Below are 56,702 nucleotides of genomic sequence, written 5' to 3' on the forward strand. Positions count from 1 at the left end.
GTGTTGGTGATGGTCGGCAGGCGGAAGTTCTGCCCCTGCTCGGCCTTGCGATGTGAGTAGGTGGTGAAGGAGTACAGGCTGAAGCTGTCATCGATCGGCAGCTCGGCGTTGTAGCCCAGGGTCAGCAGGTTGGTCTTGGGTGTGCCGTAGCCACCATAAGTCGACCGCCCGGCTTGCTCGTAGGCTTGCGCGTAGCTGTAGCCATTGGCGCTGGCCTTGTTGTCGTCATTCTGGCTGCGGGCGTCCAGGGCCAGTTGGACAATGCCGCCGTTGCCGATCTCGAAACCCTTGTTGAGGCTTTGCTGCACGGTCTGTTTCTTGCCGTCATAACCCTGGCCGACGTTGGTCACCGAGGTGCCGCTGGTGTCGGCCTTGAGGATCACGTTAATCACCCCCGCGATGGCGTCGGAACCGTATTGGGCGGCGGCGCCGTCGCGCAGGACTTCCACGTGGTCGATGGCACTGATGGGGATCAGGTCAAGGTCGGCCGGGGCTGCGCCGGTGTTGATGCCGTTGATGTTCAGGGTGGCAGCGGTATGACGGCGCTTGCCGTTGACCAGCACCAGCACTTCGGCGGCGCTCAGGCCGCGCAGGTTGGGGGCCCGGGCGATGCCGCTGGCGTCCCAACCGGTTTTTTCCGGCAGGGTCAGGGACGGGATAACGGCGCTCAGGGCTTCCATGAGGCCGGGCTTGCCGGTGTTCTGTAATTGCTTGGCGCTGACCACGTCGATCGGCACCGGGCTGCTGGTGACCGTGCGCTGCTCGGCGCCGCGGTTGCCGGTGACCACTACGGTGGACAGGGTGCTGTCGTCCTGGGCTTGGGCGGTGTTGGCCAGGATGGCCAGTGCCAGGGTGGCGGTTGGGTGTAAGGCTCGCTTCATATGCATTCCTGCGTTTCCAAATCGCGAAGTCGGGCAGTCACGCGGGTGGGCGCGGTGCTCGGGTTTTTTCTGGGGTGTCAGGGCGATTTGGGGCTAGGTGTGGAGCGAGGTTTGAATTGGCAACATACGTTGAACTCCCTTCCAACGATTCTGCTGCGGGGTGGCAGCGCAGAATCCGAATCTAGATTGGTACCATCCGAGGTCAGGGGTAGGCTGTTGAGTTCAAACATAACGGAATGGATTTTAAAAATATAATGCTATTTGGGTATAAGCTAATATTCTTGGATTTCATTATTTGTTTGATTCTTTATTCTTATTGGTAATGTTTTCTGCAATTGGTCATGAGTACATATCCGTTGCTGCGGTAACGGCCACTTAGGGTTCCGCTCTTACAGCGGCTCACTTTTGGAAAGGCCCAAAAGTAAGCAAAAGGCCTTCGCCCCAACACTCGGTACCTCGCCTAGGCTCGGTGTGCCCGTAATCCGACAGGTATTTGGGGGGCCGCCGCCACGCGCCATCCATGGCGCGGGGCGGCTAAACCGGCATCCCTGCCGGTTTACCCCCCAAATCCCTGTCGAATTCCGGCCAGCGTGTTTGACGGGGCGCCTAAGATCAAAATCAAAAACAGAGCCAAAGCCAAAGCCAGAGCCAGAGCAAGAGCCAGAGCCGTTTGATATCTGCCTGATGTAGGAGATCTAAATTGTGGGAGCGGGCTTGCTCGCGAAAGCGGTGGATCAGTTAGAGATGTAATTGCTGACGCACCGCTTTCGCGAGCAAGCCCGCTTCCACATTTGGACCGAGACCAGCTTCCAGAAGCCGGTCGGCTACCAGGCTGCCGCGCTTTTGCTTTTGATCTTCGGCGCCCCGTCAAACACGCTGGCCGAACGCAGGCTTGAATCCGTGGGTAACCCGGCAGGACGCCGGGTTAGCCGCCCCGCGCCATGGATGGCGCGTGGCGGCGGCCCACGGATTCAAGCCGGAGTGAGGGCACACCGAGCCTAGGCGAGGTGCCGAGTGTTGGGGCGAGGACCTTTTGGTTACTTTTGGGTCCTTCCAAAAGTGACCCGCTGTAAGAGCGGAACCTTAAGTAGCCGTTACCTAAGAAACGGATATGTACACCTACTGACCAGGCCGCAACAACTGCATCTGCTGCCGATAATCATCCGTCACCTGCCGCGCCTGCCCACTGCTGGTAATCACCTTAGGCGTAATCAACACAATCAACTCCGTCCGATCCTTCGACTTGCTCGTACTCCCAAACAACCACCGCAACCCCGGAATCTTCCCAAGATACGGCACAGCACTCACGCTCTCCCCGTTGTCCTGCTTGATCAACCCTCCCAGCAACACCGTCTGCCCACTCTGCACCGCCACCTGCGTCGACACCGAACGCGTCGAGATACGCGGGTTCACCGGCGTGTCGCTGTTACCACTCTGGTTCTCGGCATCACTGACCTGCTGCTGGATATCCATATACACCAAGCCCCCCGGATTGATCCGCGGCACCACGTCGAGGATCACCCCGGTCTGCACATACTCGACGCTGCTCAAGGTGGTATCCGCATCCCCGGTATTGACGGTGGTCTGGCTGATGGGAATGTTGTCCCCTACCTGAATCTGCGCCGGCTGGTTGTTCATCACCACCAGCGAAGGCGCCGACAGCACCTGGGTACGGCCGTTGGTTTCCAGGGCGTGCAACGCCACCTGCAAATTCGAGCTGACGAACGAATAGAACAACGAGTCCGTCGCCCCCAGCCCTGCCCCACCACCCCCCAGTGCGCCCTGGCTGCCGGAGGCATTGGCGACGGTGTTGCTGGAGGAATTACCCGCCAGGCGCCCCAGGTACCACTGCACCCCGAGGTCCAGTTCACCGGTGAGTTTGACTTCAAGGATGCGGGTCTCGATCTGCACTTGCAGGGGCGGGTTGTCGAGGCGCTTGATCGCCGCTTCGATCTCTTTCCACTGCGCGGGCCGGGTGCGCACCAGCAGTTGGTTGCTGCTCTTTTGCGCAGTGATGCGGGTGCCAGCTTCGAGGCCGCTGGCAGGCGCGACTTCTTTCTCTTCCGGCTCCGGCTCTTCAGCCGCCGGCGGGGTGTTCTGCAAGCCGCCGTTGGTGGGTGAGGATAAGGTGGTGGTGCGCAACCCTGGCGCAACCTTGGCCGGCGTATCGTCCTTGATCGCGCCGGTGCCGTAGATCTGACGCAGGTACTTGGCCAAGTCGGCAGCCTTCATGTTGCGCACGTCGTAGACGTACATCTGCGGCTCGTTGCCACCGCCCTCGTCGATGGTGCGGATCCAGTCGCCCACTTCACTGAGGTACTGGGGCTGGGAAGAAATCGCCACCACCGAGTTGGTCCGTTCGATCGGCAAAAAGCGCAGCATGCCGGCCAGGGGCATGCCGCTGTCAGGGCCGAACATGCTTTGCAACTGGGGCATCAACTCCGCCACCGAAGCCCGCTGCAGACCGAACACGCCCACCGACATGCCCTTGAGCCAGTCCACGTCGAAGGTGTCGATGGTGTCTTGGTAGTTGGCCAGTTCATCGGGCGTACCGGCCAGGCTCAGCACGTTGCGCGTCGGGTCGACCAGCAAGAATGCATTCTCGCGGGCGAACGGCTTGAGCAGTTTCTGCATCTCGGTGGCGGAGATATAGCGCAGCGCAAACAGCCGCGCCGACAGGCCACTGGACGGTGCGGCCACGCTCATCTGCGGCACCAGTTTGCCCGCCACCGCCTGGTTGGCGGGTAGGATCACGTAGCGATTGCCCTGCTTGATCATCGCGTTGTCGGTCCAGGACAGCAGGGTTTCGAGGATCGACAGCGCCTGTTGCTTGTCCACCGGTTTGGAGGTGGAAAAACTCACGTTGCCCTTCACGCCTTGGGCGATGCTGTAGTTTTCGTGCAGCAGGTCGCCCATCACGCTGTTGATCACGGCTTCGATGGGTTGGTCGGCAAAGTTGAACACAATATCGCCGCCCTCCTCCTTCGCCACCGGCTGCGTTGCGGGCGCACGCACGAACTGCTGGTTACCGCGAATCAGCTGGCGCTGCGGCGGGGATTTCGCCGAGGGCTGCGCCGCTGTTTCAGGCACGGGTTGCTCAGCCGGTGAGCGTTGCGCGCCGGTGCCCTGCATGGCTTCGTGCAGCAGGTCGTCGTCGGGTTCGAGACGGTCGGGGAAGGTGCCACAGCCGCCCAAGGCGAGAGCAGTGGCCAGGCAAAACGTTGAGGTGCGCATGTCGATCAAGGGAGGGGCTCGCGGGGCAAAGTAAGGGGGGGCCGGTTGGACGGCGGCGGCAGGCGCTTGGCGTAGAGGCTCAAGGTCTGGGTGCGGCCATCCAGGCTGAATCGGGCGTATTGCGGGGTGAGGTGGTCCAGGCGCCAGCCATTGGGCAGGGCCTGGCCCAGGCGAACGGTCAGCAGTGGGCCATCGACCTGTTTGAGCATGGCCATCTGCAGGTTGCCGGTGATCATGATGCCGCTGAGGGTGAGATTGGCCAGGCTGGTGACCTGTGCCTTGCCCACCACGCGATCCGGGCTGCGATCCGGACTGAACAACGGGGCTTGCCAAGTGGCCGCAAGGTTCTCGAGGGCCACCGTGGGCGCTACTTGCACCCTGGTCGAAGGGTGGGCGCGAGTAGGCGGTTCGGGCAACCACTGCGGCTCATCACCGATGCTGCTGAGGATCACCGCCATCAACAGGCCCAGCAGCCCCGCCAAGCCGAGCAAGCCCCACTCCACGGGGCGCAATCTGCCGATCATGGCGTCACCCGCGACGGTTGCAGGTAACCGCGCACCAGCAGGTGCACCACCAGCTTGCCCGCACCGCCACTGGCCGGCGCCTGTTGGCTGCGGCGGATGCGCAATTCATCCACAAACAGGAACGGCGGCTGGTACTCCAGCTCATGCAGCAGCGCTTCCAGGGGTTCGATGGCGCAGTTGAGGGTCAGGCTGACCTTGACCTGGCGATAGGGCTCACCGTCGTCCTGCTCCGGGGTGATGGGCTTGCGCTGGGTCAGGCTGCAACCGCCCCCCAGGTTGGCGTGGCTATTGACCAGGTCGGCGAGGCGTTGCATCAGGTCGGCGGCCACCACATCGGGATCATCCCCCGGCAGCAGGCTGGTGCTGCTGGCCGGGTCTTGCTGCGCCTGCTCAAGCTGTTGGCGCAGCGCCTCGCGTTGGCGCAGTACACCGGCGTACCGTTGCTGCTGCTCGCGCAGTTGCTCGGCCTGTTCGCCCATGTCGCGCAACGGGCCGGCGAACCAGCTGTCGACCAGCAGCCAGTAGGCCGTGCCGACCACCACGGCCAGCACCAGCAAGGCGGCGCCGCGGCGTTCACGGGGTGTGAGGGGTCGGCGCATCGGCGGCCTCCTGGCGTAGGTGGGCGCGCAAGGCAAACTGGTCCTTGCCGGTGCGCGCATCGGGCTGGATCACCCCTTCGAACTGGGCGTTTTCCAGGCTGCGGCAGCCTTTGATACGGGTGATCAACGCACTGGCCTTGGCACTCTGGCCGGAGAGGGAAATCTCGCCATCCTTCACATCCAATTGATCCAGCCAGGTGTCGGCGGGCAGGCAAGTCGTCAGGTCGTTGAGCAGCGCCGCCAATGGCGGTTGCGCCAGTTTGCGCCGGGTGAGGTACTGCGCCGCGCCCCGGGTGTTGAGCAGTTGCTGGCGCAGGGCGTGCACCTCGGCGACCTGGGCTTTTTGCTGCTGGACACTGGCGTGCATGGCGTCGATGACACGCTGGCGGTCGTTGAGCCACAGCAGCATTGCCGCGATCAGCAAGGCACCGCACAGCCACGGCAGGCTGCGTTGCAGGCCCATGCCGGCCGGGCGCTGACGTGGGCGCAACGGAGCGGGCAATAGGTCGATACCCAGGTGGGCCGCGTCCACGCGATGGGGATGCAGGCCAAGGCCGGCGCAGTCGACGAGGATCTGGTCCAGGCGCTCGCGCAGGATCGCCACCAGCGTCACCTCAAGATGGGTGGATGTGCGGCGCTCCTGACGTGCGACAAAGTAAAGCTGGTCGGCCTCGTACGGGGTGTAACGGTCCAGTTCATACCCGACCACGGCACTCAGATTGCGCCCGGCGGCCAGCGGCAGTTGCACGCGTTGCACCAGCACAGCGTCAGCGGCGAGCATCAGCACCTGGCGCGTGCTGCTCGCCGCGACCGGCGCCGCCAACGGCCAGTGGTGGACCTGCTCGGGCGGCTCTTGCCGTGCCAGCCAACTCGGCACGCAGGCGCGCAACTCGCTCAGCCACACACGCCAGCCCTGCTGCAGCAGGCTGCCACGCCAATAGCGGGCGATGGGTTCCAGTCGATTCATTCTTGCCAACGCAACACCCGGTAGGGTTGTGCGCTGTCCTCCGATGGGCTCAATAAAACGGTGACTTGCAGCCGCGCCTGATAACCGCCGGGACGTTCGGCGCGGCTGTCGACCACCAGCACTTCGCCAGGGTCGACCCCTTCGGCGTTCTGGCGCGGCAGGTTCAGCGCCTTGCGCATCAGTGGGCTGGCAAAGGCGGGATCGGGGCGATCCAGGTCGCTCCACAGGGTGATCTCGGGGAGCAATTGGCTGTAGAGGGTTTGGGTCATGCCGGGCAGTTGGCGCACTTCTTCCAATACCCGAAACGGTGCCAGGCCCTGGTGACGGCGGGCTTCGAGGGCCTTGGCCAGTTGCGTCGCCTGGGCTGCAGTGGCGCCGCAGGCCAGGGCAAGACGGGTAAAGTCCTGCAGCTCGGCGTTGATCAGGTAGAGCTTGCCGCGCTCGCTGCGCAGGCTCACGTGCAGTTGAGCATCGTCAAAGGCCAGGGGTATATCGCGACCATCGGCAACCCAGCGTCGATCGGCCATGACCTGCGCGATACCCGCTTCGGCAGCCAGGACGGTCTGGGTATGCTGGCGCAGCCACAGGGCTTGGCGGCTTTCCAGTTGCACCCACCCCGCCAGGCCGCCGAGCAACACGCTGAGTAACGCCAGCACCCACAACACCAGCAGCAAGGCCGCACCGCGTTGGCGCTTCATTCTTCGACACTCCCGCCGGCCAGGTTCAGGCGCAGCGCAATCACCTGGGTGACCCAGGGCACCGGCCCCTCGACGCTGGCTGCGATGCGCACCGCAGAAGGCAGGCGCCTGGGCCATGGCCATTCACTGACCCACCCTGTGGGTTGACCCAGCGGTGACACGCCGCGATAACTGAATTGCACAGCCTCGATATCGTTCAGCAGCACCTGGGGTTCACGCTGAGAAAACCCGACCTGCAGATCCTGCTCGACCCGTTGCAGGCTGAACCGGTGGATCCCCCCGCCGAGCACACCGGGCAAGGTCGAGACAAACTCCAGACGCTGCGCCGTGCCGACAAAAAAACCATCACCCTCGCCCACCGCCAGCGGCAACGCCTCGCTGATTGCCGTGCGCAAAAACTGTTGCGCGGCGCGCACTTCGTCCAGGCTCACCGTATAGGACTGCGCCTTGGACACAGCCCGATTGGCCCCCAGTAATGCCCCACCCACCAGCACCAGCAAAACGCCGAGCAAGCTGAGCACCACGAGGATTTCCAGCAAGGTGAAGCCCTGCTCGCGGCGCTTCACAGGCGCGCCTTCAAGGTGCTGAAACGGGCCTGGTGCGGGCCCTCGCTGAGCACCAGGTCGAGACGAAAAAGACGCGGTTGCGGCCGGGTGGTGGTCAGCTGCCAGTGGATGCCGTCCAGTTCGCCCTGGCTGACGCCAATGCCCAACCGCCCTGCGGCCTCCTGGTCGAAAATCGTCAGCGCCGCGTGGGTGAGTCGGTCACTGTGGGCAACCTGGGACAACGAGCGCGCGCTCTGGCCAAACGCAACCAGCAGCACCGTGCTGCACACCGCCATCAGCGTCAGGGCGGCGAGCATTTCCAGCAGCGTGAACCCGGCCTGGCGCTTCATGGCAGCGCCTTGGACTGCACGCTGCCGGTGAGCCAGCCGATGTCGATACGCCAACGTCGGGTACCGTTGGCCACGAGGAGGTTGCCGCCGGTGGAGCTGCCGTCAGGGTAAAACTCGACGGCAGGGCCGACCTGTTCGGCGGTGTGCAGCGTGACGCGCAACTGCGCCGGCCACCGTTGCAGCGCCCTCCCCGGCGCCTGGAAGGTGCGCTCGCGCAAATCAAACGTGGTACGCGCGGCCTGCCCGCTCACAATCGCGCCCGCCCGCGTGGTGCGCAGCGCCTCCACCATCTGCCCCACCGCCCGCCGCTCTTTCGCCGCCTGCAGACCCTGGCGCACACCCAGCCCCAGCACGCTGGCAGCCAGGCTGATCAACAGGATCACCACCAGCATTTCCAGCAGGGTAAAGCCGCGCTGGAACATGGCAGCGTTACTCCCAATTGCCCAGGTCGGCGCTGTAGCCTTCGCCGCCCGGCTGGCCATCCTGGCCGTAAAAAATCAGGTCGAACGCACCGTGTTCGCCAGGGAAGCGATAGCCAAAGGCATGCCCGAACGGATCCTTGAGGTCCGAAGGCTTGGCATAGCCGCCGGGCCTGTCTACCAGCTGTTGCAGGCTGGTGGGCGGTGCGCCGACGTCGAGGGCGTAGCTGTCGATCTTCATGCTCAGGCTGGCCAGTTGGGCCTTGCCCGCACCGTACTTGCCCTTGTCCACATTGCCGCCGACCTGGCGCACGACGATGGTGGCAACGATGCCCAGCAGTACGATCACCGCAAGCATTTCCAACAGGGTGAAACCGCTTTGGCGGCGTGGTGTTCTCATGGGTTCAGCTCCTTCATATATTGCTGGTCAGGCTCATCAGCGGCAGCATGATCGCCAACATGATCACCGCCACCAGCACCGCCATGACCACGGTCAGGGACGGCACCAGTGCAGCGAGCAGGCGGTCGATGCCGCGCTTGGCGTCGACGTCGAAAACGTCGGCGACCTTGAGCAGCATGCTGTCGAGTTCGCCGGCCTGTTCGCCGACTTCAATCATTTGCAGGGCCAGTTCGGGCAGCAGCGGCTGGCTGCCAAATGCGCTGGCGAGGGTGCCACCGCCCTTTACCGATTCCGCCGCATGCCCCACTTGGGCCTGCAGCGCGCGGTTGGTGCAGACTTGCCGCGCAATCACTAAGGCCTGCAGCAAGGCCACGCCATTGCTCAGCAGCGTGCCAAGGGTGCGGGTCAGGCGCGCCGCTTCGACGCGTTGCAACAACGGGCCAATCACCCGGATGCCCAGCAGGCGCCGGTCGTATTGCTCCCGAAACGCTGGGTCGCGCAGGCGGGCGGCCCATAGCCAACCGATCAGGATCAACCCGGCCAACAGCGCCAAGCCATAGGTGCCGAGGAACGCTCCGAGGGCGAGGATCACCTCGGTGATCAACGGAATCGGCACGCCCAGGTCCTGGAAGATCGGCACGAACTGCGGCACTACATAGGCCAGCAACAGCGCCAGGGAACCGAGCACGCCCACCACCAGGAAGGCCGGGTAGATCAGCGCGTTGACCACTTCGCCGCGCAGCCGCTGACTGCGCTCCAAGTAGTCGCTGAGTTGGCGCAGGGTGTTTTCCAACGCGCCACCGGCCTCCCCGGCGCGCACCATGCTCAGGTACAACGGCGAGAAACTGCCGCCCTCTTGTTCCAGCGCTGTCGATAAGGGCTTGCCCGCCTTGACGTGATCGCGGATGCGTTCGATCAACGCGCGCACCGGGGCTGGGCCGGGTTGCTTGAGCAACAGGTTCAACGCGCGTTCAAGGGGCTGGCCAGCCCCCAGCAACGTTGCCAATTGCTGGGTAAAACTCACCAAGGCCTGGCCCTTCATTTGCCCACGTGCAGTGCGCAGCAGAGGGCTGCCGGCCGCTTCAATCTGCAACAGCAACAGGCCGCGCTTGTGCAGGATCGCCACCGCAGCGGCTTGATCCGGAGCTTCCAGGGTACCGTTCTGGGGCCCCCCCTGGCTGTCCAGGGCGCGGAACTTGAAGAGACTCACGCGCCCTCTCCACGGGTCACGCGCAGCACTTCTTCCAGCGAAGTCACCCCCGCCAGCGCCTGGCGCAACCCTTCTTCATGTAGGGTGCGCAAACCGGCACGGCGGGCGGCCTGCTCAAGGGTGGCGGCGTCGGCGTGGCGCATCAGCAGGCCGCGCAGTTCGTCGTTCATTACCAGCAGTTCAGTGATGGCACTGCGGCCCTGGTAGTCCCCGCGGTAGAGCAGGATCGGGCGTTGTTCGGTCAGGCGATCCAGGCCATGTTCGGCGATCAGTTCGGGCGGTGCTTCAAAGGCCACGCGGGTGGCCGGGTCCAGGCGCCGTACCAGGCGCTGGGCGAGGATGCCGCTGACGGTCGAGGCGATCAGGTAGCTTTCCACGCCCATGTCCAGCAGCCGCGTGATACTGGCAGCGGCGCTGTTGGTGTGCAGGGTGGAGAGCACGAGGTGGCCGGTGAGGGACGATTGGATGGCGATGCGGCAGGTTTCCAGGTCGCGGATCTCGCCGATCATGATCACGTCCGGGTCCTGGCGCACGATGGAGCGCAGCGCCCCGGCGAAGTCCAGGCCGATGGCGGGCTTGACCTGGATCTGGTTGATGCCTTCAAGCTGGTACTCCACCGGGTCTTCCACGGTGATGATCTTGCGCTCGGCAGTGTTGAGCCGCGACAGCGCGGTGTAGAGCGTGGTGGTCTTGCCGGAACCGGTGGGGCCGGTGACCAGCAGGATGCCGTGGGGCCGCTCCAGTAAATCGAGAAAGGCGGCCAGGCGCTGGCCATCGAAGCCCAGGCTGGGAAAGTCGAACTGCACGGTTTGCCGGTCGAGCAGGCGCATCACCACCGACTCGCCGAAACTGGTCGGCACCGTGGACACCCGCAGGTCCAGCTCCTTGCCCTGGATACGCAGCATGATGCGCCCATCCTGGGGCAGCCGACGCTCGGCGATGTCCAGCCGCGCCATGATTTTCACCCGCGAGATCACCGCCGCCGAAGAGCTGGCGGGCGGTGCTTCGGCGTCATGCAGCACACCGTCGATGCGGTAGCGCACCTTGAGCTGGTTTTCGAAGGGTTCGATATGGATGTCCGAGGCACGCTGTTCCACCGCGCGCTGCAGGATCAGGTTGACCAACCGGATCACCGGCGCCTCGGAGGCCATGTCCTTGAGGTGTTCGATATCTTCCTGGGCGCCGCCCTGCTCATCGAGGTTTTCGATCAGCGTGCCCATGGCCGAGCGGCCCTGCCCGTAGTAGCGCTCGATCAACGTATCGACTTCATTGCGCGGGCCGATCGCCAGCCACACCGGCACTTGGCACGCATAGGCCAGGGCCTGGAACGGATAGAGCTGCGCCGGGTTGGCGGCGAGCACCCGCAGGCCGCCCTGGGTCCAGCCCATGGGCACTACCTGGTAGTGACGCATGAAGCGTTCGGTCAAGACGGGCAAGGGATCAAGCAACGGCGGCGCAGCGTCGGCCAGCAACAGCGGCGCCCCGAGCAACGCTGCCCAGGCGCGGGCCAGTTCGACTTCAGAGACCAGGCCCAGGCGCGTCAGCAGGCTCAGCAGGTCGTCCGTGGACAGGCGGCGGGCGCGCTCCAGGTCGACGGTTTTCAACCCAGCATGCTGCATCAGCCACGCGCACACCTGTTCGGTGTGCGGGATCTGCATCTGGCAGGCATCGATAGGCGCTGACGACATAATTTTGAGGTATCTAGTGTTGCGGGAAAGTATGGCTATTTGGAACTACCGAAAGATGCCATTAGTTAGCCACAACCCAAGCGAGAGTAAGCCGGGGTTATCGACTGGAAGTTATAGCGCTAGTTCCTGAGATAGGGGAATAAAATAAACACAATGACCAACAAGGCCGGGACAGAGCCTTAGCAGCTAATAGCCATCACTTCACTAGTTGCAATTAGCCACTTACGCGCTTTCACGCGCAATTAATCGGCACTCCAATAAATTCAACCGGCTTACTTCATGTTCAACGGGTAGCACGCCGAGACTTTCAAGTACGCGCGTCGCGGCCAATACACCAATTTCCAACGCTGGCGGTTTGATGGTGCTGAGGCTCGGCAACAGCATTTCGGCAAACGGATAATCACCAAAACCCAGCACCGCGCAGTCCTGCGGGATCTTCAGCCCGGCACGTTGCCCGGCCAACAGACCACCGGCCGCCAGGTTGTCGTTGGCAAAGAAGATCGCATCCGGCGGCGTGGCATGGCTCATCAGCACTTGCATTGCCTGTTTGCCCGCTTCGAAAGGCGCGCGGTCGGCGTCGGGGGCAAAGACCCAGGGCTGCACGCCCAACTCGGCCAGGGTGGCGGCGAACCCTTCGCCCCGCTCCCTCGCGCTGAAGTCCCCTGTCGCACTGTTCTGCACGAAAGCGATACGCCGATAGCCCTGGCCATGCAGGTAACGCGCGGCGGTGACGCCCACGTCGTAGTGGGAAAAACCGATCTGCAACGGCGCACGCTCGGGCACGTAGTCCCAGGTTTCCACCACCGGTATATCCGCGTCGGCGATCATCTTCTCGGTGCCGACGCTGTGGAAACGACTGGTCAGCACCAGCGCCGCCGGCGACCAACCGAGGAATGCGCGCACCGCGCTTTCTTCTTGCTCGGCGCTGAAATAACTCGACGCCAACAACAGCTGGTACCCGTGCCGACTGAGGGTGTCGCTGAAGCCCTGGATGGTGTTGGCAAAGATCGGCCCCGAGATGTTCGGGATCACCATCGCCACGATGCGCCCGCGCGCCGAGGCCAGCCCGCCAGCCACCAGGTTGGGCACGTAACCCAGCTCGGCCACCACCTCGGCAATCCGTTCACGCCGCTCCGGCGATACCTGCTCCGGCTGGTTGAAGTAGCGCGACACGGTAATGGCCGACACCCCGGCCTGGCGGGCCACGGTGTCCAGGGTGACGCGCCCGGCGCCACGGCGCTTGCGCGGTTTGTCTTCACTCACGGGATGATCCTGTTAAAAACCAAAAAGAATATAGGACTAATTTTTCAGTATTTGACGTTCTAAACCAGACCTACCAATAATGCCGATGTTAGCGCTAACAAAGCGCGCTGTCTGCTACTCGCTCGAGCGAATGCCCAAGACATTTTCACAGGCGCTGGCGGTCGCAAGAACCGCAGCGGTCCAGGGCATTCTTTTGAGCGGACACAGCATGCACACACACGCGCACTTATTACTCCTTGCCGGTTTGACCGCCCTTCCCGTGGCCACGACCTTTGCTGCCGACGAGCCGCAAGCCACCCTCAAAGCGGTGACCGTTACCGCGACCCGCCGCGAAGAATCGCTGCAAAAAGTGCCGGTGGCGGTTTCCGTGCTGGATGGCGAGCAGTTGGAACGCGACAACCGCAACGGCGTGGCGAGTATCGCTCAACAAGTGCCGTCGCTGAACTTCCGCACCGGGGCCTCCAACAAAGACACCTCGTTGTTCGTGCGCGGCGTGGGCACCATTTCCACCTCCCCCGGTGTCGAGCCCACGGTTGCCACGGTGATCGACGGCGTGGTCTACGCCCGCCCCGGGCAGGCCACCCTCGACCTGCTGGACCTGGAACGCATCGAAGTACTGCGCGGCCCGCAGGGCACTTTGTTCGGCAAAAACGCGTCGGCCGGCGTGCTGAATATCACCAGCAAGGCGCCCACCGCCGAGACCCACGGCTATGTCGACCAGTCCTTCTACAGCGGCAACGAAAGCCGCACGCGCTTCGGCATCGGCGGCAGCCTGGTGCCGGAGGTGCTCAAGGGGTCGATCAGCACGCTGTTTGGCAGCTATGACGGCAACGTGGACAACAAGCACAATGGCCAGGAGGTCAACGGCTACAACCACAAAGGCATTCGCGGCAAGCTGGAATTCACGCCCAATGACGATGTGAAGCTGACCCTGATCGCCGACTATATGCAGTCCCACGACGACGCGCCGAACGGCGTGGTCAGCAAGTCCCTGACCCCGGCGTTCGCCAACGCGCTGAGCCCGGTGCGGGCGTCCAGCGACAACCGCGACATCAACACCGATACCCGCAGCCATGTGGAAGACACCAACAAGGGGTTGTCGGCGCAATTGGACTGGAACCTCGGTGACTACACCCTGACGTCGATCACCGCCTGGCGCGGCTGGGACAACACCCAATACCAGGACGGCGACCGTCTCGGCACCGTTACGGCGGCCTTCCCCGGTACCGCCGACAAGGGCGAGCTGGACTTCAACCAGTACTCCCAGGAACTGCGCCTGGCTTCGCCCAAGGGTGAGTTTGTGGAATACGTTGGCGGCCTGTTCTACATGCATGGCAAGGACGAAGATACCTATCAACGCACCCTCACGACCACCACACGCACCGACCGTGGCATCGCCGACTACAGCACCACCAACGACAGCTACGCGGTATTCGGCGAAACCACGCTGAACTTCACCTCACGCTTTCGTGGCATCGCCGGCCTGCGCTACACCCACGATGACCTGAAATACGATCACCGCCGTGTCTCTACCTCAGCCACTACAGTCAGCGGGATCCAGCCGGCCACCTCCAGTTCGGGCTCGGTGGACGAAGACGGTTGGTCCGGTCGCCTGGGCGTGCAATACGACCTGACCGACAGCATCACCAGTTACCTCACCTACTCCCGTGGCTACAAAGGCCCGGCGTACAACGTGTTCTTCAATATGCAGCCGCGCGACACCGACGCGCTCAAGCCGGAAACCTCCAATACCTGGGAAGCCGGGATCAAGGCCACGGCGTGGAACAACCGCCTGACCACCAACCTGGCGGTCTTCCACAGCGACTACGACAACTACCAAGCCAACTTTTTCGACACCGTCGCCGGGCAGGTGGTCACCCGCCTGATCAATGCCGGCAGCGTCAGCACCGAAGGCGTCGAGCTGGATTATGCCTTGCAGGCCACCCAGCAACTCAAGCTCTCCGGCGCCCTGGCCTACACCCGTGCGCGCATCGACGAATTCGCCTGCCCGGCGGGTGCGGCCGCCACGTGCAACGTGAACGGCAAGCCGCTGCCCTTCAGCCCGGACTGGAAAAGCTACGTGCGCGCCGACTACAGCATCCCGCTGGATAACGGCCTGGACATCGAACTGGGTACCGACTACAGCTGGCAGAGCGAAGTGCAGTACGACATCAGCCAGAACGTCGACACTCAGCAAGGCGCCTATGGCATCTGGAACGCCAGTGTGGCCCTGGCCGACTACAGCAATGGCTGGCGCGTCGCGTTGCTGGCCAAGAACCTCGCCGACAAGTCTTACTCGCCATTGCTGGCCAGTGGCGGCAACTACATCTACCGCGCCGTGCCCCGTGACGATGAACGTTACTTCGGCGTGCAACTGCGCAAGGATTTCTAAGCATGAGCCGTCAATTGAAGCTCGGCGCCTTTCTGATGGCCACCGGGCACCACGTCGCCGCCTGGCGCCACCCGGACGTGCCGGCAAATGCCGGGCTGGACTTCGCCCAATACAAACACCTGGCACGCGTGGCCGAAGCAGCGAAGTTCGACGCGCTGTTCGTGGCCGACAGCATTGCCGCGCCTACGGGTGAGATCGCCCGTCACATGGCGCGCTCGGATCATTTCGAACCGCTGACCCTGCTGTCGGCGCTCAGCGCCGTGACCGAGCACATCGGCCTGATCGCCACGGCGACCACCACCTACAACGAGCCCTACCACGTGGCGCGCAAATTCGCCTCGCTGGATCACCTGTCTGGAGGTCGCGCGGGCTGGAACCTGGTGACCTCGGATGCCGCAGCCGAAGCGCAGAACTTTGGCCGTGATGAACACCTCGGCCACGCCGAGCGCTACAGCCGAGCCAGGGAGTTTCATCAGGTGGTGACGGGGTTGTGGGACAGTTGGGAGGACGATGCCTTCGTGCGTGACAAGGCCAGCGGCAATTACTACGACCCGGCAAAGCTGCACGTGCTAGAGCATGTCGGCGAGCATTTTCGCGTCAAAGGCCCGCTGAACGTGGCGCGCTCGCCCCAGGGCCACCCGGTGATCGTGCAGGCCGGCTCCTCGGAAACCGGGCGTGAACTGGCGGCGCAAACCGCCGAGGTGGTGTTTACCGCGCAGACATCGCTGGAAAATGCCCAGGCGTTTTATGCCGACCTCAAGGCGCGCCTGGGGCGGCATGGACGTGAGCCGGATTCGCTGAAAATCATGCCGGGGGTGTTTGTGGTGGTGGGCCAGACCGAAGCCGAGGCCCAGGAGAAATTCGAGGCGTTTCAGGACTTGGTCGAGCCGGAAGTCGGCGTGGCCTTGCTGGGGCGCATGCTGGGCAACTTCGACTTGTCTGGCTACCCGTTGGACGGGCCGTTGCCGGCGTTGCCGTTGACTGACAGCGGGCAACGCAGCCGCCAGCAATTGCTCAGTGACCTGGCCCACCGCGAGCAACTGACACTCGCCCAACTGGGCCGGCGGATTGCCGGTGGACGCGGGCATTACAGCCTGATCGGCACGCCCGCACAGATTGCCGATGAGCTGCAGCGCTGGTTCGAAGGTGGCGCCGCCGATGGTTTCAACATCCTGGTGCCGCACCTGCCGGGCGGGCTGGAGGATTTCGCCCAATGGGTGGTGCCCGAACTGCAGCGGCGCGGCCTGTTCCGAACCGAATACACCGGCTCGACCTTGCGTGAGAACCTCGGTTTGGCGCGCCCCGACCATCGCTTCAAAAAGGAGGAGGCATGAAGATTCCGGCACTGTTACTGACCCTGCTGGCCGTCACCCACACCGCTCTGGCGGCCGACCCCGCTACGCTGCGCATCGGCTACCAGAAAGGCTCCATCGCCCTGGTGCTCGCCAAGGAGCATGGCCTGCTGGAAAAGCGCTTCCCACAGACCGCCGTGAAGTGGATCGAATTCCCCGCCGGCCCGCAGATGCTCGAAGCGCTCAACGTGGGCGCACTGGATGTGGGCTCCACCGGCGACATCCCGCCCCTGTTCGCCCAGGCTGCCGGGGCCGACCTGCTCTACATCGGCGCCGAACCGCCCAAGCCCAGCGCGGAAACCATCCTGGTGCGCAACGACAGCCCGCTGCACTCAGTCGCGGATTTGAAGGGCAAGAAGGTTGCGTTCCAGAAGGGCTCCAGTTCCCATAACCTGATCCTGCGCGCCCTGAACAAAGCCGGGCTGAGCTACAAGGATATCCAACCGGTGTACCTGCCGCCCGCAGACGCACGCGCAGCATTCGAGCAAGGCAGCGTGGACGCCTGGGCCATCTGGGAGCCTTACTCGTCCCTGGCCCTGAGCCAAAGCCCCAGCCATGTGCTGGCCAATGGCGAAGGCCTCGGTTTATCAGGACCGGTGTATACCGCCCGGCGTGAGTACGCGAAGACTAACGGAGCATTTGTGCACGACGTGCTCGATGAACTCAGCGCGGCCGAAGCCCTCACCCGCAGCCAGCGTGAAGACAGCCTCAAGGTGCTGACCGAATTCATGGGCCTGCCCGCCGAGGTAATCGCACGCTACATGGACAACCGCCCGCCTTCACCGATCCTGCCGATTGATGAAAAAGTCATCCAGGCACAGCAGGCGACGGCGGACCTGTTCTACCAAAACCGGTTGCTACCCAAGGCTATCGACGTGAAGCAAGCTGCTGCTCTGTAAGAGCCGGCGATGGCAGCGAGTAACCCCCCCTAACCACGATGCGAAGCGAGCCGCTCTTGATCTTGATCCTGATCTTGATCTTGACTTGCTTTTGATCTCAGGCGCCCCGTCAAACACGCTGGCCGGAATTCGACAGGGATTTGGGGGGTAAACCGGCAGGGATGCCGGTTTAGCCGCCCCGCGCCATGGATGGCGCGTGGCGGCGGCCCCCCAAATACCTGTCGGATTACGGGCACACCGAGCCTAGGCGAGGTGCCGAGTGTTGGGGCAAGAGCGTTTTGCTTACTTTTGCGCTTTTCAAAAGTGAGCCGCCGTAAGGGCGGAACCATTAGCAGACGTTACCTAAATAACGGATATGTACCTGGTCTGATCCAACATTCTGGTCGGCTGTCAGGCCGCCTTCGCGAGCAAGCCCGCTCCCACATTTGGATCGCGGGGCAACAGTTGTAGAGTGGTTGGCTGTCAGGCCGCTTTCGCTGGCAAGCCAGCTCCCACATTTGGATCGTGGGGTGGCAGTTAGAGAGCGGTCGGCTGGCAGGCCGCCTTCGCAGGCAAGCCAGCTCCCACATTTGGATCGCGGGGCAACAGTTGTAGAGTGGTTGGCTGTCAGGCCGCTTTCGCAGGCAAGCCAGCTCCCACATTTGGATCGTGGGGTGGCAGTTAGAGAGCGGTCGGCTGTCGGGCCGCTTTCGCAGGCAAGCCAGCTCCCACATTTGGATCGAGGGGCAGCAGTTCGGCCGCCATCGCTGGCAAGCCAGCTCCTACACTTTCAACCAAGCCAGGCTTAAAGCCGTGTGCTTTTTTCGATCAAACACATCGGCGTACCTGCCACCGGCTCACTCATCACCCGCACCTGCACCTCAAACACCTGCCGCATCAACCCGACACTGATCACCTCCCCCGGCGCCCCATCGGCCACCAACTGGCCGCCGTGCATCACCGCCAAGTGATCGGCGTAGCGACAGGCCTGGTTGATATCGTGGAGCACGGTGATCACCGTCTTGCCTTCAGCCGCCAACTCGCCCATCAGGTCGAGCAATTCGACCTGATGGCTGATGTCGAGATAAGTGGTAGGTTCGTCGAGCAGCACCACCGGCGCGTTCTGCGCCAACACCATGGCCAGCCAGGCCCGTTGACGCTGGCCGCCGGACAGGTCCGCCAGGGCGCGGTCGGCCAGGGTGTCCAGTTCCAGGCGTTGCATGGCCTGGGTGACATGGGATTGATCGTTGCCGCTCAGGCGTCCCCATAGCGAGTTGTGCGGGCTGCGGCCATAGGCAACCAACTGGCGCACGCTGACGCCTTCCGGCACCGGCAACACCTGGGGCAAGAACGCGATCTGCCGCGCCAATTGGCGGGCGGACAGGCTCGCGTAGGCCTGGCCATCCAGGGTCAATTCACCCTGGGTCGGCTTGAGAATGCGGGCGAAGGCCTTGAGCAAGGTGGATTTGCCGCAGCCATTGGGACCGATCAGGGCGGTGACCTTTCCGGCGGGGGGTGCAAAGGACAACCCCTGTACGATACGCGTGGTGCCGTAGCTGATATCCAGCTCGCGTGCTTGAAGAATACTCATGTCATCAGCCCTTGAACCGTGCCAGCAACCAAAGAAAATACGGTGCACCGATCACTGCGGTAAGCACCCCGGCGGGGATTTCACTGGGCGCGATCAACGTGCGCCCCAGCGTATCGGCCAGCACCAACAACAGCGCGCCAATCAGCATCGCGGCCGGCAGCAAGCATTGGTGATGCCCACCGACCAACCGGCGCGCCATGTGCGGCGCCACCAGGCCGATAAAACCAATCGGCCCGATCACGCCCACGCCCAGGCTGGTCAACACCACCGCGCACGCCATTGCCAGCCAGCGCGTGCGGCCCAGGGCAGTGCCGAGGCTGTGGGCGGCTTCATCACCGAGGGCGATCAGGTTCAGCGGCTTGGCCAGGCACAGGCCCAGGGGAATCAGCACCAGGAACGGCAGCACCAGCGCCACATGGTGCCAGTTGCGGCTCCACAGGCTGCCAGTCAGCGCGAGCAAGGCGGTGTTGATATCCAGCGGGTGGGACAGGATCAGGAATTCGGTGACACTGGACAGGGTCACCGCAATCGCCACGCCGGACAGCGCAAAGCGCACCCCGGAAAAACTCACCCCGGTGTTGTACAGCGCCAGCAGCAACGCACCACCGGCACCGCCCAGGCAGGCCACCAGCGGCAGCCAGGCAATCGGCAAATGCGGCCAGCCGATGATCGCGACGGTCAGTGCCAACCCGGCGCCCTGGGTCACACCGAGTATCTCCGGCGAGGCCAACGGGTTGCGGATCACGCCCTGCACAATCGCGCCGGCAAGGCCGAAGGCGCAACCGGCCAGGATCGCGATCAGGCTACGTGGCAGGCGGTGGTTCCACACTTCGAAATCGAGGGCGTCGTGGGCCAGCAGGCGCTCCAAAACAGTATGCGGCGTGAGCCACAAGGTACCGGCGCTGAGGCTGACCAGGGTGGCCAGCAGCAACAGGCCGAGCAGCAGCCAGAGGCGCAGTCGTGGGCGGATCATAGGGCGCGCCTGGCAAGAAAGAGGAAGAACGGTGCGCCGATCAGGGCAGTGACCACGCCGGCCGGGGTCTCCACCGGAAACGCCACGGCGCGGCTGAGCAGGTCGGCGCCCAGTACGATCACAGCGCCCAATGCCGCGCTCAGCGGGATCAGCCAGCGGTAGTCATTGCCGAGGAACTGGCGAAGGATATTCGGTGCGATCAGCCCGACAAACCCGATCGGCCCCACCGCACACACGCTCGCCCCCACCAGCAGCAAACTGGCGATAAACACCTGCAGGCGCAGGCTGGCGATGCCCGCGCCCAGCGAGCGGGCGGCGTCTTCACCGAGGTTGATCAGGTTCAGCCGCGGTGCACACCAAAGGGCCCACAGGCCGCCGATCAAGGTGCATGGCCACAGCAATTGCACTTGCGCGGCGCCGACATTCGCCAGGGAACCGGCCAGCCAGTTGAGCACGCTTTGCGCCTGGGCCTCGACCAGGATCACCGTGAGCCGGGTCAAGGCCGCGCACAATGCCGCCACGGCCACGCCGGCCAATACCAGGCGGCCTTGGGCGGTGGTCGGCGACCACGCGCCGCCGAGGCTGAATACTGTGACCCAGGCCAGCGCGCCACCCAGGCAGGTCATCAACAACGCACCGCCCGCGAAGGGTGGCGCGACCAACCCAGTGGAAAACAACGCCAACCCCAGCGCCGCCCCCGCCGTCACACCAAACAAGGAGGGTGAAGCCAGCCGGTTGCGGGTAATGCCCTGCATCAACGCGCCGGCCAGGCCCAGGCACGCACCGACCAACGCCGCGCACACGGCACGCGGCACCCGCAACTGAGCGACGATATACGCCATGTTGCCGCCCACGCTGCCCTGATGCACCAGGCCATTCCATGCGTCCGTCGCGGTAAGCGTGAACGGCGACCAGCTGTACAGCGAACACCAGAACAACCCAGCGCCCAACAGCAGGATGCCAATGGCAGCGAAACTGCGTTGCACGGTTATTGGCTCAATACGGCTTTGCCGCCCTTGAGAATCGCCAGCGCGTCTTCGGCGATCTGCTCCGACGCCAGCACGCCACGGTTGCGCGCCCAGCTGTCGCCGTCCACTTCGGCTACGTGCTTATTGCGCACCGCACCGAGTACTTGCCACAGCGGCTGCTTGCTCCAGCTGTCGACAATGCTGGGGCGACGGTAGTGCCCGACCAGCAACCAGCCAGGGTCGAGGGCCAGCAGTTGCTCCAGGCTGACGAACTCGGTGGGCGCGGCGTTGGCGCGCACCGATGGAACCTTCAGGCCGATGGCTTCAAGCACGCTGCCGGCATAGGAGTCCGGACCGTGCACGGAGAAGCTGTCCTCACGCGCCACCCCGAACAACACACTGGCGCCGGCGGGGATCTGTTGCGCAATGGCCTTGAGGTTTTCACGGTTCTGCTGGATGCGTGCTTGCATCTGCGCGCTCTTGCCAAGGGCTTTGCCGATCAGCTCGGCGGATTTCAGGCTGCCCTGGTAATCCTCGCCACGCGAGGGCAGCAACAGCGTCGGCGCGATACTCGCCAGGTCGCTGTACAAGGCCTGGTGGCGGTTGAGGTCGGCCACGATCAGGTCCGGCTTGAGCCGGGCGATTTCCTCGATGCTCGGCTGCGAGCGCAGGCCCACGGACGTCCACTGACCGATGGCCTGGCGCACACGGGGCAGCACACGGTTGGCATCGCCATCATCGGCAGCGCCGACCGGCGTTACGTCAACGGCGGCCAGGCTGTCGAGGAAGGAAAACTCCAGCACCACCACACGCTTGGGCGCATCCGGCAGATGCACCGCGTGCTGGCCGTCGTTGAGGTCGATGGGGGCGGCGCTCAGCAGGCTTGAAGACAACGCCAACACGCAGGCGGCAAGGGTGGGGATAGAGCGCAGCATTCGCATGAAAAGGACCTCGGCGTTAAAACACCCCAGCTAGAGAGGCCGGGGAAAACGGCGGGTACTATTCCATATCGAGGCGGCGTGATCAAAAAACATTCTCATTTATACCCCGCTCGACGATGTGGATGCAGGCTTGCCCCGCGCTCGGCTGCGCAGCAGCCCCAACAAGAACACCGCATCGTCTCAGGTGGAACGCGGTGCCAGGTTTTCGGGCGGCTTCGTCACCCGGCGCGGGGCAAGCCCACTCAGAAGCAGGCCCACACCGAAAGCCCAGTGTTAGAAGTCGACAGTGGCCGACAGCAGGTAGGTGCGCGGCGTCGACAAGGTCAGCCCCGGCTCACTGTCATCCGACGCGCCGGCCGAGCTCCAATAGCGTTTATCCGCGACGTTTTCCACATTCGCGCGCAGGGTGATGTGTTTATCGTCCACCTTGAACGCATAGCGCGCACCAACGTCGAGGCGGTTCCAGGCGTCGATTTCCTTGACGTTGGACTGGTCCAGGTACTGCGAACTGGAATACAGGCCACGGCTGGTCAACGTCAGGCCTTCGAGGCCCGGCACGTCCCATTCCGCGCCGAGGTTGACGTTGTACTTGGGCGTTGCCGGGGCGCGGTTGCCATCGAAGGTACCGTTGGTGGTGTTGGTCAGTTCACTGTCAATGTACATCACCCCGCCCAGCAGTCTGAAACCTTTGAGCGGCTCGCCGAACACACTCAGCTCCGCACCGGTGTTTTCACGCTTGCCGTTGGGACCAAAGAGCCGCGTGGTGGCGTTGGTTTCATAGGCCGGCTGCTTGATGCGGAACACGGCGGCGGTCACGGCGAATGCGCCGACGTCGTACTTGGCGCCCACTTCCACCTGGCGACTGATGAACGGCGGGAAGATTTCGTCTTCGTTTCTTGAGGTAGAGGGCGCGATCTTGCCCTGGCTCAGGCCTTCCATGTAGTTGGCGTACAGCGACAGCTTGTCGGTGGCCTTGAACAGAATGCCACCCGACGGCGAGACCTTTTCTTCATCGTAGGCGGTGCTGCCTTTGATGCCGTCGCTCCAGTCATCTACCTTCACGCGCTGCCAGCGCGCACCGAGGGTGAGCAGCAGGCGGTCGTCAAAAAAGCCCAGGGTGTCGGACAAGGCCACGCCGCTGAACTTGTTTTCGGTGTAGACCTTGGCGTCCTGGCGGGTAGCGGTGGACGGCGTCGGCGTTTGCACCGGGTTGTAGAGATTGCTCGGCGCCGCCCCATAGCGTGCACCACCGTTGGTGAAGTCCATATCGAAGTAGCTGGCGGCGAGGTTGACCTCATGGCTCACCGGCCCGGTATGGAACCAGTTGCGCACACCGGCCGTGTAGGTGCGCACGTTTTCATCACGGGTAAAATCCCGTGGCTGCACGCTGAAGTCACCCGCCGCGTTGGTCACGGACACCGCGTGACGCAGGAAATCATGGTTGCTTTTACGTGCGCCCACACCGCCGTAGAGCATCACGTTATCGCTGAGATCGTACTCACCGTTGAACGTCCCGAACGTGTCATTGGTGCTGGCCTTGCTCCAGGACTGCGCGTAATTGCGACGCACGTCGTTGGCACTCGGCACCGGGGCCGCCGCCGCGACTTGCACACGCTCCTGCGGGGCATCGGTGTCGCGCTCGGTGTGGCCGATATCGGTGGAAAGACGCAGACGCTCGCCGCGAAAATCCAGGCCCAGCACGGCCATTTCGCGATCAACGCTCTGGTGGTCCCACTCGGTATCGCCGGACTGCTTCACGCCGTTGAAACGAATGCCGAACTGGTTGTCCTCGCCAAAGCGTCGGCCGATGTCGACCGCGCCGCCCGCCTGGCTGTCGGAGGCCCAGTTGCCGGTAAACGAGTTGATATCCTTGTCGGTGGCGCGCTTGGGCACCACGTTGATCCCACCGCCCACGCTGCCGCGCGGAGAGATACCGTTGATCAACTGGCTCGGGCCTTTGAGGATGTCGACGCGGTCGGCCATTTCCATGTCGATGGTGTAGGTCGGCAGCACGCCGTACAGGCCGTTGTAGGCCACGTCACTGTTGAACAGGCTGAACCCGCGGATAGTGAACTGCTCGTAACGCCCGCCGGCCGGGTTGGTGGCCCGCACCGAAGGGTCGCTGGCGATCAAGTCGCCCAGGGTGCGCGCCTGTTGGTTCTTCACCGCATCGGCGGTGTAGGTGGTGATGCTGAACGGGGTCTCCATGAAGTCCCGCGTGCCCAGCATGCCCTGGGCCGTGCGGCGTGCAACCTGGCCGCCGGCATAGGTGTCGCCGTCATACAGGCCGGTGGTGCCGAGGATCGAGGTGGGCGCCAATTCCAGGCTGCTGCCCTCCGGCGCCGGTATCAGCCTGTAGCCCTGCTCACCCATTGGCTGCAATTGCAGGCCGGAGCCCTGCAGCAAGCGGGCAAAGCCCTCCTCTACCGCATATTCGCCAGACAACCCGCTGCTGGTTCGACCACTGACCAGCGCCGGGTCTACCGACAGGTTGACCCCCGACAGCCCGGCAAAACGCGTCAACGCCGCACTCAGGCTGCCGGCCGGTACCTGGTAGCTGCGGCGGGTGCCGGTGTCTTCGGCGTAGCTGACAGCGGCGAATAACGGGCTGGCGCTGAGGCTCAGCATCAGGCTCAGTTTCAGCAACGGGCGCAAGCGCAAGGGTCGGACTGCGGGCATTGGAGGAAGCTCTCGATGATGTTCACTTACCTGGAATGACAGGCGAAGTGAAAAAAGGGGACAGCTGCCGCCGACATTTTTTTAAAAGCTTCAGTACGCAGACTCAGGATCCCAGCCAGCCGGCAGGTTCATGAACATTGCTTTAAGAAGGAACTCTGCGACGCCCCACAAGGTCGGGTGATGTACGCACTTTCCTTTTAACTGCACGGCTGGGTCGGATGAAACAGATATCCTTGATGGGCACCGAGCCTGCTGGTCATACCCGGCAGGCTTCACAGGCACGCCGTTCAGGACCACGGGTTTCGAACAAAGGCGAACTGGACCTGCACGCGTTTGAGTCCTGCCGGAACACCGAATCCGGCGCAGTATTTATCGTCGCCTCAGGCTTGTCCGCACAGTCGTTCCCCGTCGAGAAATTCGCGCACGTGCCAATGATCACGATGAACGGCGCTATCTCGATGTTCTTGGACACTGACGTTAAGCCGTATTTCTACGCCTGTACGGACAGAAGCTTTTCCGAGCAGCAACCGGCGTTATTCAAACACGCCATGGCTGTCAGCCAACGAGTCGCGCTCTGGGAGGATCACGCCCGGTCTTCACAGGCTCGCCCGACCGGGCGGCTATACCCGTTAACCAAAGCCAAGAGACCCTCCTGGCTGGAGTCGGTGCTGGGCAAACACAGCGCCTTGGTCGTCAACCACCCCCTGCTGCCGAGTCGTGAAAGACCGCTGGGGTTTAGCAAAGACATGAGCGAGGGCTTCTTCGACGCCCGAACCGTGGCCTACCTGGCCCTACAGCTGGCGTATCACGTTGGATTCACTCAGGTCTTCCTGGTGGGCGTTGATCTGGACCAGAACGCCGGCAGGTTCTACGAAAACCGCGACAGCACAAACTCTCCCTGCGGCCTCGATCAACATTACTTCACACGCATATTGCCGTCGTTTGAGCTGATGTCCGCAAAGGTCATGGGCAACGACTTCATGGTCTACAACTTGTCTGACACCTCAAAAATCCCGGACAGTGTCGTCCCGCATGTCACCCTCGCGGACGTTGAGGCCATGCTCACTTAGGGTGGTGAACGCCAGAAACGAGAAAGGGGACCAACTACCTAGGTAATTGGTCCCCTTTCGGAATAATGGTCGGGACGGAGTGATTCGAACACTCGACCCCTAGCACCCCATCTCCTTTTTCATACTTCTTGAAAGATTCCAAAATTTCACTCTGGATTTTTCTAAGCTAGTATTTACTTGAGCTCCAGCGGTGTTCTGCTCTACGAGAGTCCAGTAACGTCCATCAAGAGCCAGCGTTTTTGTGGGGGTAAAAGTAGGGGGATCGTACATCAGCAGGGTTCACAGACCATGGCATGATGGTGATCATGCCCTGATCTCTTTGCGAGGTAGTAATGCAACTCTTCGCTGCTCAAATTAGCCCAAGGCTGTCCAGGTAAGCACTCACCTCTCCCATTCCTCGCTCCGCTACACCCAGTAGGTCATCTCGGTCTTTACGATTCAGCGGCAGCGGACCTGCGTTAGACACCCATTTAGTGACGCTGGTTTTGGGTAAACGCCTGGATGACAGAACCATCGCCATAAGGTCGTCCCGTGCTTTTTCATCGTTGAAAACGGCCTGCAAGTTTTGGCCCTTTGGATTGTAACTCGTGCCATCTTTCATACCTGCGGCGTGAAATGAAGCTCGTCTGATAATGCACGGAACGCATTTGCCACACTGCTGATGCGTTCTCTTCCATTTCCCACAGGAGACAGTATCGGTGGCCAGAGCGCTGAGCGAGATTTGATCGGAACAGCCAAGAAGCATTTCCCCTTTTGTCTTTAGCGCATACGGGTTTTTGACAACGACTGGCAAACCAACGGTGTCCAGAATCTGCTGGAACAACCCAAGAAAATGAGGATGAGTCGTTCGGGTGCTCAGCGCCCCTATGCGTCTTGGCGTCATCGGTGGATTGAGAGCGATGAGACCGTTCTCTGGAACGAATAACTCCACCGGTGTACTGGCCACTCTCAATTGCGCCAAAGTAGCAGCGACTAACGTGCCATAAGCAAGGAAGTTGAAGCTGCGTGTACGCATCTGCACATCGAGCGTGGTACCAAGCCATGAGGTGGGGTTCGCCACGGCAGCAAATCTCGAGACTTTTACGGGAAGCTGGCTGCTCACAAGGATTTGCTTCTCCGAATCCCCTCTGTAGGAATGACTGATCAGAATTGGCCGTCGCCCTTTACCCAACAGATCAAGCGCACCAATGCCACTGTCCATGCCTCCGGAGAACAAGCTCACACAATCATGGCCAGCAAGCACGGTGATGTGGCCACGATTTTGCGATTTTGATTGTCTAGGGCCGTCAGGCAGCAACTCGATCGTCCAGATGTCACCACTTAAAAAATGAAGCGCTTTTTGAAGCAAAGGAACAGCTGCATACCAAAGATCCGGATCGGCTAATGGAATGACCAAGCGCAGCTGTCGTGCCCACCCATCGTCTGCCTCGGCTTTATCGACAAACGTGTCTGCCGCCGTAACTGCCATCGCAATAGTGAGCAAATCGAAGCCCACGCGACTCACGGGCGCACCTAGACGTCGAACAGCGGTACGAACAGGCCCACCGATTGAACAGGTACCCTTCGCCAGTGGTCGACTTCCGTACATCAGTACGGGTATGACATTCGGAGAGCGTGGTGGGAGTTGGTCAAATTCGTGATGAAAAATTAGGTCAGTCACTGTTCGTAGCTCTCCCACTCGACCCAAACTTCTTTAATCGCACTGAGCTGGATTTTTTCGATTTGGGCACTCGTGAAGGACTTCAAGTTACCCGTTAAAAGGGGGCGCATGTGCTTGTCTGTTACCGCTTCCACCAAAGAAAACAAATCCCTTTCCGCCTGCTCCACCTGCCCAGGAGAGGATGCTTTAGCGAAGGCCTCATTGGAGTCCAGCACTATCTGCCCAAAAACACATTTCGTGACGTACACGAGCATCATTTGGACAAGCATTTCATCATTTATCTTCGTGAAGTCGAATTCATCATAGCCTTCCAGGCAATCCGATAGTGCTTCATTCATCGCTACGCGAACCCGATCTGAATCGCCATCTTCTGGAACGAGTGCTTGGACGATTATGTCAATCGCAACGTCCGTATCTTTCCCGTTAAGGAACGCTAGATCGAGCCCGCTTGGTGACTGGCCGTCACTCAGCGCTGCCATTGCACCAAACAGTGCGCCGCCAGCACCAACCATCGAGCCAAATCGAATGGGGCCGACACTGCTACCACCTGTAGAGCCACTGGCATAGCTTCGTACAGCAGAGCGAAGGTAGTCGCCGTCTCCGCTGGAGACGAATTTACCCAAGGATTTACGGAAATCTTTGAACCGCTGCGGAGGAGTTTCTGGAATCGCACCATGGCCCGTTGTGTCTATCCATTCAGGAACAAACGGAGAGTTACCACCGGGCCCTTTACTCGAAGTCGACGTTCCCATGTCATTGCTTCTCTTTAGGTTTAAACCAGCTGACGCTTTTCACCCTGGTACTGAGCCAGGGCTTAATTTTTCCTGGCATGACCGTATGGATGAAATCGGATAACGAAGAGCCTGCATCGGATGAGCGCTCGGCCAACATAAATGCGCCATCAAAACCAGGCGCTCTGGTAGTCCAATCTACGTGGGGCCGCATTGACTGAATAAGCTGTGCCATAACAGCCACATGCTCGCCAGTTGGAATTGTGAGAATGGCAGCGATGGCAGATGGGGAGGATGTGTTGGACGCTCTCTTGAGAACCGCAAGCGCTTCTGTCGCAGCGGCCGATAAGCCCGCTCTCAGTACGCGTAATGGCGTGGTCTCACGACTCAAATAGACAATCGGACGGAGATCAGTGTTTGAGAGTGAAGGCTCAAGCGTCAGCCACTCTCTGATAAATTCAGCTTTTACGTTCCACGGTTCAGGGCAAGCTAGTTTGAATTTATCTGGATCCTCCAGCAGGTTTTCGAGTGTCGCCAGTATTTCCGGTTTCCCCCCCGCGGCTGCGTTGATCACCGAGTACATGTGAGCAACCGACTTGTCTTCCATGCACCGTTCAAACAGAGCGAGTTTGGCAATCAAAGCCTCATCCACCGGCATGTCTCTTTGCTTGGCAACACGAGAGCGCATACGAACTACGTTCAACATCCGCTTAACGATTCGTGGATTACCAAGGATCAGCGTTGAGTTCGCGAGCATAGAGGCCATGCGATCAGCAATCGCAAAACCTTGGGCGATCTGATCTGGAACACCTGTACCAAGAAGACCTAATGCGACCTCGGTGACGATAGGCTCTTCCTTCCAGGCTTTACGCAGATTCTCCTCAAGCCCGGCTCGTAGCTTTTCGATTTTATCCGTTGGAATCACTGCGCCGGCGGACGCGAACAACATGAACAAATAGGCTCTCACTTCTTGTACTCCGAGCCTAGGAACACGTACTGGCACCTGGATGAGCTTGTCCAAATAGTCAGTTACGTGTCGGTCATCTGGGTCTTTGAAATGCTCGCTCACCGAATGTCTGACCATGTCTTCATCGGCAGCGACGACGAATGCCGTTTGCCCCATGAACAAAAACAAGCGAAGGGCTTCGAGGGTTTGGATGGTCTGCTTTGGAAGGCACCGATCGAGGTTGTCTACAAATACGACCAGCGTTTTATCCAACGCAGTGAGAACGTCGGCAAATTCTGACCTAAAGGCGGCGATTTCCTTCGGTGGAGTCCGCTGCTTTTCCTCATCCAACAAACCAGTAAGGTGCCCTTTAGCCTTGCCACCAGCTTCCTTTAGCGTCGATAGCGTTTCTTCATCCGCCTCGCCCGAGAATAGATCGCCTAAGGCCTGCACACCTTTCATGCCAAATCCAAAAGCTGATATCCCCATGGCCATTGCGCCACCTTCGACCAGAAGACCAAGTGCACGCATTTTATTTACACGGCCCATCAGTTTCTTGGCTTTGGGGATAACCGCTGGTTTTCCTTCCGCAGCTTCAATCAATGTCGATGCGATGATTTCCATCAAGGCTGCTCGGGAATCGTCAAATCCCTGATAAAGCCATGCATCAAAACGCACCACAACGTATTTACTTGGTGCCTCGCCGGGGTTGAGGCCTTCCTCAATCAAATTCAGCAGAGTTGATTTTCCGGTGCCCCAAGAACCAAAGACACCGACCGTCACAGGCCTCATGTTCGGGTCGCGAATTACGTCGACGACCAGATCAGCGACCTCTGAGTAATTCAGAAAATCTTGTTTTGTATCGACGTCAGCCCACATTTGAGCCTCCCTGCTTCACATTATTTGCGCACCTGACGGCTTTAAACGACCCATATCCAAAGCCGCAGGCCGAACTGGATCAGTATTAAACGATCCGTATCATTATCGAAAAATAGCACCCGTGCCACTATTTTGGCACTGCATTTTCTGATGCAATGCTCTGCATTCGGTGTAACACCACAGCTCAAGGGCTGACTAGGTCGGTACGCGATATATTTCATAGACATTCCGAGCGAAGCTGATGACGTTATTTGAGTTTCTATCTCCTTATGTGAGGTTCTTCCACGGTGCGGCGTATAACCTGCATCAAACGTTGGATGGGCTAGGCATTTCCTCTGCCGGGTTCATCGAACAGGCGGCGGATGGTGGGCTAGTGGGCGGCTTCGCTCCAGGTGAAGCAGTTGTACCCGTATTAGTCGCCATTATGTTTCTAGCACTTTGCTCTTTACCATTGGTACTTTTGGCTGGATACATTCTCGGCAGAGCAAAAGGCATAATGATAATAGGGCTTCTATTATTATTGCCAGGACTGCTAAACACACTTGGTTTTCTTCCACCTTTTAGCCTAACCCCATCCAAATATTTTGTGGGTGGCACAGGTAGTTTGGGAAGCGCATTTGGATTTGCATCTATAATCTTATATGGCGTACTAATCGGATGGTCCGCAACTATAATTATATACGACGCATTCAAATTGAATGACCGTTTCCGCCACTATTACGATCATATTTGGTTTCTTACGGCTATTTTGACAGGAGTATTTTTCGTTGCTGATAGTGGTGCCTCCGAGGACGCTCAGGAGCTGACAGACGCTAGCGCCGCGACGAGAAATGCGAGCTTGTATTTACTAGCGCAAGTACGCGAGTACGATAATTACTGCCAGCAGAACGGATCCTCAGAATCTGTATCCTGCCGCTGGGCTTCACGTGTACAGCAACAGCTTAACGAATACGCTAGTGATCACCATAAGATCTATAAAGAATTCGGCCCTCACGTTAGTCGCACTCTTTACGCTCCAAGCTGGTCTCAAATAACGGATAAAGAAATAATTAAAATCAGACAGGAGATAAATGATTACAACAACCAAAGATGCCCAACTACGAAACTTGGCGCTGGCTCTTACCAACTCTCCCCAGCATCCGGTATCTGTCAAACCGTACCGGCTTCTTATTGCACCGCCTTTCCCGATCCGCCTGAAAACCTCGTCGACAAATATATTATTGGGAGAACTGTAGCTTTAGCATCTGAATGCATAGTACCAACCTTGGTCAGACTCAGGTCTGAACAAGAAAAAACGATTACCACAGTATCTCAAAATCAACGCTCCAAACATTATCGCTGGCTATTTTTCATAGTGTTCTCAATCATTGTAGGCGGAAAAATAGCAAACTCCACTACTCGTGTAATCGATATTGATCGAAGGGCTCCCGAAGAGCAACAAAGAATTCGAGAACTGGTTTATAAGGTGTTGAAAAAAACCGGTAGCTTGTTGGGATGGGTGGCTAGATTTTTAATCTGGAGTTACCGGTTTCTCAAAAACCAGCACAAGACTTCTTGAAGCACGGGGTTACCTACCCGATCGAGCGCTGCGATGCTGCAACGTGTAGCCGGATAGCAGCGGCTCAATGGTATAGTGGCCCACCCACCCCTGCCCCTGATCGGTACATTCAAGGAAGATAAAATGAATATAAAAAAAATCGAAGTTCCACCGTACGTTTCCCTAGCAGGTGACAGATGAGTTTCGTTCTTGAGGATTTAGGATTAGCTTATCGAAAGGCTAAGGTGGATTTATTCTATTCGTCCAGCCCCGACTTATTGGCAATAGCAGCCTACGAGGAACACCTTTCCGAAAATCTCAGTGCGCTTTTGATTCTGCTCAATGGAAGCAACCTAAAGTGGGTTGAGCAGAAAGCGTTTATCGGTGGGTGGACCTTTGCCACTAAGTCTGTTACTTGGGCAGACCGCAAGGAATTTCGCGAAAAAAATGGTACTGGCCTAATTTTTTCTTCTCCTGAAGAAGATTGGGACCGCACTTGCGAGTTGCTTTCGGAAACTGAGGAATATTCAAAGCCTAATGCGGAATTCCGCTTGATGGCTCAATGCAGCATAGATTTTCATGTATTATCTGCTTTATGGTTGCTTAAAGTAGGACATCAGTATGATGCGAAACTTTCCAAATGTGCCTACGGAAATCGATTGCGCCGCACACAAGATGGCAAAAATATAAACCCTCTATCACTAGGCTCATTTGTTCCTTATTTGACACCTTTTCGAAACTGGCGTGACAATGGCATTTCCTCAATGCGTGCCGCCTTGGATGATGGAAAAAAAGTCGTCGCACTCACGGCTGATGTCAGTTCTTTTTACCACGAACTTAAACCTAGCTTCATGCTGGAGTCGTCCTTTCTCCGTGATGTGCTCTCACTTGAGCTGACAGAAACCGAGAAGAAACTAAATCATTTATTCATCAAAGCTCTAGAAGCATGGGCAGCGACAACTCCGCTGAAGAAAGGTCTGCCGGTTGGATTACCAGCGTCTGCTGTAGTCGCCAACATGGCTTTGATAGAGCTGGACCGCGTGATCGAACAGCAAGTCATTCCACTGTACTATGGACGATATGTTGATGATATTTTGCTCGTCATGGAAAATGGCGCCCACTTTCGGTCAACGGATGAACTTTGGGATTGGCTATTCGAACGCTCTGACGAAAAACTTGCCTGGGATGGTAAGGGAGAGAGTAAAAGAATAATTTTTCAGCCTAGCTATTTCAAATCGGGAAAAAACAAAAGTCAGATATGTTTTGCCAATGCAAAGAATAAAATCTTTATATTGAATGGCGATACGGGAAAAACGTTCATAGACGCTATTGCTCATCAAATTCACGAACGCGCAAGCGAATGGCGTGCAATGCCACGCTTACCTCGTTGGGCTGAACACGTTGGGACCGATCTTTTGGCAGCAACACAAAGCGACGGTGAGACGGCTGACAACTTGCGAAAGACGGATGCATTAACAATGCGTCGCGCGGGTTTTGCTATTAAGTTACGTGATTTTGAAGCGTATGAACGTGACTTACCTCCTGAAACTTGGAAAGCGCACCGGCATGCATTCTTTCGCGCATTTACCCAGCACGTCCTGGTGCTGCCACAATTTTTTGAGTTATCGATTTATCTACCTCGCGTGATACAGCTGGCAACCGCATGTGAGGATTTTCGGGAGCTACGAAAAATCATCAGAGCGCTTGACCAATTGTGTACGAAGGTTAGGCGAAACTGCTCAGTGAGCGTGAAGGCGTGGCCTGACGATGGACCGGTCGATGACGAGAATGTTCTTGCGTTGTGGGAAGGACACTTACTCAAAACCGTACTTGAAAGCATTATGTCCGCATTTCCGCCTTTTCTCTCCAAGAATGGCAAGCGGGAATGGAAAGAACATATGGCCGACTATCGACCAAGCGATCTTGGAGTAAAATGGCCTTGGTCTGCCAAAGCCTTCCAGCGAGCCCAAGCTAGACTCTTTTCTTTTGATTTGGCCCACATGCCATTCCGCTTTATTGGCTTGCCAGAAGAAATGGTCGCGCAGCGGGGTATCCCTGATCGTCGATCAGGTGCAATTCACGATGAATCGGCTCAAATGCTTCCCCACAGCGTATTACGTGGAGCAACACTCCTCGCAGAATGGAGCAATCTCGAAGGCTTACCCCGGGGCCTTCTTTTCGCCACACGACCTTTCAACCTCCCCGAGCTTTTCGTACTCAGCAAAAATGTCTACTCCAAGGATCATGAGGAGGAAATACGCGCAGTTGTTCTAGCTCTGAGAGGTTTCACGCTAAACGACAAAATGCCGTTTATGGATCGACGAGGAGTTCTACAAATTCCCGATGGTACGCCCCCATCGGATTACCGTATTGCCGTATCCAGCTGGCAGACTCGACTGGAAAGTTGGACAGCATCGGTGGCGCAGCAGCCTGACCCTGACATTCAAAAAAGGTACGCTAGGCTGAATCACTTGCTAGACGGCGTGATTTCAAACCCTGAGAAGAGTCGTTACCTAATCCTGCCTGAATTGGCGTTGCCAGCCCTATGGTTCATTCGCATCGCGCGAAAGTTACACGGTCGTGGTATCTCTTTGATTTCTGGGGTCGAATACCTTCATGCCAAACATGCGAAGGTTCACAATCAGGTTTGGGTAGCTCTTTCTCACGACGGGCTGGGGTTCCCCTCAACGATGATTTACCGACAGGACAAGCAACGACCCGCGTTGCATGAAGAACAGGAACTGCGTCGCATAGCGGGCGTGGAATTAAAGCCAGAAAAACCTTGGAAAAAACCACCAATTATTCAACATGGGGAGTTCCGCTTCGCTTTATTGGTATGCAGCGAACTTACAAATATCGGCTATCGAAGTGCGCTTAGAGGAAAGGTAGATGCGCTGTTTGTTCCTGAGTGGAATCAGGACACAGATACATTTAATGCGTTAGTAGAATCTGCCGCGTTAGACATTCACGCTTATGTTATCCAGTGCAACGACCGGCAATACGGTGATAGTCGTATCCGCGCTCCTTACAAGGATAGCTGGAAACGAGACGTTCTTAAGGTCAAAGGTGGGATCACAGATTATTGTGTCATTGGAGAAATCGACATTCAGGCATTACGGCGATTTCAGAGCAGCCACCGCTCACCTGCGGGTCCATTTAAACCAGTTCCAGACGGTTTTAAAATTTCTAAGACTCGTAAAGTCTTACCGAAGTGATCATCATAAATTATCAGTTATGAATGGTCTGCTACTCGCAGGAGTTCCAAACGTAAAAGGCCGCTAACGAAACGGCCTTTTATGTCTGCTAGGCTCAGCTGTTAGACAAGGTTTCGCAAAGCTTCAATCCCTTTTCCGTCACCACAGCCCCCGAAAATTTATAGCCATCCTCTTTATCGAAAAGCAGATAGCTCTGCGACGCCAACCATCGAACAATATCTGCAAAAAAATGCTCATCTTCTATCGATTGACCAGACGCCTGCTTTTCAACCGCAGAGGTATGAATTGACTTGTACGCTTCATTGGCCTTGGAGCCCACAGCCGTCGCATCCAGCTCGCGAGGCACTGAGTAACTTTCCTGCCGCCCTTCCCGGAGTTACATCGTGCACGGATCATAGACCACTCCAACGCCATAGGCCTCTATACCTTCGCAGCTGCCCATAACATCGGCCACACGCCAGCCGGACGAACCGTAACACTCCTTCCTTCAACAGCACATCGCGAATACGGTTATCAAGCATGCAGTTTTGGCAGCAGGAACCTTAGGATTTTCGGAGGCATAGGTCAGTCCACAGCCAAGGATCTGCGGCGCTGCTGCAATTGCAATTGCTAGTTCTGAATCGCTGACAGCGACGACAACAGCGTTGAAGGCATCTTGCAGGCAAATATTGCCGAGGCCCGGCCTCGAGACGCATTCGTTGGATCGTTCTTGCCGGCTCCCTATGCCAATAAAAAACGGATGTAATCCGTCGGGGCATTCAACACCGGAGCACTCGATGCAAGCCAGGCGCCACGATCCTCAAGCTCCCTGATCCAAGGAAATCCGGGGTAGTAGTCACTGAGACAGAGACTATGCACGTGAGGGCATCGAAGCTAGCCAATTCTCGACTACTTTCACCACTTAAATACGTGCAGCCTGGACAACTCCTAGTTGAACTGTTGCTTCGGATCGATTGCTCCCTGACTTAATGGCGGACCGTAGGGTCCAATTGACAACCGAATCCTACTGCCACAGCGTTTCACAGCGACGGGCTATCCGTATGCCTCTAACTCCCCAAACAGCGAAATCGCCCTCACAGTCCTTTCGATTTCCGCTGAGAGCCAGTAGTTTTGTGGGGGTAAAAACACTTAAAAAACAAAAGGGGTTGCGAGATAAAATCTCGCAACCCCTTGAATTATATGGTCGGGACGGAGTGATTCGAACACTCGACCCCTAGCACCCCATGCTAGTGCGCTACCGGACTGCGCTACGCCCCGACTAGGCGTGTTACTGGGTTCGCTTCTTGACGAAGCGATCCGGAATATACCGCAAGCTTTTGAAATGTGGAAGTATTTTAAAAGCCGGAATTACTTTTTCAACACCACCAGCACATCTTCGAGTTCGGAGATCATCTGGCGGATCAGTTGCTTGTATTGGGTGGTGTCGTCTTTGGCTTCATCACCGGACATGCGCTGACGCGCGCCGCTGATGGTGAACCCCTGGTCGTACAGCAACGCGCGGATCTGTCGGATCATCAGCACATCCTGGCGCTGATAATACCGGCGGTTCCCAGTGCGTTTGACGGGGTTGAGTTGAGGAAACTCCTGCTCCCAATAGCGCAGCACGTGCGGTTTTACCGCACAGAGCTCGCTGACTTCACCAATGGTGAAGTAGCGTTTGCCTGGGATGACGGGTAGCTCGTCGTTATGACTTGGTTCCAGCATAAGCCTCAACTCGGGCCTTCAACTTCTGCCCTGGACGAAAGGTGACCACACGGCGAGCCGTGATCGGGATTTCTTCTCCCGTTTTTGGATTGCGGCCAGGCCGCTGGCGTTTGTCCCGCAGGTCAAAATTGCCGAAACCGGACAATTTGACCTGTTCGTTGTCTTCCAGAGCGTGTCTGATCTCTTCAAAAAACAGCTCGACCAATTCCTTGGCCTCGCGCTTGTTCAGACCCAACTCTTCGTACAGACGTTCCGCCATCTCAGCTTTCGTCAAAGCCCCCATACGTCACTTCCTTAACGTGGCGTTCAACCTTTGTTCGAGCGAGGTGAGGATATTTTGTGTCGTGGTATTCACCTCATCGTCATTAAGAGTGCGCGATGGATGCTGCCAGGTCAAGCCAACTGCAAGGCTTTTTCTATGCGGATCAATACCTTTACCCTGATAGACGTCAAATAGCCTGAGGTCTGTCAGCCATTCCCCTGCATTTTCACGGATTACATCCAGAACAGCAGTGGCGGCCACTTCGCGGTCGGCAATTAACGCCAGGTCACGACGCACTTCAGGGAAGCGTGACAACTCACTGAATTTAGGCATTTTGCCCGAAGCGACTTCAGCCAGGACCAGTTCGAACACGAACACCGCACGGTCGAGACCGAGGGTTTTCGACAATTCAGGGTGAATGGCACCGACGAAGCCCACCAAACGGCCCTCGCGCTCGATGCGTGCCGTCTGGCCCGGGTGCAACGCCGGGTGGCTGCCAGCGACGAAGGTGAAGGCGCCCAGCGCACCGGCAAAGCCCAGCACAGCTTCCACGTCAGCCTTGACGTCGAAGAAGTCCACGGCATCGCGGCCCTGCGCCCAGCCTTCCGGCAGGCGGCTGCCGCACACCACACCAGCCAGCATTGGCTCTTGCTTCAGGCCGTCGAGTTGGCCGACGAAACGCAGGCCGCTCTCGAACATGCGCACGCGGTCTTGTTGGCGGTTCAGGTTGTGGGAAAGCGCTTTCACCAGGCCAGGCCACAGTGACGAACGCATGGCCGCCATGTCGTTGGAGATCGGGTTGGCCAACAGCAGCGGTTCGACGCCTGGGTTGAACAGCTCGAACTGCTTGGGATCGATGAAGCTGTATGTCACCGCTTCCTGGTAGCCACGGGCAACCAGCAGGCGACGCAGTTCAGGCAAGTGCGCACGCGCCTCAGCCTTGGGTTGCGGCGCCAGACGCGCTTGCGGGTAACGAACCGGCAGACGGTTGTAACCGTAGAGACGAGCCAGTTCTTCGATCAGGTCAACTTCCAGGCTGATATCGAAGCGGTGGCTTGGCACTTCAACGGTCCACTGCCCTTCCCCGCCAGCGGAAATACCCAGGCCGAGGGCGGACAACAGTTGTTCGATTTCAGCCGGCTCGATCACCAGGCCGAGCATCTGCTCGACACTTTTGGCACGCAGGGTGATCGGCGCAACAGACGGCAGGTACTGCTCGTTGACGGTTTCGGTGATCGGACCCGCTTCGCCACCGGTGATTTCCAGCAGCAGGCCAGTGGCGCGCTCCATGGCTTCACGCGCCAGCTTCCAGTCCACGCCGCGCTCATAGCGGTGCGATGCGTCGGTGTGCAGGCCATAGGAACGGGCTTTGCCGGCGATGGCGATCTGGTCGAAGAATGCACTTTCAAGGAACAGGTCACGGGTGGTCTTGGACACACCGCTGTGCTCGCCACCCATTACGCCGGCAATCGCCAGGGCGCGGGAGTGGTCGGCGATGACCAGGGTGTCGGCACGCAGGCTGACTTCCTGACCATCAAGCAACACCAGTTTCTCGCCTTCTTCGGCCATGCGTACGCGGATGCCGCCGTTGATTTCGGCAAGGTCGAACGCGTGCAGCGGCTGACCCAGTTCCAGCATCACGTAGTTGGTGATGTCGACGGCAGCGTCGATGCTGCGTACGTCGGCGCGGCGCAGGCGTTCAACCATCCACAGAGGGGTTGGCTTGGACAGGTCGACGTTGCGGATCACACGGCCCAGGTAACGCGGGCAGGCGTTTGGCGCCAGCACGTCAATCGGGCGTACTTCGTCGTGCACAGCCGGCACGGCGGCAACCACTGGACGGGTGACTGGGGCGTTGTACAGCGCGCCCACTTCACGCGCCAGGCCAGCCAGGGACAGGCAGTCGCCGCGGTTTGGGGTCAGGTCGACCTCGATGCTGGCGTCTTCCAGTTCAAGGTAAACGCGGATGTCCTGGCCCACTGGCGCGTCGGCCGGCAGCTCCATCAGGCCATCGTTGCCCTCGCCGACCTGCAGCTCCGCCTGGGAGCACAGCATGCCGTTGGACTCAACGCCACGCAGCTTGGCCTTCTTGATTTTGAAGTCGCCCGGCAGCTCGGCACCGATCATGGCGAACGGGATCTTCAGGCCCGGGCGCACATTGGGCGCTCCGCACACGACCTGGAAGGTTTCCGTGCCATTGCTGACCTGGCAAACACGCAACTTGTCGGCATCGGGGTGCTGCTCGGTGCTCATCACCTCGCCCACCACCACGCCACTGAATACACCGGCGGCCGGGGTAACGCTATCGACCTCAAGACCGGCCATCGACAGACGCGCAACCAGCGCGTCGCGATCTACCTGCGGGCTTACCCAGCCACGCAGCCATTGTTCACTGAATTTCATCCTGCTCTCCTAAAGATTCGTTACGACTAGCGAAATTGCGCGAGGAACCGCAAGTCGTTGTCGAAGAACAGACGCAAGTCGTTCACGCCGTAACGCAGCATGGCCAGACGCTCAACGCCCATGCCGAAGGCAAAGCCCGAGAACTCTTCCGGATCGATGCCGGACATGCGCAGCACGTTAGGGTGAACCATGCCGCAGCCCATCACTTCCAGCCAGCCGGTCTGTTTGCAGACGCGGCAGCCTTTACCGCTGCACATCACGCACTCCATGTCGACTTCAGCGGATGGCTCGGTGAACGGGAAGAACGATGGACGGAAACGCACCGCCAGTTCCTTCTCGAAGAACACCCGCAAGAATTCTTCGATGGTGCCCTTGAGGTCGGCGAAGTTGATGTCGCGATCAACCAGCAGGCCTTCGACCTGGTGGAACATCGGCGAGTGGGTAATATCGGAGTCGCTACGGTACACACGGCCTGGGCAGACGATGCGGATCGGCGGCTTGTTCGCTTCCATGGTGCGGACCTGTACCGGCGAGGTATGGGTGCGCAGCAGCATGTTCGCGTTGAAATAGAAGGTGTCGTGCATCGACCGGGCCGGGTGATGGCCTGGGATGTTGAGCGCCTCGAAGTTGTGGTAGTCGTCTTCGACCTCAGGGCCTTCGGCGATGCCGTAGCCGATGTGGGTGAAGAACTGCTCGATACGTTCCAGAGTCCGGGTGATCGGATGCAGACCGCCCGAGGCCTGGCCACGGCCAGGCAAGGTGACGTCAATGGACTCAGCGGCGAGTTTGGCCGCAAGATCGGCCTCCTCGAGCGACGCCTTGCGCGCATTGAGCACCTCTGTAACACGCTCCTTGGCGACGTTGATCAGCGCACCGACTTGCGGACGCTCTTCAGCCGGCAAATTCCCCAGGGTCTTCATCACCTGAGTCAATTCACCTTTTTTGCCAAGGTAGTGAACCCGGATTTGCTCCAGGGCATTTACATCTTCAGCGCTTTGCACAGCCTCAAGGGCTTGAGCGACGAGCGCGTCCAGGTTTTCCATGTACAGACTCCAGATACAAAATAGGGGAAGAGCTTGAAGGCTCTTCCCCTATTTATGACGTTTAACACCTTGGGCTACAGCGTAACCCAGGGTGACTGTCGGGGGTACTTAAGCCAAGGTGGCTTTAGCTTTCTCGACAATCGCAGCAAACGCCGCTTTTTCGTTCACTGCCAGATCAGCCAGAACCTTACGGTCGATCTCGATGGACGCTTTTTTCAGGCCAGCGATGAAACGGCTGTAGGACAGACCGTTAACACGTGCACCAGCGTTGATACGAGCGATCCACAGAGCGCGGAACTGACGTTTTTTCTGACGACGGTCACGGTAGGCGTATTGGCCTGCCTTGATTACCGCTTGCTTGGCAACACGGAATACGCGTGAACGCGCGCCGTAGTAGCCTTTAGCAAGTTTCAGAATTTTTTTGTGACGTTTACGGGCAATGACGCCACGCTTTACACGAGCCATGAGTTACTTCCTCTATTCTTGATCCAAAAATTAACGAAGGCGCAGCATGCGCTCGACTTTTGCCACGTCAGACGGATGCAGCAAGCTGCTACCGCGCAGTTGACGCTTACGCTTGGTCGACATTTTGGTCAGGATGTGGCTCTTGAAAGCGTGCTTGTGCTTGATACCGTTAGCAGTTTTCAGAAACCGCTTAGCAGCACCACTTTTAGTCTTCATCTTTGGCATGTTCGGATACTCCGCATTCAGTTGATAAACATAATCAGAAGGCCTGCCGTGCCCTGTTGATTACTTCTTCTTTTTCGGGGCGATGACCATGATCAGCTGGCGTCCTTCCATCTTAGGATGCTGTTCGACGGAACCGTACTCGAGCAGGTCAGCTTCAACCCGCTTGAGGAGTTCCATCCCCAGCTCCTGGTGGGCCATCTCACGGCCGCGGAATCGCAAGGATACCTTGGCCCTGTCCCCATCACTCAGGAAACGTACCAGGTTGCGCAGTTTTACCTGGTAATCCCCTTCCTCCGTCCCTGGACGAAACTTGATTTCTTTTACTTGAATCTGCTTCTGGTTCTTCTTCGCCGCAGCAATCTGCTTCTTCTTTTCGAAGATCGACTTGCCGTAGTCCATCACCCGGCAAACAGGCGGGACTGCGTCGGCGGAGATTTCCACCAGGTCCAATTTGGACTCTTCAGCGATACGAAGCGCTTCATCAATCGAGACGATGCCAATCTGCTCGCCGTCAGCGCCAATTAACCGAACCTCGCGTGCCGAGATATTCTCGTTGATCGGGGCTTTCGGTGCAGCTCGTTTATCTTGTCTCATTTCACGCTTAATAATAATTACTCCGAATCTGGGCGACCACGCCGGGAAACCGCTTGCGCGAGGAACTCAGCGAACTGGGCGACGGGCATCGAGCCCAGGTCAGCACCTTCACGAGTACGCACAGCGACAGTCTGCATCTCGACTTCCCGATCTCCGATAACCAAAAGATAGGGAACCTTGAGCAAAGTATGCTCGCGGATTTTAAAGCCGATCTTTTCATTTCTCAAGTCGGACTTGGCACGAAATCCGCTTTCGTTGAGTGTTTTTTCAACTTCAGCGGCAAAATCTGCCTGTTTATCAGTGATATTCATGATCACTGCCTGGGTCGGAGCCAGCCACGCAGGGAATGCACCCTCGTAGTGCTCGATCAGGATCCCGACGAACCGTTCGAACGAGCCGAGGATCGCCCGGTGCAGCATAACCGGGTGTTTACGGCTGTTGTCTTCGGAGACGTATTCGGCTCCCAGACGGATCGGCAGGTTAAAATCGAGCTGCAGGGTACCACACTGCCAGACGCGGCCAAGGCAATCTTTCAACGAGAACTCGATCTTCGGACCGTAGAACGCGCCCTCACCCGGTTGCAGGTCGTACGCAAGCCCCGCACTGTCCAGCGCTGCAGCCAGTGCAGCTTCGGCGCGGTCCCACAGTTCGTCGGAGCCGACGCGTTTTTCCGGACGAGTGGACAGTTTCATTTCGACTTCGGTAAAGCCGAAATCGCGGTAAACATCCATGGTCAGCTTGATGAACGCGGCGGATTCAGCCTGCATCTGCTCTTCGGTGCAGAAGATGTGGGCGTCGTCCTGGGTGAAGCCACGCACGCGCATGATGCCGTGCAGCGCACCCGATGGTTCGTTACGGTGACAGGCACCGAACTCGGCCAGGCGCATTGGCAACTCGCGGTAGCTCTTCAGGCCTTGGTTGAACACCTGCACGTGGCATGGGCAGTTCATCGGCTTGATGGCGTAGTCGCGGTTTTCCGACTGGGTGGTGAACATGTTGTCGGCGTAGTTGGCCCAGTGCCCGGATTTCTCCCACAGGCTGCGGTCAACGACCTGAGGCGTCTTTATCTCCAGGTAGCCGTTTTCGCGTTGAACCTTGCGCATGTACTGCTCGAGCACTTGGTACAGGGTCCAGCCGTTCGGGTGCCAGAACACCATGCCCGGTGCTTCTTCCTGAAGGTGGAACAGGTTCAGGCGCTTGCCGATCTTGCGATGGTCGCGTTTCTCGGCTTCTTCGATACGCTGGATGTAGGCCGCCAGCTGCTTCTTGTCAGCCCACGCAGTGCCGTAGATTCGCTGCAGTTGCTCGTTTTTCGCATCGCCACGCCAGTAGGCACCGGACAGCTTGGTCAGCTTGAACGATTTGAGGAAGCGCGTGTTCGGCACGTGCGGGCCACGGCACATGTCGACGTATTCTTCGTGGTAGTACAGGCCCATGGCCTGCTCGTCCGGCATGTCTTCCACCAGGCGCAGCTTGTAGTCTTCGCCACGGGCGGTGAACACGTCGATCACTTCGGCGCGCGGCGTGACTTTCTTGATCACGTCGTAATCTTTTTCGATCAGCGCGTGCATGCGCTGCTCAATGGCAGCCAGGTCGTCCGGGGTAAAAGGACGCTCGTAGGCGATGTCGTAATAGAAGCCTTCTTCAATGACCGGGCCGATTACCATCTTCGCGGTGGGGTACAGCTGCTTGACCGCATGGCCAATCAGGTGCGCGCAAGAGTGGCGAATGATCTCCAGCCCCTCTTGATCCTTGGGCGTGATGATTTGCAGGCTGGCGTCGCTGGTGATCAGGTCGCTGGCGTCGACGAGCTTGCCGTCGACCTTGCCGGCCACGGTGGCCTTGGCCAGGCCTGCACCAATGGATGCGGCGACCTCGGCTACGGAAACCGAATGATCGAATGAACGTTGACTGCCGTCGGGAAGAGTAATAGTTGGCATGGCGCCTCCTCTCCTAGTGGTGACCCCTACCAAAGGTCACGTGGGTTGGGATGAGCCAGTACAAGATCCAACACCAGGCCGTTCAGTGATGAACGCCTGCCTTACAGCGGCAGGAGCCTTTCGGCCAACCGATAATCGAACCAGAGTGACTGGAGTGAGCTAAAAAGAACCTGGCAAGGCGGCAATTGGCACGCCTGAAGATAGCCAAGCGCAAGATGCTAGCACAGATGAACGGTCATCGCGGCGCTGCTATCTTGCGTAACGACAAAATCCGGCCTTTATAGCTGCAAAAGTGAACTTGAGCTGTACGCAATGCCTCAAACCCACTGAGAATCGCCGTTCGTCCTCGACCCAAAGGAGCATCCTCATGATGCGTTTTACCTCTACCCTCGCTCTCGCCGCTTCCCTGACCCTCCTTTCCCTCGGCGCGCAGGCAGCAGCCCCGTCGAACTGGCCAGCCGGTGCTCGCGACAGCTTCGTCAGCGATTGCAGCGCAGCTGCCAGCCAGAACGTAGACGTCAAAACTGCCAAAGCCCACTGCGAATGTGGCGCCGACAAGATCAACGCTGAATTGAGCACCGCCGAAATCAAAGAGCTCATGACCAACCAGAACGCCAGCCCAGAGCTTAAAAACAAAGCTGTCGCGGCTATTTCGTCCTGCAAAGTCGTGAAGAAAAAGTAAGATCTGCCACTGATCACACGGCTTTTTCACGGGTAAAACAGCCCGAAAACTGCCATTTCTCACAAATTACGCAGCTTTTACGGCTTTTTTTACCAGTTGATATTTCGAGCCAAAGCCCCGTAGATCGGGGCTTCCAGCCGAAAACGGTACTAAACGCAACGCTATTGATTAGCAAACAATGCCTTGGGGGGGCTCCCAAGCCGAACATTTCGACTATGATAGCCCGGTGTGCCCAGTTGGCCTGAGCAGCACAGCACTACTGAAAATATATGTTTCTTGGAGATACACCATGTCTAATCGCCAAACCGGCACCGTTAAATGGTTCAACGATGAAAAAGGCTTCGGCTTCATCACTCCTCAAGGTGGCGGTGACGACCTGTTCGTACACTTCAAAGCTATCGAAAGCGACGGTTTCAAAAGCCTGAAAGAAGGCCAAACCGTTTCCTTCGTGGCTGAGAAAGGCCAAAAGGGTATGCAAGCTGCACAGGTTCGCGGCGAGTAATTCTCCGCTGAGCTAAAAAAACCCCGTCCATGTGACGGGGTTTTTTATGGGCACTGCAAAAGCCTTGAATGACTTAGCCGCAGTTGACCCGCGTGATCACCAGGTTGTCATCGGTGTTCAGGTTCAGGCGGTCGGAGCGGTATTCCAGGGTAATCATGTCGTTGGGCTTGAGGATGCGTGCGTTCTGCGCACCGGCACGGGTGCGTGCCTGCTCCAGCAACTGGGGCGAAGCTTTCTGGCCGATCGTGAATTCGGCGGCCTTCGACTCACAGCGGCTATGACCGGCATCGGCCACGGCGGCGTCTTTGGCTGGCTCAGAGGCACCCGGGGTGCTGCAACCCGCCAACGCGAGTGCTGCCAACAAAGTACCGAATGATGCGAGCTTCCAAGGCATGAAGCCTCCTATGATAAAAAATGGACAGAGATCGTGCGACAGCGATTGGGCGGATTGGTTTCAAGACGTAAACCGCCGCTTGGCAAGTCTGCCTGACTCTCGGCAGGCATTCGCCCGGTCAATCGTGACCAGATATGAATGTATTCAGTAGATGTCGATGTAGTCGAACGCCGGCTTCGGCCAGTTTTCCTTCAGCGCATTGAAAATCTGCGTCACCCAGACTTCGTCGCTGGCGGCCACATTGCCTACGTACCCGGACCCCTTGGCCCAGGTCTCCAGGCGAAAGAGCAGCCCGTCGATGTCCACGCCACCCACGACCCTCCCTGAGGAGATGTAGGCGATCCCGGCCTTGGTCACCCGCAGTTGGGCATGTTCGTCGTCACTGGCACTGGCGAGAAGCTGGCGCACATTCGCCAGCGTCAGGTTCTCGGGGTTGTTCAAGTCGATCTGCACGTGGTGTTCCCCGGCAATTAAACAGGCGGACAGTGTCGCACAGCGCCGCCGTCATTCCGAATCGCCTCATGCCTAAGTATCAGTGCCAAACCCGATACAAAATGGTTAACTGGGCTGGTAAGAACCGCGTTCCAGCGCATTGCCCAGTACTTCCAGCCCCGTGAGACAGTCATGACCACCGTAACGCTCCAAGCCGACATCAAAGCCAAGTGGCCCCAAGGACAGAGCTCCTACAGCCCTGGAAGCCCAGAGGAATTGGCGATCATTGGTATCGACCTGCTGGTCAAGGAGCTAGGTACACAAGCGGCACAAGCGTTCATCGGCCAGATATTCGAGAAATATCCGGCCGATCACATGGGCGCACACGACCCCGAGCGCGAATAAGAACCGGCCGGCGAACGCCGACCGGTCAACACGTTACTTCAGGCGCGCCAGGCGCTCGGTCAGCAGATCGAAGAAGCCTTGGGCATCACCGTTTTCTACCCAGAACGCATTCTTCGGTTGTTTCAGGCCATCGTACCAGTCGACGATCGTCTGGCCGAAGGTCGGGCCTTCACGGCTGTCCACCACCACGTTGACTTCACGGCCGCTGAACAGCGATGGCTTGAGCAGGTAAGCAACGACGGTAGCGTCATGCACAGGACCGCCTGGAATACCGTAGTGCTCCATGTCGCCCTTGACGTATTCATTGAGGATATCGCCAACAACCTTGCTTGCGTTGTTCTTGAGGTCGGCGATCTTTTTCAGGCGGGCTTCGCTGGTCAGTACCTTGTGGGTCACGTCCAGCGGCAGGTAGGTCAGCTTGACACCGCTCTTGAGCACAATCTCAGCCGCAACCGGGTCGGCGAACAGGTTGAACTCCGCCACCGGTGTGATATTGCCGCCATTGAAGTGCGCGCCGCCCATCACCACCACTTCCTTGATGCCCTGGGTGATTTCCGGTGCCTGGGTCAGCGCCAGCGCCAGGTTGGTCTGCGGACCGAGCATGGCGATAGTGATGCTGTGAGGCTTGGCGGTGGTGAGGGTCTTGATCAGGTAATCAACGGCATTACCTTCAGCCAAGCCCTTTTTCGGCTCATGCACGGTGACGCCGGAAATACCTTCCTTGCCATGGATATTCTCGGCATAGATCGGCGTGCGCAGCAGTGGCGCCGGCGCCCCCGCGTACACCGGGATGTCCTCGCGCCCTGCCCACTCGCGGGCCAGGCGTGCATTGCGGGAAGTCTTGTCCAGGCGCACGTTGCCGGCGACGGTGGTCAGCGCACGAATGTTCAGTTCCTCCGGAGAGGCCATGGCAAACAGCAGCGCCACCACATCATCGGCGCCTGGGTCGGTGTCGATGATCAGGTCGATTTTTTCCGCCGCCTGGGCGCTTGCAGCAGTGAGTGCGGACAAAAGCAGAACACTCCGGAACAGGTTTTTCAGGGTGGGAAGACCATATTGCATAAAACACTCCTTGTCGTTGAGAACGCTAGAACGTTACGCCGGACACCAGCGCGATATTGCAGTAAGGCTGGCATTCGCCGGTGCGCACCACGGCGCGTGCCTTGTGGCTGAGCTGCTTGAACTCCTCATGACTGACCAGGCGCCGCTCACCGAGGGCCGCCTGCTCTGTGAGCGTATTGAGCTCGGCCAGCGCCGGTGGTTGCTTGAGCAGGATCTCTTCTGCCAGCACATGGCGCTCCACCTGCATTTCGCTGAGTACGATACGCAAGGTGCTGATGAAGTCCGGGATACCCTGGGTCAACGCCAGGTCGATCAATTCGACGCCCGGCGGGACTGGCAGGCCAGCGTCGCCGATCACCAGGATGTCACCATGCCCAAGCGAGGCGATGACACGCGACAGGGCGATATTGAGCAGAGGTGTCTTTTTCATGAGGGCACAAAACCTTGTACGTCGTGCAGCGTTGGAATAGAGGGTTGCGCGCCGGCACGGGTGACTGACAGCGCCGCCGCGACCTGGCCAAAACGGATGGCCTCGGCCTCGCTTTTGCCATTGGCCAGTGCCGCCGCAAAGCCGCCGACGAAGGTGTCGCCCGCGGCCGTGGTGTCGACCGCCTTGACCTTTGGCGCCAGCAGGTGCTCAAAGACCTGGCCGTCAGTGAACAACGCGCCTTGAGCCCCCAGGGTGATGATGACTTTGCCGGCGCCCGCCTGGATCAGTTGGGTCGCCGCCGCCTTGGCGCTGTCAATGGAGTCGACCGTCACGCCACTCAGTGCGGTGGCCTCGCTTTCATTGGGGATCAGGTAGTCGATCGAGGCATACCACTCAGCCGGCAACGGTGCGCTGGCCGGTGCCGGGTTGAGGATCACCGTCTTGCCCAGCTCACGACCGCGCTTGAGGGCGTAGCCCACCGTATTCATCGGCACTTCCAACTGGCAAACGATCACGTCAGCCGCTTGCAGCACCGCGTCAAACGCCTGCAACGAGGCAGGTGTCAGTTCGCCGTTACTGCCTGCCACAATCACAATCGCGTTCTGGCTGCTGTCATCGACCACGATCAGGGCCACGCCACTGGAACCGTCCACGGTACTGACGGCCTGGCAATCGATGCCCTCCACCGTCAACGCGTCACGCAATTGGGTGCCGTAGGCATCGGTACCGACACAGCCAATCATCGACACATCGGCACCCAGGCGTGCGGAGGCTACCGCCTGGTTCGCGCCCTTGCCGCCGGGCACGGTGGAGAACGTCTGCCCGATCAAGGTTTCACCGGCACGCGGCAACCGGCTCGCGCGAGTCACCAGGTCCATGTTCAAGCTGCCTACTACCACTACTTTTGCTGGCATACATCAGTACTCATCAATTCGGTTCAGCGGTATTGGGCGAACGTACCGGCGACAGGCGCCGTCGACTCACGCAATACGATGCTCGGCGTCACGATGCGTTGATCGATCGGCAGTTGGGGTGTCGCAATTCTTCGCAGTAAAAGTTCGGCCGCCGTCTCGCCCAACTGCACGATCGACTGCCCGACCGTGGTCAACGCCGGGTAGACGTAACGGCCCATTTGAATGTCATCGAAACCGATCACCGAGAGCTCGCCCGGCACACGGATATTGCGCTCTGCTGCGGCGCGCAACACACCGAAACCAATCATGTCGTTGCTGGCAAAAATGGCACTCGGCGGGTTGTGCGCCAGCAGCTGCACCGCGGCGGCATACCCGCCGGTGCTGGTAAAGTCGCTTTCCTGGATGCGATTGGCCGCCACTTCCACGCCCGCCTCGCGTAATGCGCGGTGATACCCCGCCAGACGCATTTGCGCGACACGGGTATGGGCAGGGCCGCCGATGCAAGCAATGTCGCGATGACCGAGTTCGAGCAAGTGCCGGGTCGCCAGGTAGGCGCCCTCCTCGTGATCGATACGCACCAGGTCCACATCAATACCATCCAGCGCCCGGTCGACGATCACCATGGGCGTGCGTACCGCGCTCAACCCAGCGGCAAGGCCGCTGTCGTCGCCGCCGACCGAGGTCACGATCAAGCCGTCGATGCGCTTTTCCAGCAATACGCGCAAATAGCTGCGCTGCTTTTCAGCGTTGTCGTCGGAGTTGCAGAGGATCACGCAGTAACCGTTACGCTCGCAGTAATCCTCGATGCCGCGGGCCAGTTCCGCAAAATACGGGTTGAGGCTGTTGGGCACCAGCAGACCGATGGTGGCCGTGGTCTTGGCCTTGAGCGAACGCGCGACGGCACTGGGCACGTAGTCGAGTTGCTTGATCGCCGCCTCAACCTTGATGCGCACCGGTTCACTGACCGGGCGCGTCTTGTTCACCACATGGGACACCGTCGTGTAGGAAATACCTGCAAGCGCTGCCACATCCTTGATCGTTGCCATGGTTCAGCCTCGCCGACTGGCGCGCTGGCTGCGGTAGGTATCGAGGACCACGGCGATCACGATCACGGCACCCGTGATGATGCGTTTCGTGGGTTCCGTGGCACCGATCTGCGCCAGGCCAGCCGCCAATACCGAAATAATCAACACACCAAAAAAGGTACTGATCACCGAGCCGCGCCCGCCCATCAGGCTGGTGCCGCCGATCACCACGGCTGCAATCACTTGCAGTTCCAGGCCGGAACCGGCGTTCGGGTCCGCCGCTTCCAGGCGCGAAATCTGGAACAGCGCGGCCACACCGGCCAGCAGGCCCATGAGGCTGAACACCAGGATCTTGTAGGGCTTGGGATTGATCCCGGCCAAGCGCACGGCCTCTTCGTTGGTGCCGATACCAATCAGGTAACGACCAAACACAGTGCGGGTCAATACCAGCTGCGCGGCGATGATCACCAGCAAGGCGATGATGAATGACGGCGAGATACCAAAGGCAATCGGGTTGGACAGCCAGGCAAACGAATCACCGATGTAAGCGGTACGCGAGCCGGTCATTTGGTACGCCACGCCACGGGCCATTTCCAGCACGCCCAGGGACACGATAAACGACGGAATGCGCCAGGCCACGGTGATCGAGCCGGTGATGGTACCGGCCAATGCCGCGCAGCCCATGCCCAGCACGGCCGCCGGCAATACGCTCCAGCCCCAGCCGAGAATCGCTACGCTGACCGCCGACGCCGCCAGTGCCAGCACCGAGCCCACCGATAGGTCGATTCCGCCGATGATCAGGATGAAGGTCATGCCCACCGCCAGCACCATCAAGTCCGGTATCTGGTTAGCAAGGGTGCTGAAGGTGTCATAGGACAGGAAGTGATCGCTGAGCACCGAGAACAGCGCAATCATCGCCAGCAAAGCACCCGCCAAGCCCAGGTAGGTGCCCAGGCCGTAGAAGTTGCCGCCAGTCTTGCCGGGGGAAGTTGTGGTTTTCATGGGGTATCCCTAAGCACTGCGTCGTTGAGCAGCGCATCACGTTTCTGATAGCCGGCGAAGGCGGCGGCGAGCAATTCGTCTTGGGTCCAGCTGTCGCGCTCGAACGTCTCGATCAAGCGCCCGGCAGACAACACACCGATGCGGTCGCAGATCAGCATGAGTTCACGCAGATCACTGGACACCACCACCAGCGCTTTGCCCTGGCGGGTCAACTCGCCCAGCAAGGCATAAATATCGAACTTGGCACCCACGTCGATGCCGCGGGTTGGCTCATCGAACAGCATCACCGAGCAGTCGCGCTCCAGCCAGCGGCCAATCACCACCTTCTGCTGGTTGCCGCCGGACAATTCGGAAACCAACTGCGCCGGACTGGAACTGCGGATGCGCATGGCGTCGATCTGACGCTTGGCCAGGGCGGTTTCGTCGCGGCTGTTGACCACGCCACCGCCGGAGATCTCCGGCATATTACCCAGGGCAATGTTGGCGCTGATGGACTGGGTCAGCAACAGGCCTTCACCCTTGCGGTCTTCGGTGATCAGGGCAATGCCATGGCCTACCGCGTCCACGGGCGAGCGGATGCTCACGACCTGGGCTGGCGAACCAAGCGCCACAGTACCGCTGTCGGCCAGGTCGGCGCCAAAGATCAGCCGCAACAACTCAGTACGCCCCGCACCGATCAGGCCGGAGATACCGTAGATCTCACCCGCGCGCACCTCGAAGGACACATCGCGGACCTTGTCCGAGCGAGTGAGGCCTTTTACCGTCAGGGCTGGACCACCAATGGAGCGCGGGCCCAGGTCGATGTGTTCGCCCAGCTCGCGACCGACCATCAAGGTGACCAGTTGCTCGCTGTTGTAGTTGGCCATCGGCTCGACACAGACCAGCTTGCCGTCACGCAGTACCGCAATACGTTGGGCAACACGGGCCAGCTCTTCCAGCCGGTGCGAAATATAAATGATCGCCACGCCCCGGGCCTGCAGGCGCGTGATTTGTTCAAACAGCATCTCGACTTCACGCGCCGTGAGCATGGCCGTGGGTTCGTCGAGGATCAGTACGTGACAATCGCCGATCAGGTTGCGGGCGATTTCGACCATCTGCTGATGACCAATACCCAGGCTGCCAACCAGCGTATCGGGGTCGATGGCGTCCAGGCCGACCTGGGCCATGGCCTCGATCGCGGCCTTGCGCAGTTGCTTTCGGCTAATCCAGCCACAGTGGCTGGGCAGGTTGTCCAGGAACAGGTTCTCGGCGACGGTCAGGGTCGGCAGCAGGTTGAGCTCCTGCATGACCATGCGCACGCCCAGCTCTTCGGCCTGGGTGCGGCTGCCAGGGCGGAAATCCTGGCCATTGAACTGCATGTGCCCGGTGGTCGGTGTGACCAGCCCGCCGATGATCTTCGACAAGGTACTTTTGCCTGCACCGTTCTCACCGGTCAGCGCCAGCACTTCCCCGCGATTGAGCGTCAGGGTGATGTCGGACAGAACCGGCTGGGCATAGGTCTTGCCGATACCGCTGACCGAGAGGACAGCGTTCGGGGCGGAAGATGACATAGGAAAATCTCCAGGCGCCCGCTCAGGACGAGCGGGCGCTGTTGGGTGCTGCCAGGATTACTTCTTGAGGGCGAGTTCGACCGGGGTTTCGATCACGCCATCTTTGGCATCGACTTTCTCACCCTTGACCAGCTTGAGCGCATTCTGGATACCGAACACGGCTTGCTGGGCAGCCGCCTGGTCGGCGGTCGCCAGTACACGGCCGTCCTGCAGCATCGGCTTGATGGCTTCGATGTTGTCGTAGCCTACGACCAGCACCTTGCCAGCCTTGCCGGCCGCACGCACGGCGGAGACCGCGCCCAGGGCCATGTTGTCGTTACCGGCCAACAGCGCCTTGAGGTCCGGGTACTCGCTCAGCATGGCGGATGCCACTTTCTGGCCCTGGTCGATTTCCCAGTTGCCGGACTGAGTGGAAACGATCTTCATGCCGGCAGCGTCCATCGCATCCTTGTAGCCTGCGGTACGTTGCTGGGCGTTGGTGGTCGTCGGCACACCTTCGATGATGCCAACCTTGTCACCCGAGGCCAGTTGCTTGGCCAGGTAGTCGCCCACCAACTTGGAGCCTTTGCGGTTGTCCGGGCCTACGAACGGAATATCGAGATTCTTGCTCTTGAGCACATCCGGGTCCAGGCGGTTGTCGATGTTGACGACCTTGATGCCGGCGTCCGAGGCTTTCTTCAGCACGGTGACCAGCGCCTTGGAGTCGGCAGGTGCGATGACGATGGCGTTGACCTTGGCGAGGATCATCTGGTTGACGATGTCGATCTGTGCGCTGGTATCGGTTTCGTTCTTGATCCCGTTAGTGATCATGTCGAAATCGGCGGCGTGTTCTTTCTGGTACTTCTTGGCACCGTCTTGCATGGTGACAAAGAATTCGTTGGCGAGGGATTTCATGACCAGGCCGACCTTGGGTTTGGCGGCATCATCAGCAAATGCAGAGGAGAGAGGCAGGGCAGCGGATGCGGCGGCAAGCACAGCGACAGCAAGAAGACGTCCAGCAAATGGCAGCTTCATGGGTTCACTCCGATCTTATGATTATTGTGAGCAACGCTTGCACCGAAGAGCGCTTCGGCAGCCTTCCCACCCGGGTGGCTGATACGAGCTGTCACGATACTCCAGGCGTGTTCCGTGAAACATCTCGCAAACGTTTGCGTTAGTCAAACTATGAGAACCTTGTCGAGATTTGTCAACGGTTGAAAACAGCCTTTCATCCACGCTATCCAACCCTCCCCCTCGCCTGGCAAAGTGGCGTATTAAACATTCCCCCCCTGCCGGTCGTTCTCTAAAACGACAGGCAACTTCGTGTCACTCGGCCAATCTCCAAGCCCCTGGCGCCACTTTTTTCGGACATCCGAACACAATACAGCCAGATGTTCGGAAAGCCGGACACCTGCACGACCGGCCACCCACAAAAAACAATATAACTTGTTATAAATCAGTAATTTATTTTCTAACCGCGAATACGATCAGCCTGGTATAGATCCTGCTCTACTCCATCACCTCGTGGCATTCAGAACCGCCCGGGTGTTCTAGATGAACCTGCTACAGCACTCATCAAAAACCAGAGAGAAAAATAATGAAACCTGCACTGAAGACTTTTGTTCCGGGCGCGTTAGCCCTCCTGCTGCTGTTCCCCCTTGCCGCCCAGGCAAAGGAAGCTGAAACCAAGACTAAACTGTCCAACGTCGTGATCCTTGCCACGGGCGGCACCATTGCCGGCGCTGGCGCCAGCGCGGCCAACAGTGCCACCTACCAGGCCGCCAAAGTCGGCATCGAGCAATTGATCGCCGGTGTTCCTGAGCTTAGCCAGATCGCCAATGTGCGTGGCGAGCAAGTGATGCAAATTGCGTCCGAAAGCATCAACAATGAAAACCTGCTGCAACTGGGTCGCCGCGTCGCCGAACTGGCCGACAGCAAGGATGTGGACGGCATCGTGATCACCCACGGCACCGACACCCTGGAAGAAACTGCCTACTTCCTGAACCTGGTGGAGAAGACCGATAAGCCGATCGTGGTGGTCGGTTCCATGCGCCCAGGCACCGCCATGTCGGCTGACGGCATGCTCAACCTGTACAACGCTGTGGCAGTGGCCGGCAGCAAGGATGCACGCGGCAAGGGCGTGCTGGTCACCATGAACGACGAGATCCAGTCGGGTCGCGACGTCAGCAAGATGATCAATATCAAGACCGAAGCGTTCAAGAGCCCATGGGGCCCACTGGGCATGGTGGTTGAAGGCAAATCCTACTGGTTCCGCCTGCCTGCCAAGCGTCACACCATGGATTCGGAATTCGATATCAAGAACATCAAGAGCCTGCCGGATGTCGAGATCGCCTATGGCTACGGCAACGTAAGCGACACCGCCTACAAGGCCCTGGCTCAAGCCGGCGCCAAAGCCATCATCCACGCTGGTACCGGCAACGGCTCCGTGTCCTCCAAAGTCGTACCTGCCCTGGTGGAACTGCGTAAGCAAGGCGTACAGATCATTCGCTCTTCCCACGTGAATGCCGGCGGTATGGTCCTGCGCAACGCCGAACAGCCTGACGACAAATACGATTGGGTCGCTGCACTTGACCTGAACCCGCAGAAAGCCCGCATCCTGGCCATGGTCGCCATGACCAAGACCCAGGACAGCAAAGAGCTGCAACGGATTTTCTGGGAATATTGATCCCTAGTTTTTCCCCGTAGGTGCGAGCTTGCTCGCGAAGGTCGTTAACGATGATGCGATGCGTCTGGTTTAACCCGTCGCCCTCAAGCCTCTCGCGAGCACGCTTGCACCTACAACTCCCCTCCCCCGCCCCTACAAAATTGCCTGAATTGCTGTCAGACGAACTTCCTGAAGTTTAAGCAGTTGCGAAATCGCCTACAGTTAAATACTGTATTTGCGTACAGCTTATTAAGGAATACTCCGTGGCAAAGTCCTCTTCCGCAGTGCCAACCCCGCCCGATGCCTATGAACGCCTGGCCATCCGCGTGCAAAAGATCATCAACTCGACCCATGCCCAGAAAGCCAAGGCAGCCTTGATCTTCCGTTTGCCGGATGAACCAGAGGATGAGTGGGCGCGTTTGCTGGAAGAAATCGCGGAGAACGATAACGTCACCCTCGCCTATCGGGACGACGGCGGTGTGCAGATTTTCTGGGTTGTACCGAAGGAAGATTGATTTAATGAGCGTCCGTTTTATCGCTGTTTGCTGTCTGTTTTTTGCCGTTACCGCCCACGCCCAGGCACCCCGAACGTTCAGCGAAGCCAAGAAAGTTGCCTGGAAGCTCTACGCCCCGCAATCCACCGAGTTCTATTGCGGCTGCAAATACACCGGCAACCGCGTGGACTTGAAAGCCTGCGGCTACATCCCGCGCAAAAACGCCAACCGCGCTGCGCGCATTGAATGGGAGCACATTGTACCGGCCTGGCAGATCGGGCATCAGCGCCAGTGCTGGCAAGATGGCGGGCGCAAGAACTGCACGCGCCACGATGATGTGTTCAAGCGTGCCGAAGCCGACCTGCACAACCTGGTGCCGAGCATCGGCGAGGTCAACGGGGACCGTAACAACTTCAGTTTTGGCTGGCTGCCAGTGCAACGCGGGCAGTACGGCTCATGCCTGACCCAGGTGGACTTCAAAGCCAAGAAGGTGATGCCACGCCCATCCATCCGGGGAATGATCGCCCGCACGTATTTCTACATGAGCAAGCAGTACGGCTTACGCCTGTCAAAACAGGATCGCCAGTTGTACGAAGCCTGGAACAAGACCTACCCGGTGCAGGCCTGGGAACGCCAGCGCAACCAGACCGTGGCGTGTGTGATGGGGCGCGGCAATGAATTTGTCGGCCCGGTGAACCTTAAAGCCTGCGGTTGAATGTGTGCGGGGCTCGCGCCCCGCCAGGCTATTACTGGGCGGCCTTGTGCTCAATGATCTCTGACACCGTGTCAGTTTTCTTCGCCCGGGCCATCTTCTCGTTAAGCAGCGTCTGCTTGGCCTCGGCCTCCGCCTTGGATGCGAACGGCCCCAGCAGGACTTCATCCTTGCCGTCCATCTTCACGATATAAAAATTGAAACCATGTTCCAGCAACCAGGCCGTGAGGTCGGTGATTGCCTGCAGCTTGTGGTCGGGCGGGCCTACCCGGATATCCCATTCCTGGGCGGCAATTGCGCCGGTTTGAGGCTGGCTTTCAGTCACGGCAGGCTTGGCCTTCGGCGCATCGACGCTTTTGCCTTCACCGCAACCGGCCAATGCCAACACCGCAATTGCCATCGCTACTTTACGCACTGCCCTGCTCCTTCAAAGATAAAGAGGCGACTTTATCATTCACTGTCTATTCTGGCCGTCATAAACGTTGGCTTAAACAATGCGAATCATGTATCGCAGACCTGTATGATGCCGCCATGGGAATTAATGTCGCCTCTATGCGTCCTAAAAGAGGCAGTCACAGGGAAGCGCTTAGCAGTAAGCTACACACATCCGACACCTGCCCTGTCTGAAACATGTGTCCTTAAAAGTAATCAAGGAGAAGTCCATGCTTATACTCACCCGCAAAGTTGGTGAAAGCATAAACATCGGTGATGACATCACGATCACCATCCTGGGCGTCAGCGGCCAGCAAGTACGAATCGGCATCAACGCACCCAAGGATGTTGCCGTGCATCGCGAGGAAATCTACCAGCGTATCCAGGCTGGCTTGACTGCTCCGGACAAAAACCAGACACCTTGAAGCCCCCTCAGTAGCCAGCCCTTTCGTTCACGGTAACGGCTGGCGAAAACTCCTTCAGACTGTTCTTGTCGTTGTTGCGTGACGGACGCTCCCCCAGTACATCTTCATGGAAAGATGAAACTGTCTTCACGCCTGGAACTTGTTGTTTCATACACGGCCGAATCTCTTGACTGACACTCAGCTATCCGTGTGCATTCAGGAGCACGTTGATGAGGCCTAAGACCACACCGCCACTTGCCTACAGGTCATGGATGATCGCCTTATTGATAGGCCTGGTCTTCATGGGGCTGGCTTATGGCTTGAGGTATGCAATAGAGGGCGCTGAGGCTACCGACCATTCCTGGCTGGACCTGGCGCTGCTGCTTTGCGGG

54 protein-coding genes and 1 tRNA gene (2 of these 55 running past the window's edge) are annotated in these 56,702 nt (G+C 59.0%); 14 read left to right on the forward strand and 41 right to left on the reverse strand.

Features of this window, described 5'->3' with window-relative positions; translation table 11 throughout:
* The 13 genes from KHP07_RS19895 to KHP07_RS19955 all read right to left on the reverse strand — a co-directional run.
* On the reverse strand, positions 1-881 hold the 5' portion of the coding sequence (locus tag KHP07_RS19895) for a TonB-dependent receptor plug domain-containing protein (protein WP_214497859.1). Its footprint begins 1,513 nt before the window's first position; the window shows 881 of its 2,394 coding nt (coding positions 1-881); its start codon is at positions 879-881; its stop codon lies off the left edge, out of view.
* Positions 882-2,000: 1,119 nt separating this feature from the next.
* Entirely contained in the window at positions 2,001-4,115 is a 2,115-nt protein-coding gene (gene gspD, locus KHP07_RS19900) for a type II secretion system secretin GspD (RefSeq protein WP_214497860.1), read from the reverse strand.
* Between the two features lie 5 nt (positions 4,116-4,120).
* Positions 4,121-4,639, reverse strand: a complete 519-nt coding sequence (locus KHP07_RS19905) for a type II secretion system protein, XpsN-like (RefSeq protein ID WP_214497861.1) — start codon at positions 4,637-4,639, stop codon at positions 4,121-4,123.
* Positions 4,636-5,238, reverse strand: coding sequence for a type II secretion system protein GspM (gspM, locus tag KHP07_RS19910; RefSeq protein WP_099491121.1), 603 nt, complete (start codon positions 5,236-5,238; stop codon positions 4,636-4,638). Before gspM ends, KHP07_RS19905 begins: the two co-directional genes overlap by 4 nt.
* Positions 5,213-6,205, reverse strand: a complete 993-nt coding sequence (locus tag KHP07_RS19915) for a PilN domain-containing protein (protein ID WP_078049372.1) — start codon at positions 6,203-6,205, stop codon at positions 5,213-5,215. Before KHP07_RS19915 ends, gspM begins: the two co-directional genes overlap by 26 nt.
* Entirely contained in the window at positions 6,202-6,903 is a 702-nt protein-coding gene (locus KHP07_RS19920; RefSeq protein WP_100490211.1) for a general secretion pathway protein GspK, read from the reverse strand. The genes KHP07_RS19915 and KHP07_RS19920 overlap by 4 nt, the downstream gene beginning before the upstream one ends.
* A complete protein-coding gene (locus KHP07_RS19925; RefSeq protein WP_078049374.1) occupies positions 6,900-7,469 on the reverse strand; it encodes a type II secretion system protein GspJ in 570 nt (189 codons plus the stop codon). Before KHP07_RS19925 ends, KHP07_RS19920 begins: the two co-directional genes overlap by 4 nt.
* Positions 7,466-7,798 (reverse strand): type II secretion system protein, encoded by a 333-nt coding sequence (locus KHP07_RS19930; RefSeq protein WP_078049375.1) that lies wholly within the window; start codon positions 7,796-7,798, stop codon positions 7,466-7,468. Before KHP07_RS19930 ends, KHP07_RS19925 begins: the two co-directional genes overlap by 4 nt.
* Entirely contained in the window at positions 7,795-8,220 is a 426-nt protein-coding gene (locus KHP07_RS19935; RefSeq protein WP_214497862.1) for a GspH/FimT family pseudopilin, read from the reverse strand. The genes KHP07_RS19930 and KHP07_RS19935 overlap by 4 nt, the downstream gene beginning before the upstream one ends.
* A gap of 7 nt (positions 8,221-8,227) precedes the next feature.
* On the reverse strand, positions 8,228-8,617 hold the full coding sequence (locus KHP07_RS19940; protein WP_078049377.1) for a type II secretion system protein GspG: 390 nt from the start codon (positions 8,615-8,617) through the stop codon (positions 8,228-8,230).
* Positions 8,618-8,630: 13 nt separating this feature from the next.
* A complete protein-coding gene (gene gspF / locus KHP07_RS19945; protein ID WP_100490208.1) occupies positions 8,631-9,827 on the reverse strand; it encodes a type II secretion system inner membrane protein GspF in 1,197 nt (398 codons plus the stop codon).
* Positions 9,824-11,515 (reverse strand): type II secretion system ATPase GspE, encoded by a 1,692-nt coding sequence (gspE, locus tag KHP07_RS19950; protein WP_457275593.1) that lies wholly within the window; start codon positions 11,513-11,515, stop codon positions 9,824-9,826. The genes gspF and gspE overlap by 4 nt, the downstream gene beginning before the upstream one ends.
* Positions 11,516-11,737: 222 nt before the next feature.
* Entirely contained in the window at positions 11,738-12,778 is a 1,041-nt protein-coding gene (locus KHP07_RS19955; RefSeq protein WP_099491128.1) for a LacI family DNA-binding transcriptional regulator, read from the reverse strand.
* 79 nt (positions 12,779-12,857) lie between these two features.
* On the opposite strand from KHP07_RS19955, the gene KHP07_RS19960 reads away from it, so the two are divergent.
* Genes KHP07_RS19960 through KHP07_RS19970 form a run of 3 tightly spaced genes read left to right on the forward strand, consistent with a single transcriptional unit; the run spans position 12,858 to position 17,421 of the window.
* A complete protein-coding gene (locus tag KHP07_RS19960) occupies positions 12,858-15,170 on the forward strand; it encodes a TonB-dependent receptor (protein WP_502937536.1) in 2,313 nt (770 codons plus the stop codon).
* Between the two features lie 2 nt (positions 15,171-15,172).
* Positions 15,173-16,504 carry an LLM class flavin-dependent oxidoreductase gene (locus tag KHP07_RS19965; RefSeq protein WP_214497864.1) on the forward strand — a complete coding sequence of 444 codons (1,332 nt, stop codon included), beginning with the start codon at positions 15,173-15,175 and terminating at the stop codon, positions 16,502-16,504.
* Positions 16,501-17,421 (forward strand): sulfonate ABC transporter substrate-binding protein, encoded by a 921-nt coding sequence (locus KHP07_RS19970; protein ID WP_100490203.1) that lies wholly within the window; start codon positions 16,501-16,503, stop codon positions 17,419-17,421. Before KHP07_RS19965 ends, KHP07_RS19970 begins: the two co-directional genes overlap by 4 nt.
* A 784-nt stretch (positions 17,422-18,205) precedes the next feature.
* Here the strand turns inward: KHP07_RS19970 and fecE are convergent.
* The 5 genes from fecE to KHP07_RS19995 all read right to left on the reverse strand — a co-directional run bounded on the left by fecE (position 18,206) and on the right by KHP07_RS19995 (position 24,552).
* On the reverse strand, positions 18,206-18,991 hold the full coding sequence (fecE, locus tag KHP07_RS19975; protein WP_214497865.1) for a Fe(3+) dicitrate ABC transporter ATP-binding protein FecE: 786 nt from the start codon (positions 18,989-18,991) through the stop codon (positions 18,206-18,208).
* Positions 18,992-18,995: 4 nt separating this feature from the next.
* Positions 18,996-19,964 (reverse strand): iron chelate uptake ABC transporter family permease subunit, encoded by a 969-nt coding sequence (locus KHP07_RS19980; RefSeq protein ID WP_078049384.1) that lies wholly within the window; start codon positions 19,962-19,964, stop codon positions 18,996-18,998.
* Positions 19,961-20,950, reverse strand: a complete 990-nt coding sequence (gene fecC, locus KHP07_RS19985) for an iron-dicitrate ABC transporter permease FecC (RefSeq protein ID WP_214497866.1) — start codon at positions 20,948-20,950, stop codon at positions 19,961-19,963. The genes KHP07_RS19980 and fecC overlap by 4 nt, the downstream gene beginning before the upstream one ends.
* A gap of 2 nt (positions 20,951-20,952) precedes the next feature.
* Complete coding sequence (locus tag KHP07_RS19990; protein ID WP_371857076.1) at positions 20,953-21,867, reverse strand: Fe(3+) dicitrate ABC transporter substrate-binding protein; 915 nt, start codon at positions 21,865-21,867, stop codon at positions 20,953-20,955.
* A 279-nt stretch (positions 21,868-22,146) separates the two neighbouring features.
* Positions 22,147-24,552: a TonB-dependent receptor gene (locus KHP07_RS19995; RefSeq protein ID WP_214497867.1), complete on the reverse strand. Its 2,406-nt coding sequence runs from the start codon at positions 24,550-24,552 to the stop codon at positions 22,147-22,149.
* Between the two features lie 218 nt (positions 24,553-24,770).
* Here KHP07_RS19995 and KHP07_RS20000 point away from each other — a divergent pair, with 218 nt between their 5' ends.
* On the forward strand, positions 24,771-25,622 hold the full coding sequence (locus tag KHP07_RS20000) for a WaaZ-like lipopolysaccharide core biosynthesis protein (RefSeq protein ID WP_250883630.1): 852 nt from the start codon (positions 24,771-24,773) through the stop codon (positions 25,620-25,622).
* Between the two features lie 349 nt (positions 25,623-25,971).
* On the opposite strand, the gene qatC is transcribed toward KHP07_RS20000, so the two are convergent.
* From qatC to KHP07_RS20015, 3 genes are read right to left on the reverse strand one after another with little or no spacing between them, the layout of a single operon-like run.
* Entirely contained in the window at positions 25,972-27,300 is a 1,329-nt protein-coding gene (gene qatC, locus KHP07_RS20005; protein ID WP_352152416.1) for a Qat anti-phage system QueC-like protein QatC, read from the reverse strand.
* Positions 27,279-28,034, reverse strand: a complete 756-nt coding sequence (locus tag KHP07_RS20010) for a Qat anti-phage system associated protein QatB (protein ID WP_250883629.1) — start codon at positions 28,032-28,034, stop codon at positions 27,279-27,281. The genes qatC and KHP07_RS20010 overlap by 22 nt, the downstream gene beginning before the upstream one ends.
* A gap of 1 nt (position 28,035) precedes the next feature.
* Positions 28,036-29,838, reverse strand: coding sequence for a KAP family P-loop NTPase fold protein (locus KHP07_RS20015; protein ID WP_214497868.1), 1,803 nt, complete (start codon positions 29,836-29,838; stop codon positions 28,036-28,038).
* A gap of 241 nt (positions 29,839-30,079) precedes the next feature.
* Between KHP07_RS20015 and KHP07_RS20020 the strand changes: the two genes are divergently transcribed.
* Together KHP07_RS20020 and KHP07_RS20025 are read left to right on the forward strand one after the other, a co-directional pair.
* The gene (locus KHP07_RS20020) at positions 30,080-31,396 is read left to right on the forward strand and encodes a hypothetical protein (RefSeq protein WP_214497869.1); all 1,317 of its coding nucleotides are present in this window, start codon (positions 30,080-30,082) and stop codon (positions 31,394-31,396) included.
* A gap of 176 nt (positions 31,397-31,572) precedes the next feature.
* On the forward strand, positions 31,573-34,590 hold the full coding sequence (locus KHP07_RS20025; protein ID WP_214497870.1) for an RNA-directed DNA polymerase: 3,018 nt from the start codon (positions 31,573-31,575) through the stop codon (positions 34,588-34,590).
* 94 nt (positions 34,591-34,684) lie between these two features.
* Here the strand turns inward: KHP07_RS20025 and KHP07_RS20030 are convergent, their stop codons facing one another.
* The 10 genes from KHP07_RS20030 to thrS all read right to left on the reverse strand — a co-directional run bounded on the left by KHP07_RS20030 (position 34,685) and on the right by thrS (position 43,226).
* Positions 34,685-34,936, reverse strand: a complete 252-nt coding sequence (locus KHP07_RS20030) for a hypothetical protein (protein ID WP_214497871.1) — start codon at positions 34,934-34,936, stop codon at positions 34,685-34,687.
* 834 nt (positions 34,937-35,770) lie between these two features.
* A tRNA-Pro gene (locus tag KHP07_RS20035) sits at positions 35,771-35,847 on the reverse strand.
* 90 nt (positions 35,848-35,937) lie between these two features.
* On the reverse strand, positions 35,938-36,294 hold the full coding sequence (locus KHP07_RS20040) for a MerR family transcriptional regulator (protein ID WP_003174972.1): 357 nt from the start codon (positions 36,292-36,294) through the stop codon (positions 35,938-35,940).
* Positions 36,275-36,577 (reverse strand): integration host factor subunit alpha, encoded by a 303-nt coding sequence (gene ihfA, locus KHP07_RS20045; RefSeq protein ID WP_002553164.1) that lies wholly within the window; start codon positions 36,575-36,577, stop codon positions 36,275-36,277. The genes KHP07_RS20040 and ihfA overlap by 20 nt, the downstream gene beginning before the upstream one ends.
* Positions 36,578-36,580: 3 nt before the next feature.
* On the reverse strand, positions 36,581-38,959 hold the full coding sequence (gene pheT / locus KHP07_RS20050) for a phenylalanine--tRNA ligase subunit beta (protein WP_214497872.1): 2,379 nt from the start codon (positions 38,957-38,959) through the stop codon (positions 36,581-36,583).
* Between the two features lie 26 nt (positions 38,960-38,985).
* Positions 38,986-40,002: a phenylalanine--tRNA ligase subunit alpha gene (gene pheS / locus KHP07_RS20055; RefSeq protein ID WP_003192486.1), complete on the reverse strand. Its 1,017-nt coding sequence runs from the start codon at positions 40,000-40,002 to the stop codon at positions 38,986-38,988.
* 108 nt (positions 40,003-40,110) lie between these two features.
* Complete coding sequence (gene rplT, locus KHP07_RS20060; protein ID WP_002553161.1) at positions 40,111-40,467, reverse strand: 50S ribosomal protein L20; 357 nt, start codon at positions 40,465-40,467, stop codon at positions 40,111-40,113.
* Between the two features lie 30 nt (positions 40,468-40,497).
* Positions 40,498-40,692 carry a 50S ribosomal protein L35 gene (gene rpmI, locus KHP07_RS20065; RefSeq protein WP_002553160.1) on the reverse strand — a complete coding sequence of 65 codons (195 nt, stop codon included), beginning with the start codon at positions 40,690-40,692 and terminating at the stop codon, positions 40,498-40,500.
* 60 nt (positions 40,693-40,752) lie between these two features.
* Positions 40,753-41,304: a translation initiation factor IF-3 gene (infC, locus tag KHP07_RS20070; RefSeq protein ID WP_169850653.1), complete on the reverse strand. Its 552-nt coding sequence runs from the start codon at positions 41,302-41,304 to the stop codon at positions 40,753-40,755.
* Positions 41,304-43,226 carry a threonine--tRNA ligase gene (thrS, locus tag KHP07_RS20075; protein ID WP_025857830.1) on the reverse strand — a complete coding sequence of 641 codons (1,923 nt, stop codon included), beginning with the start codon at positions 43,224-43,226 and terminating at the stop codon, positions 41,304-41,306. Before thrS ends, infC begins: the two co-directional genes overlap by 1 nt.
* A 367-nt stretch (positions 43,227-43,593) precedes the next feature.
* On the opposite strand from thrS, the gene KHP07_RS20080 reads away from it, so the two are divergent.
* A complete protein-coding gene (locus KHP07_RS20080) occupies positions 43,594-43,908 on the forward strand; it encodes a hypothetical protein (RefSeq protein ID WP_016978147.1) in 315 nt (104 codons plus the stop codon).
* 289 nt (positions 43,909-44,197) lie between these two features.
* On the forward strand, positions 44,198-44,410 hold the full coding sequence (locus tag KHP07_RS20085; protein ID WP_003234260.1) for a cold-shock protein: 213 nt from the start codon (positions 44,198-44,200) through the stop codon (positions 44,408-44,410).
* Between the two features lie 73 nt (positions 44,411-44,483).
* Here KHP07_RS20085 and KHP07_RS20090 read toward each other — a convergent pair whose 3' ends face one another.
* Positions 44,484-44,804, reverse strand: a complete 321-nt coding sequence (locus KHP07_RS20090) for an I78 family peptidase inhibitor (protein ID WP_025857833.1) — start codon at positions 44,802-44,804, stop codon at positions 44,484-44,486.
* 144 nt (positions 44,805-44,948) lie between these two features.
* Positions 44,949-45,257: a hypothetical protein gene (locus KHP07_RS20095; RefSeq protein ID WP_071492213.1), complete on the reverse strand. Its 309-nt coding sequence runs from the start codon at positions 45,255-45,257 to the stop codon at positions 44,949-44,951.
* 171 nt (positions 45,258-45,428) lie between these two features.
* Here KHP07_RS20095 and KHP07_RS20100 point away from each other — a divergent pair, with 171 nt between their 5' ends.
* Positions 45,429-45,641, forward strand: coding sequence for a hypothetical protein (locus KHP07_RS20100; RefSeq protein WP_010209115.1), 213 nt, complete (start codon positions 45,429-45,431; stop codon positions 45,639-45,641).
* Between the two features lie 33 nt (positions 45,642-45,674).
* Here KHP07_RS20100 and KHP07_RS20105 read toward each other — a convergent pair whose 3' ends face one another.
* Genes KHP07_RS20105 through KHP07_RS20135 form a run of 7 tightly spaced genes read right to left on the reverse strand, consistent with a single transcriptional unit; the run spans position 45,675 to position 52,638 of the window.
* The gene (locus KHP07_RS20105) at positions 45,675-46,703 is read right to left on the reverse strand and encodes a nucleoside hydrolase (protein WP_078049392.1); all 1,029 of its coding nucleotides are present in this window, start codon (positions 46,701-46,703) and stop codon (positions 45,675-45,677) included.
* Positions 46,704-46,728: 25 nt separating this feature from the next.
* A complete protein-coding gene (gene rbsD / locus KHP07_RS20110) occupies positions 46,729-47,133 on the reverse strand; it encodes a D-ribose pyranase (RefSeq protein ID WP_078049393.1) in 405 nt (134 codons plus the stop codon).
* Positions 47,130-48,047 (reverse strand): ribokinase, encoded by a 918-nt coding sequence (gene rbsK / locus KHP07_RS20115; RefSeq protein WP_214497873.1) that lies wholly within the window; start codon positions 48,045-48,047, stop codon positions 47,130-47,132. Before rbsK ends, rbsD begins: the two co-directional genes overlap by 4 nt.
* 23 nt (positions 48,048-48,070) lie before the next feature.
* Entirely contained in the window at positions 48,071-49,093 is a 1,023-nt protein-coding gene (locus KHP07_RS20120; protein WP_078049395.1) for a LacI family DNA-binding transcriptional regulator, read from the reverse strand.
* Positions 49,094-49,096: 3 nt separating this feature from the next.
* Positions 49,097-50,074 carry an ABC transporter permease gene (locus KHP07_RS20125; protein ID WP_010209107.1) on the reverse strand — a complete coding sequence of 326 codons (978 nt, stop codon included), beginning with the start codon at positions 50,072-50,074 and terminating at the stop codon, positions 49,097-49,099.
* A complete protein-coding gene (locus tag KHP07_RS20130; protein WP_058426259.1) occupies positions 50,071-51,624 on the reverse strand; it encodes a sugar ABC transporter ATP-binding protein in 1,554 nt (517 codons plus the stop codon). The genes KHP07_RS20125 and KHP07_RS20130 overlap by 4 nt, the downstream gene beginning before the upstream one ends.
* A 57-nt stretch (positions 51,625-51,681) precedes the next feature.
* Entirely contained in the window at positions 51,682-52,638 is a 957-nt protein-coding gene (locus tag KHP07_RS20135) for a sugar ABC transporter substrate-binding protein (RefSeq protein ID WP_214497874.1), read from the reverse strand.
* 562 nt (positions 52,639-53,200) lie between these two features.
* On the opposite strand from KHP07_RS20135, the gene KHP07_RS20140 reads away from it, so the two are divergent.
* The 3 genes from KHP07_RS20140 (at position 53,201) to KHP07_RS20150 (ending at position 55,477) form a co-directional block, all read left to right on the forward strand.
* Positions 53,201-54,289, forward strand: coding sequence for an asparaginase (locus tag KHP07_RS20140; RefSeq protein WP_214497875.1), 1,089 nt, complete (start codon positions 53,201-53,203; stop codon positions 54,287-54,289).
* A gap of 242 nt (positions 54,290-54,531) precedes the next feature.
* On the forward strand, positions 54,532-54,783 hold the full coding sequence (locus KHP07_RS20145) for a DUF1654 domain-containing protein (protein ID WP_177409445.1): 252 nt from the start codon (positions 54,532-54,534) through the stop codon (positions 54,781-54,783).
* A gap of 4 nt (positions 54,784-54,787) precedes the next feature.
* Complete coding sequence (locus KHP07_RS20150) at positions 54,788-55,477, forward strand: endonuclease (RefSeq protein ID WP_078049398.1); 690 nt, start codon at positions 54,788-54,790, stop codon at positions 55,475-55,477.
* 31 nt (positions 55,478-55,508) lie between these two features.
* Here KHP07_RS20150 and KHP07_RS20155 read toward each other — a convergent pair whose 3' ends face one another.
* Positions 55,509-55,874 carry an SPOR domain-containing protein gene (locus tag KHP07_RS20155; protein WP_032864195.1) on the reverse strand — a complete coding sequence of 122 codons (366 nt, stop codon included), beginning with the start codon at positions 55,872-55,874 and terminating at the stop codon, positions 55,509-55,511.
* A 262-nt stretch (positions 55,875-56,136) separates the two neighbouring features.
* On the opposite strand from KHP07_RS20155, the gene csrA reads away from it, so the two are divergent.
* Both csrA and KHP07_RS29590 read left to right on the forward strand, forming a co-directional pair.
* Positions 56,137-56,331: a carbon storage regulator CsrA gene (gene csrA, locus KHP07_RS20160; protein WP_003192511.1), complete on the forward strand. Its 195-nt coding sequence runs from the start codon at positions 56,137-56,139 to the stop codon at positions 56,329-56,331.
* Between the two features lie 209 nt (positions 56,332-56,540).
* Positions 56,541-56,702, forward strand: partial view of a hypothetical protein gene (locus KHP07_RS29590; RefSeq protein ID WP_099492562.1) — the 5' portion only. The gene runs 75 nt beyond the window's last position; the window shows 162 of its 237 coding nt (coding positions 1-162); its start codon is at positions 56,541-56,543; its stop codon lies off the right edge, out of view.

The sequence above is a fragment of the Pseudomonas sp. VS40 genome (assembly GCF_018587885.1).
Classification (GTDB): domain Bacteria; phylum Pseudomonadota; class Gammaproteobacteria; order Pseudomonadales; family Pseudomonadaceae; genus Aquipseudomonas; species Aquipseudomonas pergaminensis.

Bases quoted from the DNA above. Each gene is read 5' to 3' on its own strand.
- KHP07_RS19930 (WP_078049375.1), bottom strand. From the start codon at position 7,798: ATGAAGCGCCAGGCCGGGTTCACGCTGCTGGAAATGCTCGCCGCCCTG.
- KHP07_RS20015 (WP_214497868.1), bottom strand. From the start codon at position 29,838: ATGTGGGCTGACGTCGATACAAAACAAGATTTTCTGAATTACTCAGAG.
- pheT (WP_214497872.1), bottom strand. From the start codon at position 38,959: ATGAAATTCAGTGAACAATGGCTGCGTGGCTGGGTAAGCCCGCAGGTA.
- KHP07_RS20130 (WP_058426259.1), bottom strand. From the start codon at position 51,624: ATGTCATCTTCCGCCCCGAACGCTGTCCTCTCGGTCAGCGGTATCGGC.
- KHP07_RS20080 (WP_016978147.1), top strand. From the start codon at position 43,594: ATGATGCGTTTTACCTCTACCCTCGCTCTCGCCGCTTCCCTGACCCTC.
- rpmI (WP_002553160.1), bottom strand. From the start codon at position 40,692: ATGCCAAAGATGAAGACTAAAAGTGGTGCTGCTAAGCGGTTTCTGAAA.
- KHP07_RS19960 (WP_502937536.1), top strand. From the start codon at position 12,858: ATGCCGATGTTAGCGCTAACAAAGCGCGCTGTCTGCTACTCGCTCGAG.
- KHP07_RS20150 (WP_078049398.1), top strand. From the start codon at position 54,788: ATGAGCGTCCGTTTTATCGCTGTTTGCTGTCTGTTTTTTGCCGTTACC.
- csrA (WP_003192511.1), top strand. From the start codon at position 56,137: ATGCTTATACTCACCCGCAAAGTTGGTGAAAGCATAAACATCGGTGAT.
- gspD (WP_214497860.1), bottom strand. From the start codon at position 4,115: ATGCGCACCTCAACGTTTTGCCTGGCCACTGCTCTCGCCTTGGGCGGC.
- rbsD (WP_078049393.1), bottom strand. From the start codon at position 47,133: ATGAAAAAGACACCTCTGCTCAATATCGCCCTGTCGCGTGTCATCGCC.
- KHP07_RS19995 (WP_214497867.1), bottom strand. From the start codon at position 24,552: ATGCCCGCAGTCCGACCCTTGCGCTTGCGCCCGTTGCTGAAACTGAGC.
- KHP07_RS19935 (WP_214497862.1), bottom strand. From the start codon at position 8,220: ATGTTCCAGCGCGGCTTTACCCTGCTGGAAATGCTGGTGGTGATCCTG.
- KHP07_RS20025 (WP_214497870.1), top strand. From the start codon at position 31,573: ATGAGTTTCGTTCTTGAGGATTTAGGATTAGCTTATCGAAAGGCTAAG.
- gspM (WP_099491121.1), bottom strand. From the start codon at position 5,238: ATGCGCCGACCCCTCACACCCCGTGAACGCCGCGGCGCCGCCTTGCTG.
- KHP07_RS20090 (WP_025857833.1), bottom strand. From the start codon at position 44,804: ATGCCTTGGAAGCTCGCATCATTCGGTACTTTGTTGGCAGCACTCGCG.
- KHP07_RS20010 (WP_250883629.1), bottom strand. From the start codon at position 28,034: ATGGGAACGTCGACTTCGAGTAAAGGGCCCGGTGGTAACTCTCCGTTT.
- KHP07_RS19920 (WP_100490211.1), bottom strand. From the start codon at position 6,903: ATGAAGCGCCAACGCGGTGCGGCCTTGCTGCTGGTGTTGTGGGTGCTG.
- KHP07_RS20105 (WP_078049392.1), bottom strand. From the start codon at position 46,703: ATGCAATATGGTCTTCCCACCCTGAAAAACCTGTTCCGGAGTGTTCTG.
- KHP07_RS20020 (WP_214497869.1), top strand. From the start codon at position 30,080: ATGACGTTATTTGAGTTTCTATCTCCTTATGTGAGGTTCTTCCACGGT.
- KHP07_RS20120 (WP_078049395.1), bottom strand. From the start codon at position 49,093: ATGGCAACGATCAAGGATGTGGCAGCGCTTGCAGGTATTTCCTACACG.
- KHP07_RS19965 (WP_214497864.1), top strand. From the start codon at position 15,173: ATGAGCCGTCAATTGAAGCTCGGCGCCTTTCTGATGGCCACCGGGCAC.
- KHP07_RS19915 (WP_078049372.1), bottom strand. From the start codon at position 6,205: ATGAATCGACTGGAACCCATCGCCCGCTATTGGCGTGGCAGCCTGCTG.
- KHP07_RS19905 (WP_214497861.1), bottom strand. From the start codon at position 4,639: ATGATCGGCAGATTGCGCCCCGTGGAGTGGGGCTTGCTCGGCTTGGCG.
- KHP07_RS20125 (WP_010209107.1), bottom strand. From the start codon at position 50,074: ATGAAAACCACAACTTCCCCCGGCAAGACTGGCGGCAACTTCTACGGC.
- KHP07_RS20100 (WP_010209115.1), top strand. From the start codon at position 45,429: ATGACCACCGTAACGCTCCAAGCCGACATCAAAGCCAAGTGGCCCCAA.
- thrS (WP_025857830.1), bottom strand. From the start codon at position 43,226: ATGCCAACTATTACTCTTCCCGACGGCAGTCAACGTTCATTCGATCAT.
- KHP07_RS19980 (WP_078049384.1), bottom strand. From the start codon at position 19,964: ATGATCCGCCCACGACTGCGCCTCTGGCTGCTGCTCGGCCTGTTGCTG.
- KHP07_RS20140 (WP_214497875.1), top strand. From the start codon at position 53,201: ATGAAACCTGCACTGAAGACTTTTGTTCCGGGCGCGTTAGCCCTCCTG.
- KHP07_RS20135 (WP_214497874.1), bottom strand. From the start codon at position 52,638: ATGAAGCTGCCATTTGCTGGACGTCTTCTTGCTGTCGCTGTGCTTGCC.
- KHP07_RS20085 (WP_003234260.1), top strand. From the start codon at position 44,198: ATGTCTAATCGCCAAACCGGCACCGTTAAATGGTTCAACGATGAAAAA.
- ihfA (WP_002553164.1), bottom strand. From the start codon at position 36,577: ATGGGGGCTTTGACGAAAGCTGAGATGGCGGAACGTCTGTACGAAGAG.
- KHP07_RS19940 (WP_078049377.1), bottom strand. From the start codon at position 8,617: ATGAGAACACCACGCCGCCAAAGCGGTTTCACCCTGTTGGAAATGCTT.
- KHP07_RS19990 (WP_371857076.1), bottom strand. From the start codon at position 21,867: ATGCTGCGCTCTATCCCCACCCTTGCCGCCTGCGTGTTGGCGTTGTCT.
- KHP07_RS20000 (WP_250883630.1), top strand. From the start codon at position 24,771: ATGAAACAGATATCCTTGATGGGCACCGAGCCTGCTGGTCATACCCGG.
- KHP07_RS20040 (WP_003174972.1), bottom strand. From the start codon at position 36,294: ATGCTGGAACCAAGTCATAACGACGAGCTACCCGTCATCCCAGGCAAA.
- rplT (WP_002553161.1), bottom strand. From the start codon at position 40,467: ATGGCTCGTGTAAAGCGTGGCGTCATTGCCCGTAAACGTCACAAAAAA.
- KHP07_RS20155 (WP_032864195.1), bottom strand. From the start codon at position 55,874: ATGGCAATTGCGGTGTTGGCATTGGCCGGTTGCGGTGAAGGCAAAAGC.
- gspE (WP_457275593.1), bottom strand. From the start codon at position 11,515: ATGTCGTCAGCGCCTATCGATGCCTGCCAGATGCAGATCCCGCACACC.
- pheS (WP_003192486.1), bottom strand. From the start codon at position 40,002: ATGGAAAACCTGGACGCGCTCGTCGCTCAAGCCCTTGAGGCTGTGCAA.
- fecE (WP_214497865.1), bottom strand. From the start codon at position 18,991: ATGAGTATTCTTCAAGCACGCGAGCTGGATATCAGCTACGGCACCACG.
- KHP07_RS19970 (WP_100490203.1), top strand. From the start codon at position 16,501: ATGAAGATTCCGGCACTGTTACTGACCCTGCTGGCCGTCACCCACACC.
- rbsK (WP_214497873.1), bottom strand. From the start codon at position 48,047: ATGCCAGCAAAAGTAGTGGTAGTAGGCAGCTTGAACATGGACCTGGTG.